This is a genomic window from Terrabacter koreensis (assembly GCF_054783315.1).
Genome location: NZ_BAAGQU010000005.1, coordinates 336,783 through 392,919 on the forward strand (window position 1 = coordinate 336,783; position 56,137 = coordinate 392,919).

Sequence of the window (56,137 nt, forward strand, 5' to 3'; positions counted from 1 at the left end):
TAGAGGTTGGCCACCTCGCCGCCCATGCGCGGGTCGCTCTGCATGAGCGTCGTGATCATCGTGCCGACGATGCCCTGGATGTCCTCGAGAGCCTTGCCGAGCAGCTCGCGCTCGGTGTCGAGCGAGCCGCCGAGGTCCTTGGCGAACTCCTGGATCTGACCGGCGATGTGCTGCAGGGCCTGGCCCTTGTCGCGGACGATCTTGCGGAAGAAGAAGTCGAGGCCCTGGATGGCCGTGGTGCCCTCGTAGAGGGTGTCGATCTTGGCGTCGCGGACGTACTGCTCGATCGGGTAGTCCTGCAGGAAGCCCGAGCCGCCGTAGGTCTGGAGCGACTCGGTGCCGAGCAGCACCCAGGCTCGCTCGGAGCCGAGGCCCTTGACGATCGGCAGCATGAGGTCGCTGATCTTGTTGGCGAGCTCGGCGTCGGAGCCCTTCTCGAGCGGCGCGGCCGGGTTGCCCGCCTGGGCCTGGTTGACGGTGTCCTGCTGGCTCGCGGTGTAGACGACCAGCGCGCGCAGGCCCTCGGCGTACGCCTTCTGCAGCATGAGCGAGCGGCGCACGTCGGGGTGGTGGGTGATGGTGACGCGCGGGGCCGACTTGTCGGTCATCTGCGTGAGGTCGGCGCCCTGGACGCGCTCCTTGGCGTACTCGAGCGCGTTGAGGTAGCCGGTGGAGAGCGTGGCGATCGCCTTGGTGCCCACGAACATCCGCGCGTTCTCGATGACCTTGAACATCTGCGCGATGCCGTCGTGGACGTCGCCGAGGAGGGTGCCGACGGCCGGCTCGTGCTCGCCGAAGGTGACCTCGCACGTCGTGCTGACCTTGAGGCCCATCTTGTGCTCGACGTTGGTGACGTGGGCGCCGTTGCGCTCGCCGAGCTCACCCGTCTCGAGGTCGACGTGGTACTTCGGCACGATGAAGAGGCTGAGGCCCTTGGTGCCGGGACCGGCGCCCTCGGGCCGGGCGAGCACGAAGTGGACGACGTTGTCGACCATGTCGGACTCGGCCGAGGTGATGAAGCGCTTGACGCCGGTGATGTGCCACGTGCCGTCGGGCTGCTGCACGGCCTTGGTGCGGCCGGCGCCGACGTCGGAGCCGGCGTCGGGCTCGGTGAGCACCATCGTGGTGTGCCAGGCCTTGTCGACGACGTGCTTGGCGAGCTTCTTCTGGTCGTCGGTGCCGAGGTGCCACAGCAGGTTGGCGAAGGAGTAGCTCGCCGTGAACATGTGGATGGCCGGGTTGGCGCCGCACACCATCTCGGCGACAGACCAGCGCAGCGAGGCGGGCACGACCATGCCGCCGAGCTCGGCCGGGACGTCGAGGTTGCCCCAGTCGCCGTCGACGTACGCCTTGAACGACCTCTTGAACGAGTCGGGCATCGTCACGGTCTGGGTGGCGGGGTCGTAGACCGGCGGGTTGCGGTCGCTGTCGAGCAGGCTGTCGGCCAGCTCGTTCTCGGCCAGGCGCGAGACCTCACGGAGGATGTCCTTCGCCGCGTCGACGTCGACGTCGGCGTAGATGCCCTGCCCGAGCACGTCCTGACGGTTGAACACCTCGAAGAGGTTGAACTCGAGGTCGCGCACATTGCTCTTGTAGTGGCCCATCGGGACCCTCCACGTTCTGTCGCTCGTCGTGCGTCCGCGTCGGCGGGCGCGCCAAGTTACTGGCCGGTCACTTCCATGATGCTACTGACCGGTAACGAATGGCAAGGGGGTCAGGTCACGGTTGCGCCACGCTCGTCCGGCTGCTCGTCCGGATGCTCGTCCGGCTGGCGCAGCGCCGGGACAGCAGAAGGGCCCGGTCGCCGGACCGGGCCCTTCGCGTTGGAGCAGGCGGCACGAATTGCACGTACGTCTTCCCTCTGGAAGAGGGCTGTTCTGCTACTGAACTACGCCTGCGAGGCGTCGCAACCGTAGCAACAGTCGGGTGCCGTCGTCCAAACGGGCGCGCCCGTCGGCCGCCCGGTCGCAGCCGACTCCCAGCCGGCGTGCAGCGCACCGTCGGCACCGGGCGCCTATCGTCGTGCGTGACCAGACGGCGAGGTGACCTCGGGCGGGCAGGGCGCACCCTGAGCGCCTTCGTCGCCGCCGCCGTGGCCGTCGGGCTGCTGGCCGCAGGCCTCTGGACGCCTGCGGTCGCGGCCCTCGGCGGGCTGACGAATGCCGGCAGCGACGCTTTCCTGGCCCTGCCAAGCACCTTCACGATGGCGCAGCCGGCGCAGGGCTCACACATCCTCGCAGCGGACGGGTCGGTCATCGCGACTCCCCAGGACGAGGACCGCGTCGTCGTGCCCCTCTCCGAGGTGGCGCCCGTCATGCGCACCGCGCAGGTCGCGATCGAGGACAGCCGCTTCTACGACCACGGCGCCATCGACCCACAGGGCCTCGCGCGAGCCGTCCTCGAGGACCTGCGCACCGGACAGGCGTCGGAAGGCGCGTCGACACTGACCCAGCAGTTCGTCAAGCTGTCGCTCCAGGCGCAGGCGCTGCGCGATGGCCAGACCGCGGCGGCGCGCGCGGCCATCGCAAAGACGATCCCTCGCAAGCTCGAAGACCTGCGTTACGCCGTCGCCCTCGAGCGATCGTGGAGCAAGGACGAGATCCTCCAGGGCTACCTCGACCTCGCCTACTACGGCGACGGCGCGTACGGCGTCGAGGCGGCCGCGCGCCACTACTTCGACGTGCACGCGAGCGCGCTGACCCTCACCGAGGCGGCCACCCTGGCCGGACTCGTGCAGAGCCCGAGCACCACCGACCCCGCCCACCACCCACGGGCGGCGCAGGCCCGCCGCAACGTCGTGCTGGCGCGGATGAGGGCGCTCGACGAGCTGACACCGAGGCAGTATGCCGCTGCCGTGGCACGCCCGCTCTCGCGTGACCTCACGACGCGTCGCTGCGCCAGGTCGCACCCGAGCGCAACAGCCTCGGGGTCGCCGCAGCCGCCTTCGTCACCGAGCCCGGCACCGGCGCGGTGCTGGGCCTCGGCCAGGACACGGCATACGGCTCGGGTCCCGGCGCGACGGAGGTGGACTACGCCGTGGACCGACGCTACGGCGGCTCGGGCGGCTTCCAGTTCGGGTCGACGGCCAAGGCCTTCGCGCTCGTCACCGCGATGAAGCAGGGACTCGGCACCCACGCCTCCGTCGACGCGCCGGCGGCCGACAATCACCGCCCGGCGACCTTCAGTGCCAAGCAGTTTCCCCCGCCGTGCGGCGTCGGCGGCACGTGGTCGGTCTACAACGACGAGCCGTGGAAGGGTGGCTCGATGTCGCTGCGGCAGGCGACGGCGCAGTCGACCAACACCGCCTTCGTCGCCCTCGCGAGCCCCATCGGGGTCTGCGCGATCCACTCGACGATGACGGCGTTCGGCATCCACGGCGGCGACGGGCAGCCCCTCGGCACCTACCCGCCGCAGGTGGTGCTCGGCGCGCAGGCAGTGTCGCCGCAGACCATGGCCGAGGCCTACGCAGGGCTCGCCGACCACGGCACCCTGTGCGACGTGCACCCGGTGACGAGCGTCGTCCAGGGCGGGCGCACCCTCTGGGCTCCACCCCCGGACTGTCGGCGGGTGGCCGACCCGCGCGCCGTCGACCAGGCGACGCAGTACCTGGAGTACAACATGACGCACGGGTCGGGCGCCCTCAACCAGCTGCCCGGACGGCCATCCGCCGGCAAGACCGGCACGTCCGACGGCAACGCCCAGTCGTGGTTCGTCGGCTACACCCCCCCAGCTCGCCACCGCGGTGTGGGTGGGCAACCCGGTGAACCCCACCCGGCGCATGTTCGACGTGTCGATGGCGGGGAAGTCGTGCACGTCCATGACCGGCGCCTGCTACGCGGCGCCGATCTGGCGCCGGATCATGGACGGCGTGCTGTCGGGCCAGCCCGTCGAGCCGATGCCCTGAAGGCCTATGAGCCGTCGCGCACCCGTCGGGCGAAAGCCGTTGAGCGCGAACGCAGCTCGTCAATCCGACGCTCCACGAGGGATGTCGGGTCGAGGCCACCCTCCATCGCGTTCGGCAGCCGGCGCACGTGCTGCGAGCAGCTGAAGTCGGCGTGCACGAGCGTCCCGAGGCTGTTGCCCTCGCGCCCGGCCGCACCGGCCCGCTTCGCAACCCACAGCCGCACGTCAGCAGTGGCGAAGACGTCCTCGCACCAGGCGCACATCGCGCTCGCCGTGCGCGTCCGCCCTGACGCGCGCAGCACGAACGCCACGGCGTCGTCGTCGACGGGCACGACGGCATACGCCCTCTGGGGGTTGCTGCGGTCGACCCAGCCCAGGTAGTCGAGCTGCTCCCAGGGGAGCGCGTCGAGATCGTTGGGGACGCTGGCCTGTTTCGCCTCGCGGCGCGAGCAGTTCACGAGGGCAGCGCGAATCTCGTTGTCTGTCAGTGGTTTCACGGTGTTCCTGTCGGTCGGGCAGGACCGGATGGCCCGGTCAGCCGGGGTGGGGGAGGTGGCGCGGGACCGTGACCGCTGAGCAGGCCATGCCGGCCACCCACCTCTCCGCGGGCGCTCCCGCTGACTCCTGACGTCCGACGACGACTCGACCGACGGCTCCGAGGACGGAGCAGCGTCCATGGTGTGCCAGGCCCCCTCCGACCGTCCACTCGTTTTCAGAGGTTTCGTGCGTCGACGCCCCAAAGCCCGGCTTCAGGGTGTTTTGTCTCGGCAACATCTGCCGATATCGAGCCGTGACCTACACGGTTCAACGATCGTCTGCGACCGTCGATGCAGTTCATCGGCCGGGGTCCTCCCCGGCCGGCCCGCCGGTACGCCGAGTCCTGTCCGCCGGCTGGGGCAGCAGCGCATCACACGGACAGGAGCGGGGGACCCACTTTCTGGGCCGGCTAGGACCGGTCCTTGGGGTGAAGCCGCGACACGCGGCCGGGCCACTTCTGCCCGAACCCGACAGCTCACCTCGAAGGCGTGGGAAGGAAGACCGACCATGCCCGCTACGAGTCCTGCACGCCCCGGGCGCCACCGGCGCCCCGCACGTCGACTGCCGCTCCAGTCCCTCGCCATCACCCCGCTCCTCGGCGCCGCCCTCGTCCTCGGGACCGGCGGCGCACCGCCGGCCTCCACGACGGCGCCGCCCGCAGCCGCCCCCGCCCCGAGCGCCAAGGCCGCGACGAACAAGGCGGTCGACGTGGCCACCGCCCCCATCGCGACGGTGCCGCGCCGCCTGCAGGCCCTGCGCATCGCCGCCGCCCAGCGCGGCAAGCCCTACCGCTGGGGCGCAGCGGGGCCGTACGCGTTCGACTGCTCCGGCCTCATCTACTACGTCTACCGGACCAAGCTCCACGTCGCGCTGCCCCGCACCGCGAACGCGCAGCGCCTGAAGACCGTCCGGGTGGCGAAGTCCAACATCCTGGCCGGTGACCTCGTCTTCTTCATGCGCGGCGGACGGGCCTACCACGTCGGCGTCTACGCCGGTAGCGGCAAGGTCTGGCACTCGCCGCGACCGGGCCAGCGCGTGCAGCTCTCGAAGCTCTGGACGTCCGCGTGGGTGGCCGGCCGGGTCCGCTAGCCAGGCCCAGGCCTCCTCGCCGGGGCGCCTCGACCGGTGGCTCGGTCGAGGCGCCGGACGAAGCGGCGTTCGACGCCCGGCAGCGTGTCGTCCGCCGAGAGGTCGTCCGGTCCACCGTCGCGCCGGGCCCGTGCCCGCGCCCAGGTGGTGGCGGCCGTCCGGGACGCCGGCGGGTCAACCCCCCTCACGACCCGCTCGGAGCCACCGGTCGCCACGCCGTCGTCCTCCATGCGGTCACCCTCCCCGGGGCCGACCGTGACGACGAACAGGGCCGCGACGGACGCAAGGACCGGAAGGAAAGGAGCCGCAGGTCAGGTGAGCGGCCTGACCTGCGGCTCCGACGTGGAGTGCCGCCGCCTGCGCCCCCCGAGGTGACGGCATACGGCGGAACGGCAGACGGGCACGCTCACGGGTTACCGGGAGCGCACAGCTTCCCGGCCAGGACCGGTCGGCGTGGTCGCCGACGGTGCGGTGCGGGGCCACGTCCAGGCGTGCCGGACGATGAGGGCGAGGAGGACCAGCTCCAGAGCGATCCCGAGGCCGTAGAAGTACACCCAGGTCTCGCCCAGCCCGTTGAAGGCCGTGACGGGCACGTAGAGCGAGGCCACGGTGAGGTTCGTGATGCGGCTCGCCCGGGCGGGCAGCGTCATCGACAGCACGACCATCAGGATCGGGACGCTCACCAGGGCCAGCGACGTGGTCGAGAAGGTCTGCGACAGCTCGAACTCGAAGACCTTGCCGCCGAGGATGTCTTCGACGACGCCAGGAGTGAAGAAGTTGAGGATGTCCACATAGGCGTACAGGAACATGAAGCTCGTCCACGTTGCGGCGAGCTTGGCTCTCACCGGGATCCGCTGGTCTTCCAGCGTCGCGGTGGTGGGTTGACGTGTTCTCATCGTGGGCTCCGTGGTCGTGGTGGGGATGGGTGGGTCCACGATCGCTGAGTCCGGCGGCGGACACATCGGACCGAAGGCTGTGGCTGGCCGGCCGATGGCACGGTCCTTGTCTCGTTCTTTCGGCCGGTCCGCCGAACCACTCGGATCCCTAGGCTGGAGCCGTGGTCACTGTCCGGCGCCCCATCTGGCACGAGCCGCGGCCTGCTGACGCCCCACCCGTCAGTCGCCTCGATCGGCTGCTGGTGGGTGCGTTCGCGGCCGCAGCCGTGGCCGAGGGCATCGTTCGGCCGGGCCTGGCTTGGCGACCGCTCGTGACGGTGCTCGCCCTGGCGCTGGTGCCTGCCCTGCTCTGGCGGCGGGCGCGCCCCCTGACGGCCGCCGTGGTGGGGTGGGGCGTCGCCGGGCTGTTGTCGGTGCTCCAGCTGGTTGCGCACGCCGGGGACCTCGGCCTCTACTCCATGATGGCGGTCCTGCTCCTGCTCTACTCCCTGGTGCGGTGGGGCTCGGGACGGGAGATGGTCCTGGGAACGGCGTTCGTGGCGGTCGTCGTCGCGTTGGCGATGTACGCCGCCTCCGCAGCCTGGGCGGACGTCTTCGGCGGCAGCGTCCTCCTGCTGTTGTGCGTCGCCCTCGCGGCGGTGTTCCGCTACCGGGCCGACCTCTGGCATCGCCAGCAGCGCGAGATCCGTAATCAGGAGCGGGTGGCACTGGCGCGCGAGCTGCACGACACCGTGGCCCACCACGTCTCGGCCATCGCGGTGCAGGCGCAGGCCGGTGGCGTGGTCGCGAGCTTCCAGCCCGAGAGGGCCGTCGAGGTCCTGGCCGCGATCGAGTCCGAAGCCTCGCGAACCCTGGCCGAGATGAGATCCATGGTGCGGGTGCTACGTGAGGAGGACGACGTCGACTACTCACCGCAGCGGGGGGTCGCGGACCTGACTGCGCTGGCGCGCGCCGACGCGACACCCATCGTCGAGGTCTCGCTGGACGGTCCGTTGACCCCGCTCGCACGACCCGTTGACGCAGCGCTGTACCGCCTCGCGCAGGAGTCGCTCACCAACGCCGTACGGCACGCCAGGGGCGCGACCCGCGTCGGGATCGAGGTACGCCGGGAGGGCGCAGCCATCAGGCTGCGTGTCAGCGACGACGGAGAGACCGGGCCGGGGTCGACCCCGGAGCCCGGGTTCGGCCTGCTGGGCATGGCCGAACGCGCGCAGCTGCTGGGCGGATCGCTCTCAGCGGGGCCCGGTCCCGAGGGTGGCTGGGTGGTCGAGGCCGTACTGCCGGTGAAGGCGCTGGCATGAGCATCCGTGTCGTCGTGGCCGACGACCAGGACCTGGTGCGGACCGGGCTCGTCATGATCCTCGGCGCACAAGCCGATCTCGAGGTGGTGGGGGAGGCAGCAGACGGGCATGCAGCGCTCGACCTGGCGACCCGGCTACGTCCCGACGTCCTGCTCGTCGACATCCGGATGCCCGGACTCGACGGCGTCGAGGTGACGCGGCGCCTCGCCGGTCCTGGCGTGACGGACCCCATCGCGGTCGTCGTGATCACCACCTTCGATCTCGACGAGTACGTCCTCGGAGCCCTGCGCGCCGGCGCTCGCGGCTTCCTGCTCAAGGACGCCGGCCCGGAGCTCCTCGTGCAGGCCATCCACGCGGCGGCCGACGGCCAGGCGCTGATCGCCCCCAACGTCACCCGTCGCCTGCTGGCGACCTTTGCCGAGCAGTCGCCGGTGGTGCCGGTCCAGCCCAGCGACCCGCTCACCGGTCGCGAGGAGGAGGTGCTCGCGCTGGTTGCACGGGGACGGACCAACGCCGAGATCGCCACCGAGCTCTTCGTCGGCCTGAGCACGGTCAAGACGCACGTCGCATCGTTGATGTCCAAGCTCGGTGCCCGCAACCGCGTCGAGATCGCGATGTGGGCTCACGACACCAGGCGCGTGAGAGCCGACTACGGGTCGTGACCCGGGCCGCGCGCGGAAGTCTGGGCGCTGGTCGGGTGTCCGTGGCACTCGACCCCCGAGGCAGTGACCCGACGACGAAGCCGCAGGTCGGGAACCATGTCCTGACCTGCGGCTTTCGTGTGGAGCGAGCGACGGGAATCGAACCCGCGTATCCAGCTTGGGAAGCTGGCGCTCTACCATTGAGCTACGCTCGCACGGGCCGCCGGCTGATGCCCGCAGAGGGCTCGCGAGCGGCACGCGGCGTCAGTGTAGCCGACGCCGTGACAGTGCACCGACCGCGACCCCAGGGGCCACGACCGTCATGGATCTGACCAAGCAGTCCGCCTTCGTCGAGCACGTCCGCGGACGGGGCGGCGCCACGGCCCAGGTGGCCGTGACCCTCGAGCAGTTCTTCGAGGGCAACGACTGCGAGTGGTGCATCGCCCCCAACCGCCCCGAGGACGTGCCGCTCGAGACGGTGCGACGGGTCCTCTTCGACCTGCGCTCGCATCCCGACGTGCACGACGTCCGCGTCGAGCTCGACGTGCTCGAGTTCCAGGACTTCCCGGACGATGAATGGCCTTACGCCAGTGGGGTGGCCGTCATCACGACGCTCCAGCCCGAGGAGGTCGACGCGATGACGATCGACGCCGACACCGAGGCGAGCGGCGGCCCGGCTGCCGGTGCCGACTGGCTCGTCGACGCGCCGACGGTGCCGCAGGGACACCACTACGTCGGGGTGTGGTGGGACTGATGTCCGCGGGTGGCGCGCCCGTCGCGCTGAGCGGTGTCGAGCAGGTCACCGACGCGCTCTGCTACCACGGCGAGGGCCCGGTCTGGTCGCCGTCCTGGGGAGGGTTGCGCTGGGTGGACCTGCTGGCCGGCGACGTCCTCACCCTCCGCGCCGACGGCTCGGTCGAGCGCCTGCACGTCGGCGCGGTGGCAGCGTTCCTGCGCCCCCGTACGCGGGGTGGCTGGGTCGTCGCCACCGAGCGCGGGCTGGCGCTGGCCGGCGAGCCAGACGGCATACCGGAGCCGTGGTTCGACCTCTGGGACGACCCGTCCATCCGGATGAACGAGGGCGGCGTGGACGCCGAGGGCCGACTGTGGGCGGGCACCATGGGCTACGACCGCGTGCCCGGCAGCGCGACCCTCTACCGCGTCGACGCCGACGGGTCCGTGGAGACCGTGGTCCCCGACGCGACGATCTCGAACGGCATCGACCTGTCACCCGACGGCACCCTCGCCTACTACGACGACACCCCGACCGGGCGCACCGACGTCTTCGACGTCGTCGACGGCGAGCTGGTGAACCGCCGGCCCTTCGTCACCCACGACGCCGGCCATCCCGACGGGCTCACCGTCGACAGCGCGGGCAACGTCTGGGTCGCTCTCAACGGCGCGGGGCGCGTGCGTTGCTTCTCGCCGACGGGCGACGTGCTCGCGGAGGTCGCGCTGCCGGTGCGGCTCACGACGGCGTGCACCTTCGGCGGGGACGACCTCCGTGACCTCTACGTCACGACGTCGCGCGAGAACCTCGACGACCCCGAGCCGCAGGCCGGTGCCCTCTTCAGGGTGCGGGTGTCCGTGCCCGGCCAGCCGGTGCGCGCCTTCGCGGGCTGAGTCACACCGCTGCTTCCCGGGGGCGTATGCCGTCCGATCGGGCAGGCAGCTTCAGCCGGCGTGGGTGACGCCCCCGTCGGGGGAGTAGCCGAACATCGAGATCGACCGGCCCGGCCGATGGGGGAGGCCGGCCATGGGCTCGCCCGGCGTCGCACCATCGGGACCGCCGGCCGCGTCGCCGGATCCCACGCCGAGCAGGCTGCGCGTCAGCCGCTGGGAGTCCGACAGCAGCTCGTCGAGGGCCCCGCCGAGGTGGTCGTCGGCGGGTGGCTCGTCGCGCAGCGCCGCGGCGAGCACCGCGCGGCGCACGAGCTCCTTCGCGAACGACGCCGTGGTGCCCTCGGTACGGGCAGCAGCGACCGACATGGCCTCGTCGCCGAAGAGGTGGCCGCCGTAGAGGCGGAGCAGCTCGAGCCGCCCCTCGAGGTCGGGCAGCGGGATCTCCGCCGCGAGGTCGACGCGACCGGGCCGCTGCGACAGCGCGACCTCGAGGTCCTCGACGCGGTTGGTCGTCAGCACGAACGCGACGTCGGCGTCGGCGTCGAGGCCGTCCAGGGCGTCGAGCACCTCGAACAGCAGCGGTGAGGCTCCCATCGAGAAGGAGCGGTCCTCGGCGACGAGGTCGCAGTCCTCGAGGACGACGATCGCCGGCTGGTGCGCCCGGGCGACCTTCGCGGCGTCGTGGACGAAACGCAGCGAGCCGCCGCTCAGCAGGACCGCAGTGGTGCCGGGAGTGGACGAGAGCAGGTGGCGCACGGTGTGCGTCTTGCCGGTGCCGGGCGGTCCGTAGAGCAGGACGCCACGCTTGAGGTGCTGGCCATGGGCGAGGAGCCGCGCGCGCTGCTCGCCCATCCCGATGACGTGGTGCGACACCCGCTCGAGCAGGCCGTCGGGGAGCACGACCGCCCCGGCGTCGACCGACGGGCGCTCCACGAACGTCACCCCGCTGATGCCGGGGCCGTAGGGGTCACTGCCGAACGTGACGACCTGGCCCCGGAGGACGCTCCGCTCGTCCATGAGCTGCTGCACGCGCGCCATGAGCGACTCGGCCAGGTCACGGTCGGTGCACATCACCTCGATGCTGCCCACCTCGCGCCCGAACTGCCGGTTGGCGCCCTGCTGGCGCACGGCGACGGGGGTGCCCTCGAAGCGGAAGAGCCGGATGCCCGAGGTGACCACCTGGCGGCTGTCGTCCTTGCCGGGGCCGGTGGGCATGCGGTCGTAGTCGACCTGGCCGACCGGCAGCCCCGACCCGTGGAGCCCCTGCACCAGGTCGCCCAGCGACATGTGGTGGCGCATGTCGCCGGCGATGCCGACGATCGAGCGGTCGGGGTCGTCGTCGGACACCTCGCCGAGCGCGAGGTCGGCATCGACCATCCGGTGCGGTGGCACGGGCTGCGCGACGACCGCCAGCGCGCGCGGTTCCACCCCGAGGTGGTCGGCGAGCACGTCGACGAGGCGCGGGCCGCCGCCGTCGCCCGGGACCCGCTCGAGCACGGCCCGCACGACGCGGTGGAGGTCGTCGAGCAGCGGGTCGACCGACGACGCGGGGGAGTCGTGCCCTGTTGCCTTCGAGGTGGCGTTCGAGGTGGCGTTCGAGGGGTCCATGACGTGACGATAGGCGGCGCGCGAGGTCCACAGGGCAGGAGTGCGGGAGCGATTCCGGCACCGCGTTATAGCCTCGACCCGTGCTGCTCTCCGACAAGGACATCCGGGCCGAGATCTCCGCCGAGCGGGTCGTGCTCGACCCCTGGGACCCGCAGATGGTCCAGCCCTCCAGCGTCGACGTCCGGCTGGACAAGTTCTTCCGCCTCTTCGACAACCACAAGTACCCCTACATCGACCCGGCGGCCGAGCAGCCCGACCTCACCCGCCTCGTCGAGGTCGGCCCGGACGAGGAGGGCTTCGTCCTGCACCCCGGCGAGTTCGTGCTCGGGTCGACGCTCGAGACGGTCACGCTGCCCGACGACCTCGCGGCCCGCGTCGAGGGCAAGAGCTCGCTGGGCCGGCTCGGTCTGCTCACCCACGCCACAGCCGGCTTCGTCGACCCCGGGTTCAGCGGCCACGTCACCCTCGAGCTGTCCAACGTCGCGACGCTGCCGATCATGCTCTACCCCGGCATGAAGATCGGACAGCTCTGCTTCTTCAGGCTCAGCTCGCCGTCCGAGAACCCCTACGGCTCAGCGACATACGGCTCCCACTACCAGGGCCAGCGCGGCCCGACCGCGAGCCGGTCGTTCAAGAACTTCCACCGCACGCAGGTGTGAGCACCACATCCCGGGCGTCCAGGTCCGCCGGGCCGACGCAGCCGACCGAGCCGACCGAGCCGACCCGTGCCGACTCACGTATGCCGCTCGCGTCCCTCGCGTGGGACGCGCAGCCTGCCCGCGCCGGGGTGGTCGTCCTCGTCATGCACGGGGGCGCGGTCGACGGGTTCGAGGTCAACCACCCCTGGTCGCACAACGTGGCCCGGCTCGTGCCGTTCGCGCGTGCCCTGCGCAGGGTGCCGGGGCCGGTCGCGGTGGCGCGCCTGCGCTTCCGGGTGCGCGGCTGGAACGGTGAGCAGCGCATGCCCGTCGTCGACGCGCGGTGGGCGCTGCGGCAGATCCGCGAGACCTGCCCCGGCCGGCCGATCGCGCTCGTCGGCCACTCGATGGGCGGTCGCGTCGCCATGCACCTCGGCGACGAGGAGGACGTCCGGCTGGTGCTGGCGCTCGCGCCGTGGATCGAGCCCGACGACCCCTGGCCGGGCGTGGGACGACGCACCGTCGTCATCCACGGCGACCGCGACATCGTCTGCGGCCTCAGCCGGTCGCGAGAGCGCATCGAGAAGATGCAGGCGGAGGGTCTCGACGCGACCCTCGTGCGCGTCGCCCGCTCCGACCACGCGATGCTCGTGCGCGCGCCGCTGTGGACCGCGCTCGTCACCGAGACCGTCGCCGCGACCTTCGCGCCGGAGCTGGGTGGCTCGGGCGAGCCTCGGTCGGGCCCGATCGGCGCCGTCGTGGCGCGGGTCGTGCACTCCGGGGGCACCACGATCGACATCTGAGGCGACGCGTCCGATCCCGGTCGGGCGGGCGCTCGCCCCCGCGACGGCAGGCTCAGTCGAACGGCAGCGGCGTCGCGGCGACCCAGTGGTCGACGACGTCGACGGCGGCCGCCACGCTCGGTGCGAGGTCGTGGTCGTCCAGCTCCGCCACGAGGTGCGTGCACCGGGCCACCAGGTCGGCCAGCTCGCCGGAGACGCGTCGACCGCCGAGGTCGAGCGCACGGACAGCCGCGACGAGCTCGAGGGCTATGAGCTGCCGGTAGGCGTCGGCGGCCTCGCCGAGGCGCGCGGTGGACACGGACGCGTGGCTCGCCCCGTCCTCGACGCCGGCGGACACCGAGACCCACTGGATCGAGCGCGCCGCCGATGCGGCCTCGCGGATGAGGGCCATGGCCGAGGCGGCGCCGTACTCGAGGATCAGCAGGCCCGAGGACCCCGCCTTCGGCCCGGCGAGGAAGCGGGGGAGACCGCTCGCGGCGTCGGTGAGCAGGTGCGAGATGCGGGAGGCGATGGTGTGTGCCGAGCCCACGAGGGCGAGCAGGGAGGCGTCGACCGCGAGCGCGAGGTAGGCCTGGTGGAAGCCGCCGTGGTGCGCGACGGTGGGTGGGTCCGACTGCACCACAGCGGGATTCTCGCTGCCGGTGTTGACGAGCGCCTCGACGATCCGGCGCAGGATTCCCATCTGGTCGAGCAGCGGGCCGTGCACCTGCGGGAAGGTGCGCAGCCCGAAGAAGTCCTGGATCTGCGCCGGCTCGACCATGTCGGCCTGCACCAGCCGGGTGACCGTCGCCGCTGCGGTGACGGCGCCCGGGAAGGGCGTGACCTTTTCGACAACCGGCCCGAAGGCCTCGGGGTTGCCGCGCAGCGCGACGAACGACAGGGCGCAGACGGCCATGGCCACCTCGGCGAGGCGGGCCAGCTCGGCGCATCCGTGGGCCGCCTCTGCGAGGGTGAAGGCGCTGCTCGACATGAGGGGGAGCGCGTCGGCGTCGTCGAGCGGCGCAGGGGTGCGGAACGTCCCGTCGCCACAGGGGCGCTCGCCGAGGAGCGTCAGGCCGACCTCGGCGAGCGCGGTGAGGTCGCCGGTGCCGATGGCGCCCCGGCGGTGCACCACCGGAAGCTGCGGGTCGTCGGCCCTCACGGCGTCGACGAGCGCGTGCAGGAGGGCCTCGCTCGCGCCGGACGCCCCCGCGAGGAGCTGGTTGACGCGGATCGCGAGGGCGCTGCGCACCATCGGTGCCGGGAACGGCTCACCCCACCCCGCGCTGTGGCTGCGCAGCAGGGCGTGTCCCGGTCGGGGTGAGGCATTGACCTGGTCGCGGTTGGCGCCGACGCCGGACGTCCTGCCGTAGACGGGCCGCAGCGCGGCGACGATCCGTGCCGTTCGGGCTGCCCGGTCGACACCGGACGCGGCCTCGGCGTCGACGACGAAGGTGGCGCGCCGGCCCAGGGCGTCGATCTCCGCGACCGTCAGCTGCTTTCCCGTCAGGGTGATCGTCATGTGGGGTCCTCGGATCACGGCGTGAGATTCCTCGGGCAACAGGCTGTTGCTCTCACTTCGCAGTGTGCCAGACTGCCACTGTGCAGCAAAGGCTTGCCGCTGGATGAAATGCGGTACGGCTCTCCCCTCGATGGCACGACGAGGTGTCACCCATGGCACGACCAGCACGTTCCACCACCGTCCCGGCCTCTGGCCCGGCCTCGCCCGGCGTCGACCGAGCGGTGTCAGCGCCCGGAGGGGCGGCCACCCGCTCCGTCGAGCGCGCGCTCGGCCTCCTCGCGCACGTCTGCGAGTCCGCCCCCGTCAGCCTCTCGGAGTGCGCGAAGGTCGTCGGACTGTCCCCGACGACGGCCCTGCGCCTCCTGCGCACCCTCGAAGGGCTCGACTTCGTCAGCAGGGACGCGGGTGGCGACTTCCATCCAGGGTCGTTGGCCTTCCGGTTCGGGGCGATCGCGCTCGGGCGCAACCAGATGGTCAAGGCGGCCGAGCCGGCACTCGAGCGGCTCAGCGTCCAGTGCGGGGAGTCGGCGTACCTCGGCATCGCGGGACGATCCGACGAGGCGGTCTACATCGCGATGGCCGAAGGGACCTTCTCGATCCGCCACGCCGGTTGGGTCGGACGCACCGTGCCGGTCGACCGCACGGCCATCGGCGCTGCCCTGCAGGGGCGAACCCCGGAATGCGGGTATGTGGTGGTGCGTTCGAAGGTCGAAGAGGACGTCACGGCCATCGCAGCCCCGATCGCGTGGACGGGCGGCATCGCAGGGGCCCTCAATGTCGTGGGACCCTCGTATCGTCTTGACCAGCAACGAAGCCGTGACGTCGGCGAAGCCGTCGCCGCGGAGGCTCGAACGATCGCGCGAACCCTGTTCCCGACCCATCACACGAATGAGGTGACGAGCCGATGATCCGGTTCGAGTCCGTGACCAAGGAGTTCCCCGACGGCACCGTCGCCGTCGACGCGCTCAGCCTGACGGCGCCGACCGGCAAGATCACGGTGCTCGTCGGCCCGTCCGGCTGTGGCAAGACCACGTCGCTGCGCATGATCAACCGGATGATCGAGCCGACCGGCGGCCGCATCCTCATCGACGACCGCGACACGTCCACGATCGACGCCGCCGAGCTGCGCCGTGGCATCGGCTACGTCATCCAGCACGCGGGGCTCTTCCCGCACCGCACGATCCTCGCCAACATCACCACCGTCCCGCTGCTGCTCGGGTGGGACAAGGCCAAGGCGACGAGCCACGCGCTAGAGCTCATGGACCGCGTCGGGCTGCCGCAGTCCTTCGCCAAGCGGTACCCCTCGCAGCTCTCCGGCGGCCAGCAGCAGCGCGTCGGCGTCGCCCGCGCCCTCGCCGCCGACCCGCCGGTGATGCTGATGGACGAGCCGTTCAGCGCGGTGGACCCGATCGTGCGCGAGCAGCTCCAGGACGAGTTCCTGCGCCTGCAGGAGGAGATCGGCAAGACCATCGTCTTCGTCACCCACGACATCGACGAGGCGATCAAGCTCGGCGACCAGGTGGCGGTCCTCAGGGTCGGGGGCAGGCTCGCCCAGCTCGCCGCCCCCGAGGAGCTGCTGTCACGGCCGGTCGACGACTTCGTGGCCGACTTCGTCGGGCGAGACCGCGGGTACCGCACGCTCGGCTTCCGCACCGCACCGTTCCCCACCAGCTCCGAGCCGACGGTCCGCCTCGGCGCGTCCGCCGCTGACGCGCGGGGGGTGACCGACGACCCGTGGGTCCTCGTGCTCGACGACGACGACCACCCCGTCGGCTGGGTCGAGCGGGAGCGCCTGGACGGGACGGTGACGCGTGATGCCCTCCACCGGGGCGGCACCGTGGCCTCGACCGACGGTCCGCTGCGGCAGGCGCTCGACGCCGCGCTGTCGGCGCCGTCCGGCCGCGGTGTCATCGTGGGGCCCGACGGCGTCTTCGTCGGCACCGTGCGGGCCCGAGACCTCATCGAGCCCATCGAGGCGAGCGCCGCCCGCGAGCGTGCCGCCTCCTCCGCCGACGCCTCCGGCGACGAGGCCGGCGAGGGGGCCGGCGAGGGGATCGTCGTGGCAGAGCCGAAGGCGCTCTGATGGACTGGTTCACCTCGCACCTCGACGACGTGTGGCGGCTCTCCGTCATCCACGCCTACCTGGCGGGTATCCCGCTCCTGCTCGGCCTGGTCGTCGCGCTGCCCCTGGGGTGGCTCGCGCGGCGCTTCTCCTGGGCCTACCCGCCGCTCATCATCGGCACCGGGCTGCTCTACACGCTGCCCTCGCTGGCCGTCTTCATCCTCCTTCCCGGCATCCTGCACACCCAGATCCTCGACCCCGTCAACGTGCTCGTGGCCATGACGGTCTACACCGTGGCCCTGCTCGTGCGCACGGTCGCCGACGGCCTCGGCGCGATCCCGGACGACGTGCGGCTCGCCGCCAACGCCATGGGCTACCGGCCCGTCCGCCGGCTCCTGGGTGTCGAGCTGCCGCTCGCGGTGCCCGTCATCTCGGCGGGCCTGCGCGTCGCGGCGGTCAGCAACGTCAGCATCGTCAGCGTCGCGGCCATCATCGGCGTCGAGCAGCTCGGCTCGCTCTTCACCGACGGCTTCAACCGTGACTTCTTCGCGCCGATCGTCACGGGGATCATCGCCTGTGGCGTCCTGTCGCTGCTCTTCGACGTCGTCATCGTCGTCGTCACCCGGCTGCTGACGCCCTGGACCCGAGCGAGGGCCGCATCGTGATCAACGACATCATCGCCTGGCTCACCGACTCCGCCCACCGCGACGACATCGTCCAGCGGCTCCTCGAGCACCTCCAGTACGTCCTCCTCGCGACCGTCATCGCCGCGGGCGTGGCGATCCCGGCCGGCATGTGGGTCGGCCACACAGGGCGCGGCAAGTTCGCCGTCGTCAACATCTCCGGCTTCGCCCGTGCCATCCCGACGCTCGGCCTGCTGTTCTTCATCGTGCTGTGGCTCGGGCCGAGCCTGTCCGGCGACCTCGCCTTCCTGCTCCCGAGCCTCATCGTGCTCGTCGTGCTCGCGATCCCGCCGATCCTCGCCGGCACCTACGCCGGCATCGACGAGGTCGACCCGGCGGCCCGTGACGCGGCTCGCGGAATGGGAATGCGTGGCTGGCAGGTGCTGTTCAAGGTTGAGGTGCCGTGCGCCCTCCCACTCATCTTCTCGGGTCTGCGCTCGGCGTTGTTGCAGGTCGTGGCCACCGCGACCATCGCTGCGACGGTCGGGCTCGGCGGGCTCGGTCGTTTCCTCATCGATGGTCTGGCGGTCCGCGACTACCCCCAGATGGCCTCTGGCGCCGTCCTCGTCGCCGCCCTGGCCCTCGTCATCGATCTCGTCGCCGCCGTCGTCCAGCGGTTCGCCGTCTCACGCGGTGTCACCGGACGGTTCCGCACCAGACGCGCCCGCGTCGCGGTCGGGTCCACCGCAGAGTCACCGGCCACCGCAGAGTCACCGGCCACCACGACGGTCGGCACGGCCCACTGATCCCCCAGCTCAGCGCCCACAGGAAAGAGAAGAGCATGACGCACACCAAGACGGTTCTCACGGCGGTCTCCGCCCTGGCTCTCGCCGGTCTCGCGGCTTGCGGGTCGAGTAGTGGAGGCGACCCGCTCGCCCAGCCGACCGGCGCGGGGTCCAAGGCCCCCAGCGGCACCATCGTCGTCGGGTCGGCGAACTTCCCCGAGTCCGAGCTGCTCATGGACATCTACGCCGGAGCGCTCAAGGCCAAGGGCGTCACCGTCGACACCAAGCCCAACATCGGCAGCCGTGAGACGTACATCCCGGCTCTCAAGGACGGCTCGATCGACCTCGTCCCCGAGTACACCGGCGTCCTCGACCAGTACTTCAACAAGTCCGCCAAGGCGACCGACTCGCAGGCCGTCTACGACGAGCTCAAGGCGTCCCTTCCGTCCGGGCTCCAGGTGCTCGAGAAGTCGGCGGCCGAGGACAAGGACGCCGTCGTCGTCACCAAGGACACCGCGACGAAGTACAACCTCAAGTCGATCGCCGACCTCGGGCCCGTGGCCAAGGACCTCGTCCTCGGCGGCCCGCCCGAGTGGAAGACCCGCGAGTCCGGCGTGCCCGGGCTGAAGAAGGTGTACGGCCTGAACTTCAAGGAGTTCAAGCCGCTCGATGCGGGTGGCCCGCTCACGGTCCAGGCCCTGAAGAACGGCCAGGTGCAGGCAGCCAACCTCTTCACCACCGACCCGAACGTGCCCGCGAACGGTTTCGTCGTCCTCGAGGACCCCAAGTCGTTCTTCGCGGCGCAGAACGTCGTCCCCCTCATCACGAAGTCGAAGGTCAACGACACCGTCTCGTCGGCGCTGAACGCGGTGTCGGCCAAGCTCGACACCTCGACGCTGGCCGGTCTCGTCAAGCAGGTCGTCATCGACAAGAAGGACGCCGAGGACGTGGCGTCGGAGTTCCTCAAGCAGGCCGGACTGGCCTGACCCCGGGCCCCGCGCCCAGCAGATCGACGGAGCAGCTCGTCCTCACCGGGGGCGAGCTGTTCCTCGACCGCGGGAATGAGGTCACGGCGAGAATGGTTCTCATGTGCGACGGATGAGGATCCGTCCCCGAGAGCAGAGGAGCAGTCCCCTTGGCCAAGCGCACCGACCTTCGCCCCGTCGTCACCCTGCGGTCGACGGCAGGCACGGGCTTCAGCTACGTCACGACGAAGAACCGCCGCACCCAGCCCGACCGGCTCGTGCTGCGCAAGTTCGACCCGGTCGTGCGCGAGCACGTCGACTTCCGCGAGACCCGCTGAGCCCGACGCAGCGCACGCCGACATCCAGAGAGCACCCCGTCACCTCGGTGACGGGGTGCTCTCTCGATGTCGGGTGCCGGCTAGCGCACCAGTGGCCGGCTCTCGCTGGGTGCTGGAGCGTCGGACGACTCGGGGGCAGGCAGTGACCACGTGACGGTGACCGGCTGGGGGGCCAGCGGCGCGAAGGCGGCCACGACGTCGATGGCGTCACGGATGAGCTGGACCAGACGGTCCTCGGGGTCGTCGATGCAGGCGCGGGCGATCCCGTCGACGGCCAGGGCGACGATCTTGGCGGCGTTGGCGGGGCGCACGGCTGCGGCGTTGAACCCGAGGCGGGCCAGGTGGATGCGGGCCCAGCGCTCGGCAGCGGGCGCGGTCGCCAAGGCTGCCCGTGAGGCCTTGGAGAGCTGGCCAGGGGTCCGGCCGTCCTGCTCGGCGAGGACGCCTTCGGCGTTGAGGATCGCGAGCGCCATGACGTTCTGGCGTTCCTCGGCCGCCACCGGGAGTGCCGAGCGGGCGGCGGTGAGCACGAGCGCGGCGGGCACGCGGGGGTCGTCCGGGTTGAGCCCGACGACCTCGGGGATCATCGTCACGAGCCGTTGCCGGTGCGTCTCGTCGAGCATGTCGTTGACGCAGCGGGCGAGGGTCGAGAGCACGGGATGCGTGCACGCGGGGTGGTCGCTCCATCGTTCACCGGCGAGGAACGAGGCCATCTCCATGAAGCAGGCGCCCTTGCGTGGGCTGCGGTGCCGGCCTCGTGACAGCACCGGCACACCGTCTGGGACGAAGGGGGCTCGTCGTGACATCGTCGCTCCTCGGACTTTCCCTCGGGACCCTGCGGTCAGGTCCTTTCATGGTGCGCCTCAAACCCGCGCTTGACCACCCTTTGGTCCTACCCAGCGCTCCACGGTCCGGTCGGGCGTGCTGTGGCTTTCCGCTCGAACCTGTCGGACGGGTCGCCACGCCGTGCACAATCGGCGCATGCCCGTCGACGAGGAGAGCTCCGCGCGACCGGACTCCGAGAGCGCCGGCGTCCGCGCCCACGTTGCCGACTCGTGGCTGCGTTCGGCGGCGGCCGGGGTGCAGGTCGACACCGTGGACGCGCCGATCACGCTGCCGGGCGACGCCCTGCGCGACCACCGTTCCGCGCACCCCCTCGCGAGGGTGTTCCCGCTGCTCGACGACGTGCTCGGCCAGGCGGCCCGGGACTGCGACGCCGTCATGGCAGTCTCGGACGCGGCGGGGCAGCTGCTGTGGGTGTGCGGCACGCCGAGCGTCCTGCGCCGGGCGGAGTCGATCGGCTTCGTCGAGGGCAGCAACTGGGACGAGCGGCTCGCCGGCACCAACGCACCGGGGATGGCGTTGCGCCTCGACAGCTCGGTCAACGTCCTCGGCGCTGAGCACTTCCGTCGTTCGGTGCAGCACTGGAGCTGTGCGGCGACGACGATCCACGACCCCGCCGACCAGAGCATCCTCGGGGTCCTCGACATCACCGGCGGCGACGAGATCGGCGTGCCACAGACCATGGCGATGGTGCGCGCCGCAGCGCGGATGGCCGAGTCCGAGCTCGCGCGCGAGCTCCTCGTTCGCTCGCGCAGTGCGCCCGTTCCCGACGTGGCGGCGGGCGGAGGCCTGACCGTCCTGATGGAGTCGCTCGGCCGCAACGACACGCTGCTCACCGTCGACGACGGGCGCGGCCGTCGCCAGACCGTGCGCCTGAGCCCACGCCACAGCGAGATCCTGCTCCTGCTCGCGTCGGCCCCCCGAGGCCTCTCCGGCGACGAGCTCGCCGTGCTCCTCTACGAGGAGGACAGCAGCGCCTCGACCCTGCGCGTGGAGATGGGCCGGCTGCGCGGACTGCTCGGCGACGACCTGCTCGCGTCGCGGCCCTACCGGCTCGTCGCCGGGCTCGCGGGCGACTGGCTCGCCGTCGAGGCGCACCTCGCGGCCGGCGACGTGGCGAGCGCGATGCGCGCCTACCGGGGACCCCTGCTGCCCCGCTCGGTCGCCCCCGGCGTGGTGCGGCTGCGCGAGAGCATCGAGGGCGACGTGCGCACCGCGATCCTGCGCAGCGGACGGGCGGACCTGATGTCGGCCTGGACCCGCTCCGCGTCGGGGGCCGACGACTACGAGATGTGGCAGGCCCAGGCACAGGTGCTCGGCCCGAGTTCACCGCTGCTGCCACTGGTGCAGAACCAGATCCAGCGCCTCGACCGCGAGCTCGGCAGTCCCTGACCCGACAGCGACTGGCCTCTCGACTCCCGTGGGCGTGCCCCGGGCGTATGCCGCCTCGCCGGCTCTCGGCGACACGTGACGCAACGTGGTTGCAACGTTGCGCTGCCTAACGTCCTGGCAACCCCGTGGGAGGGGACCACCAAGGATGTTGGGAGAACCACCATGACCGTCTACGCACCCCCCGGAGCGCCGGACTCGCTCGTCACCGTGCTCGACCGCTACGGCCACTTCATCGGCGGCAACTGGGTCGACCCGAAGAAGGGCCTCTGGTTCGAGAACACCTCGCCGGTCAACGGCAAGCCGTTCTGCGAGATCGCCCGCGGCACCGAGGAGGACATCGAGGCCGCCCTCGACGCCGCCCACGCCGCCGCTCCCGCTTGGGGCCGCACGAGCCTCGGCGAGCGCTCGCTCATCCTCAACCGGATCGCCGACCGCATCGAGGAGAACCTCGAGGCCCTGGCCGTCGCCGAGACGTGGGAGAACGGCAAGGCCGTTCGCGAGACCCTCGCCGCCGACCTGCCGCTGGCCGTCGACCACTTCCGCTACTTCGCGGGCGTGCTTCGCGGACAGGAGGGTTCGAGCTCGGAGATCGACGAGAACACCGTCGCCTACCACTTCCACGAGCCGCTGGGCGTCGTCGGCCAGATCATTCCGTGGAACTTCCCGATCCTCATGGCCGTGTGGAAGCTCGCCCCCGCCCTCGCCGCGGGCAACTGTGTCGTGCTCAAGCCGGCAGAGCAGACGCCGTGGTCGATCCTCAAGGTCGTCGAGCTCATCGGTGACCTGCTGCCGCCGGGTGTCGTGAACGTCGTCAACGGTTTCGGCGTCGAGGCCGGCAAGCCGCTCGCGAGCAGCCCGCGCATCGCGAAGATCGCCTTCACCGGCGAGACGACGACGGGCCGGCTCATCATGCAGTACGCGAGCCAGAACATCATCCCGGTCACGCTCGAGCTCGGCGGCAAGAGCCCGAACGTCTTCTTCGAGGACGTCGCGCAGGAGCGGGATGCCTTCTACGACAAGGCTCTCGAGGGTTTCACGATGTTCGCGCTCAACCAGGGTGAGGTCTGCACCTGCCCGTCACGCGCACTCGTGCAGAGCTCCATCTACTCCGACTTCGTGCCCGACGCCGTGGCCCGTGTCGAGAAGATCAAGCAGGGCAACCCGCTCGACACCGAGACGACGATGGGGGCCCAGGCGAGCAACGACCAGCTCGAGAAGATCCTCTCCTACCTCGACATCGGCCGTCAGGAAGGTGCGAAGGTGCTCACCGGCGGTGAGCGCAACGTGCTGGACGGCGACCTCGCCGAGGGCTACTACGTGGCCCCGACCGTCTTCGAGGGCAACAACTCGATGCGCATCTTCCAGGAGGAGATCTTCGGTCCGGTCGTGTCGCTCACGAGCTTCGAGGACGAGGTCGACGCGCTCGCCATCAGCAACGACACCCTGTACGGCCTGGGAGCCGGCGTGTGGACGCGGGACGGCGCACGTGCGTACCGGATGGGCCGCGGCATCAAGGCCGGGCGGGTGTGGACGAACTGCTACCACCAGTACCCGGCGCACGCCGCCTTCGGTGGCTACAAGCAGTCGGGCATCGGACGGGAGAACCACAAGATGATGCTCGACCACTACCAGCAGACGAAGAACCTCCTCGTCTCCTACTCGCCCGACGCGCTCGGCTTCTTCTGACCGGGACGTGCCCGTGTCGCAGGAGCCCGCACAGGCGGTCGCACCCGGAGAGCCCATGGCTTCCCCCAGCCGGGTCGACCTCACCGGTGAGGCGGCGGACCTGCTCCGCCGCCTCACCGGGATCCACGGTGAGCTGATGTTCCACCAGTCGGGTGGCTGCTGCGACGGCAGCTCGCCCATGTGTTTTCCGGCCGGCGACTTCCTGACGAGCGAGGTGGACGTCCATCTCGGCGACCTCGTCGTGGACGGGCTCGCCGAGCCGGTCGCCTTCTGGATGTCGGCGTCGCAGTACGAGTACTGGAAGCACACACACCTGACCGTCGACGTCGTCAAGGGTCGCGGCAGCGGTTTCTCGGTAGAGGCGCCGGAGGGAGTGCGGTTCCTCATCCGCTCGCGCCTGTTCACCGACGCCGAGAGCGCGCAGCTCAGCCTGCTCCCGCCGAGGGTCGGACGGCCACCGACGGGCTGACGAGGCGTCGGGCCGGCTTCCCTGCCGAAGCCGGCCCGACGCGTACTCGGTGAGAGCGCTCAGGTGGTGCGCTCGGCCGTCACGTCGTCACGGGACGAAGGCGCTGACCCGTGTCGACCAGTTGGCGAGCGCCGTCCGAACGCCCGGGCCGTGGCTCGCCCCGGCGCAGGTGCCGAGCAGGTTGTCGCCCGTGCCGCCCGCGAAGAACGGGCCACCCCACGCGGTGTAGTCACAGGCGCTCGCGACGTACTCGCTCGCGACCCACACGGTGCCGCCGTCGACCGCGGCGGCGCCGTAGTCACCCCACCTGGTGCGGGGCGGGTTGCCGACCTGGGCCTTGTAGCTGGTGAAGCCGTCCGCCGTGGCCTTTCCCTGTCCGTTGGGAACCACGTTCCACGGGCCGAGCCCGGTGAGGGCGTCGATCGGTGCGTACGCGGCGCTGGGGAAGAGTGAGTCACCGGTCGCGGTGAAGGCCATGACGCCTCGACCGCTCGACGTGACGCCGATGGCGGGGTACGTGAAGTCCGTGCCGGCCTCGGTGAGGTAGCCGGAGAGCCCGATCTTGGGTGCCAGCGTCGCACCACCGGGCTTGACGACGTACCACGCGATACCCGCCCGGTTCGTGGTGGTGTCCTGCGGCGTTACCGCAGTGTCGAGTGCACCCCAGAGCTTGCCGTTCGCGTACGTCACCTGCTGCATGCGGGTGTCGTTCGAGTCGGGCGTGGAGACGACCTCGCTGGACGGAGCGCCGACGAGGAGCCGGTAGCAACCGAACTGGCCGTTGAACAGCTGCGTCGTCGTGTCACCGAGGCAGTGTCCCTGGGGCGTGGTGATCCCGGGAGGGGTCCCTGACCCGGGCTGGTGCTGCTTCGGCGGCAGCGCATATCTCCCGACGTCCACCAGCCGGTTGGCCAGGTGGAGGTTGGGGCTGCTCGTGTTGAGCGAGCCGGTGTTCGTCAGGGACCAGACGACGATCTGCTGCGACACGTAGTCGCCGCCGGTGCCGGCCTTCGGGTGGGTCGCCTCGTCCGCGGCGTTCGAGCTGAGGAAGTACTCGGTGCCGTTGTTGCTGAGGTTGAACGACGAGGCGCCCGGTGACTGGGCCGGCCAGACCGTGAAGCCGGGCTGGGTGGGTCCGGCGTCGCTCGGAGCGGCCACCAGGCCGGACGTGTCGATGTGCTGCGTGGCGACGTTCGCTGCACCCGCGGCCAGCTGCGCCTTGGACAGGGCGTAGATCTGGGCGCCGGCGAAGCCGTTCGCGGTCCAGGGATACGCGTTCGTCGTGAGGTAGACGCCGTTGGCGTCCGCGCCGATGTGCGGGTAGTCGCCGAGGTACGGGCCGGGGTTGACTCCGCCGGTGTTCGTGCCGTCGTTCGTCACGTCGAGCTTGTAGATGTTCCACGAGCCCACCGGGTTCGACGTCTGCGACACCGCGAGGTCGAGGTGGTTGACGAAGTTCAACGAGCCGTCGGCGGCACGGTCGAGCGTGAGCACGACGAGGAAGAACCGCTGGGTCGCGGCGTCGAAGATGCACGTCGGGTCGGTGAGCTCCGGCCCGAGCGCGCCGGTGGCGCGGTTGACGGCGGGCGCGTACCCGTAGAAGGAGTTGAGGTCGACGGCATGGTGGACGTCGCGCGGGAATCCGGCCACGATGTTCGTCGCCGTGTTGTCGGGCAGCTGTGACACCCCGGCAGGGTCGTAGACGTTGAAGACGTCGTTGACCGCTTCGACGACGTGCCCGGCACCGACGCAGAGCGCCTGGTCGGGCGGCTCGATGCTGAACTGGTTGCCGCCGCGCGAGTAGCGCTGCTGGTAGTGGTTGAGGCCCTCGAAACCCGTCGTGAAGGTCGGGTTCGACTTGGCGCGAGTCGCATTCGCGACGGTGACACCGTGCCCCGCGGCGTGGCCCTGCGAGAGGGTCCTGTTCGCGATGGTGCCGGTGAAGGCGTCGGGCGAGGCTTCGTCCTCCGGGGTCGCGAACTCCGGGACCGTGCCGCCGTCGCTCGGGACGAAGGAGCCGGTGACGGGGCTCGAGGTGCCGCTGAGGGCGATGGATGGGGACGAGGCGTTCGCCTGGGTGGTCGGCAGCAGCAGTGCTGCGACGACCAGAGCGGGTGTCGCGAGGACACCGGTGCGGATCAGAGAAACGCGGCGCAAGGCCATGGAGCATTCCCTTTCGAGGTGGGCCAGGCCGGGGCACGCCGCGTTGTGGTCGGCGGTCTCGGTCTGGCGTGCCAGACCGGAGGTGGGGCCGACCGACCTTGAGCTATCGGCGTTCGCCTGAGAGCCGGGTCGTCCTCAGTCGCCACTGTCCCACCGCCAGGGCGTCCCGAGAACCCCTACCGCGCAGATTGAGTATGCCGTCCGGCTCAGGCCGGCGGCGCCGCCGCCTCGCGTCGCTGTCCTGCACGCTCGAGCGCGTCGGCGACGAAGCCACTCGCCTTGAGCTCCTCGACGAGGTCGCGGAGGAAGGCGACGGACTCGGCCGACCGCGTACGCGTGGTTCCGACGGCCTGCCGGATCTGCATGAACGCACCGTCGACGACGCGGAAGCCCGCGTGTTCGTCGGCGAACGTGGTGACGGCCTCGCGGATGCCGGCGCCCGCTTCGAGCGGATGGGCGAGGAGGGAGCCGACGCCCTCGTCGTTGCGCACGAGGGTCGCGCGCTGCAGCGTCCTCGTGAGGTGCAGGTCGTAGGCGGAGCCGGCCTTGACCGCGACCCGGATGCCCTCGGCGTCGACGTCGGCAACGGTCCGCAACGGTGAGTCCGAGGGCACGACGTAGGCGCCCTCGATGATGACGTAGGGCTCGGTGAAGGCGACCTCCGCCTCACGCACGGGGTCGATCGCGAGGAAGCAGATGTCGGCGGCGCCGCTCGCCATCGCCTCGAACGACTTGCGGGCACCGTCGAAGGTGACGAGCTCGACCGGGACGGCGAGGCGTTCGCCGACGACGTGGGCGATGTCGACCGTCACGCCGCGCGGCTCGTCGAGCGTGCCCTGGGCGAGCACCGCGTTGCCGAGGTTGATCGAGGCCCGGAGCGTCCCCGTCGGGGCGAGGTCGCGGGCGATGGTCGTCAGGTCGGCGCGCATCGGCTCATGGTAGGACGGTGGCGCGAGACCGGGCATCGTATGCCGCCGGGCCGCCCACCCGGCCCGGCGGCATACGACCGCCGGGCCGAGAAGCGTTGCCGTCAGGGGTAGTCGACGACGGTGACCGGCACGTCTGCGTTGGCGACCGTGGAGGGCCCGCCGACGCCGTTGACGACGTTGCGGATGCCGCCCTTGCCGTTGGACGGGTCGAGGAAGATCGTCAGCAGGTTGTGCAGGCGCACCCCGGGCGTGACCGGCACCTCGAACGCGTTGGCGGCGAAGATGTCGACCCCTTGGTTGAAGAAGCTGTAGGACCCCATGCCGGTGCCCTTGAAGCTCTTCACGCCGGAACCGACGACCAGGGCCGGGTATCCCTCGTGTCCCGGCGCCGACATCCATGCGGCCTGGCTCGGCGGGTCGTAGGGCAGCTCGTTCTGGAAGAACGTGACCGACCCGTGCTCACCGTTCCAGATGACCTCGGTCTTCTGGTAGTGCTCGACGAAAAGGCCTGTGGCAGTGACGTGGTCACCGTTCACGATGAGACCGGTGTCGGCGGTGTTGCTCGTCCACCCGACCCCGTTGCCGTGGTCGGCGCGCCAGGCCCAGATGTCGTCGAGGACGACGTGGTCGCTGTTGACCTCGAGGCTCACCGTGGCCTTGCCGACGTAGGGCCCGCCGATGCGGAAGAAGACGTCCTGCAGCGCAGTCGGGTCGGCGGCGCTGCTCCATCCGGCGCGGCTCGGGCCCCGTCCGTTCGCGGCCCGCTGGGTGCCCACCCGGAGCAGGACGGGTGAGTTCACCGGGCCGGCGTCGAAGGTGAGTCCGGCGATGTCGACACCGGGCACGTCGGCGACGCTCATGGCGGCCTGTCCGGTGGTCGGCGTGAGGCTCGCGAGGCCGAGGCCGAGCACCACGGTGCCGGCCCGCTTGACGCGCAGGGTCTCGTCGAGGTGGTAGACGCCCGGCGTGAGCAGCAGGTTGCGACCTCGCGCGAGCTCGCGGTTGATCGCCTGCGCCGAGTCGGACGGGCGGGCGACGTAGAAGTCGGCGAGGCTGATCGAGCGTCCGGGCGTCGAGCCACCGGCCCACGAGACGCCGCTCGTGTCGGTGGCGGCGGCAGGCACGAAGACGCGGTAGGCGCCCGCTCGGTCGACGTAGAGGTAGGGCTTCTCGCGACTCACCGACGTCTTCGGGACGGTCGTGTACGGACCGCAGCCGTTCGCGGCAGGGAAGCACTCGCCCGGCGCGCCCTCGACACCCGAGAAGACCTGGTTCCAGACGCCGTTGGTCCAGCTGCCGACGCTGCTGTTGCGCGTGAAGAACTGCTGCTGCGAGCCGTTGATGACTGGGCCGTCGAACGTGGAGTCAGCGATGAACCCGCCGCTGGCGAAGGACGGCCCGGTGCAGTAGTCCATGAGCGTCGTCTGGCCCTTGACGTGCACGCGGCGCAGCGGGGCGGCCTGCGAGACGGCCCAGAACTGTCCTGAGTAGCAGGCGAAGTCGGGGGTGGTCACGTTGATCGTCAGGTTCGACATCGAGCGCCAGAAGTTGTTGAGCGCGATGCAGCCGCCTGCGGAGCACTGGTTGCGCACGTAGACCGAGCCGTTGATGACGACGTCACCGGGGTTCTGGCCCAGCCCGGCGACCTCCGTGTAGTAGCCGACCTGGAAGTTGAGCGGCTCGGTCGCGGAGCCGTACGTGCCCGGCTTGAAGAGGATCGCGTGCCGCTGGGGTCCCATCTCGTTGGAGACCTGGGTGGCCGAGATGGCGTCCACCTTCGCCTTGATCTCGGCGGTCGACATGGACGGGTCGAGCACGAGGGTGCCGGAGCCGAGGTCCGGCGCCGTGACTGCCGCGGGGACCGCGCCGGCCACGGCGGCGGCAGAGGGCGCGGAGCTCGCCGAGGTCACGGCACTCGGCGGCGGGGCAGCGGCCTCGGCGCCGGCGACGGCAAGGGTCGGCACGGCCGCAGTGGCGACAGCCAGGGCCGTGAGGGCCAGCCGGTGGAGGGCGGTCGCGGGCCGCCGGCGTCGATCTCGTCGATGAGTCATGGGCACACGATTCACTGTCGCGGAGGGTTGGGCAAGAGTTTGTGAGAGCGTTCTCACGGTGTGGCACAGGTTCGTCGACCCAGACCCTCCGCAACCCGCCAGGCGGCCTCTCGGAGTCCTACGCTGGCGCGAGGAGACGTTCAGGAGGAAGGCCGCCGATGATCACACGTCGAACAGCAGTGGGGCTCAGCGTCGTCGCAGCAGCGCTCGCGGGCCTGTCGGTGCCGGCCGAGGTGGCCCAGGGCGCACCGTCGCCCTTCGACCACAGGGCCGGCGCAACCGTGTTCCTGCCGAACCCGGTCCAGGACCTCGGGATCGAGACGCTCACCGACCAGAAGGACGCCGACTACGCCGCGCTCGCACCGGCGTACCACCGGGTGACGCTCACCGACCTCGACGGGTCGGGCACGCTCACCGGCGCCTACGCCCGGGTCAAGAGCTCGACCGGCAAGGCCGCCGTCAGCGTCGGCGGAGCGTTCCCCGCCTACCACCGCGACGCCGACCAGTTCGAGCAGGTCATGGGCTACCACTGGGTGACCACCGCCCAGGCCTACCTGCAGCACCTCGGTTTCGGCTCGACGCTGCGGCCGGTCAACCAGCGCCAGATCGAGGTGCGCATCGACCAGTTCGGCGGCGACAACTCGTTCTTCCGTGAGGACAAGGCCAACATCACCCTGGGCAAGGGTGGGGTGGACGATGCCGAGGACGCAGAGGTCGTCGTCCACGAGTACGGCCACTCGGTGCAGGACGGCCAGGTGCCCGGCTTCGGCACCAACCTCGAGTCCGGCGCGATCGGCGAGGCGTTCGGCGACTATCTCGCCGTCGTCGTCACGAGCTGGGCCGCGGGCAAGCCGACGAAGACGCCCGAGGCGTGCGTCGCCGACTGGGACTCCGTCTCCTACACGAGCACGGCGCCGCACTGCCTGCGTCGCCTCGACGAGTCGAAGCACTACCCCGAGGACGTGCGCGGCGAGGTCCACGCCGACGGCGAGATCTGGTCCCGCGCCCTGTGGGACATCCGCACCGCGCTCGGCGACACCCGGGCCACGACTCTCATCGTCGAGGCGCAGTTCGACTTCGCGCCCGACACGTCGTTCCGCGACGCCGCGGCCGCGACCGTGGCTGCCGCGCAGCGCCTCTACGGCAACGGAGCCGCCACCGCGGTCACTCGCGCCTTCCAGGCGCGCGGCATCCTCTGACACCACCCGCCACCCACGCGAAGAGGCCCCTCCCGGCTCGGGAGGGGCCTCTTCGTCGTCCTTCGCGTATGCCGTCCGGTCGGGTCAGGCGGTCGGGTCAGGCGGTCGGCGCGGGCTCCGGGTCGGGCTGGGGCTCGGGCTCGGTGGCCTCGACGGGCTCGCCGCCCTCGTTGCCACGGCGCACCGCGGCGAGCAGCATCTGCGCGACGTCGACGACCTCGACCTCGCCCTCGGCCTTCTTGCCGTCCTGGACGGCGGCGTTGAGCCCGTCGGTGAGCATGACCTTGCAGAAGGGGCAGCCGACGGCGATGCGGTCAGCGCCGGTGGCGAGGGCCTCCTCGGTGCGGTTCGTGTTGATCCGGGTGCCGAGCTTCTCCTCCATCCACATGCGGGCACCGCCTGCGCCGCAGCAGAAGGACTTCTCCTTCGAGCGCTCCATCTCGGCGTACTCGACTCCGGGCAGGATCTGCAGCAGCTCGCGCGGCGGCGCGTACACCTGGTTGTGGCGGCCGAGGTAGCACGGGTCGTGGTAGGTGACCTTCGCCCCGGTGGAGGCGGCGCCGGTGAGGGTGCCGGCCGAGGCGGCCTCACCCGGGCGCGCGACCGGCGTCAGGCGCTTCTCGCGGACGAGCCGGTTGAGCAGCTGCGTGTGGTGCAGCACCTCGTACTGGCCACCGAGCTGGGGGTACTCGTTCTTGATGGTGTTGAAGCAGTGCGCACACGTGACGACGATCTTCGTCGCGCCGACCTCGTTGAGGGTCTCGACGTTCTGCTGGGCGAGCATCTGGAAGAGGAACTCGTTGCCGGCGCGGCGGGCCGAGTCGCCGGTGCAGGCCTCGCCGTCACCGAGCACCGCGAAGCTGACGCCGGCGGTGTCGAGCAGCTCGGCGACCGCGCGGGTCGTCTTCTTGGCACGGTCCTCGTAGGCGCCGGCGCAGCCGACCCAGAAGAGGTAGTCGACCTCGTCGAGGCTCTCGACGTCCTGGCCGACCTGCTTGACCTCGAACGGGAGGTCCTTGGCCCAGTCCATCCGCAGCCGCGGGGCGAGGCCCCACGGGTTGCTGTTCTTCTCGAGATTCTTGAACAGGCCGTTGAGCTCGGCCGGGAACGCCGACTCGATGAGGTTCTTGTAGCGGCGCATGTCGACGATGGCGTCGACGTGCTCGATGTCGACGGGGCACTGCTCGACGCAGGCACCGCAGGTGGTGCACGACCAGAGCACGTCCTCGTCGATGACGGCGTCGGGCCCGTGCGGGTTGTACGCCGTGAGCGGGTGGCGGATGTCGTAGCCGGTCTCGCCGACGAGCTGCTCGGTGGCGACGGCGCCCTTGGTCGCCGCGGAGAAGTCACCGTCAGCCGCCTCGATACCGGCTGCGCGCACCTCCTCGGAGGCGAGCAGCCACGGCGCCTTGGCGTGTGCGTGGTCGCGCAGCGTCATGACGAGCAGCTTCGGGCTGAGCGGCTTGTCGGTGTTCCACGCCGGGCACTGGCTCTGGCAGCGGCCGCACTCGGTGCAGGTGGTGAAGTCGAGCAGGCCCTTCCAGGTGAAGTCCTCGACCTTGCCGACGCCGAGCGCGGCGTCCTCGTCGAGGTCCTCGACCTGCTCGAAGTCGAGCACCTCGCCCTTGATGCGGATGGGCTGCAGCTCGCCGAGGCTGGTGCGCCCGTCGGCGTGGCGCTTGAAGAAGATGTTGAAGAAGGCGAGGAAGCGGTGCCAGGCGACACCCATCGTCGGCTGCAGGGCGATGGTGATCATCCAGGCGAAGCTGATGAGGATCTTGATCGCGGCGATGACGACGATGAGGTTCTCGATGGCGCCGACCGACAGGCCGGTGAAGAAGTTGCCGATCCAGCCGGTGAGCGGGAAGTGCAGGGCGGTGTCCATGCCCGTGCCGGTCTTGCGGGCGAGGGTCCACTCGAGGGCGCGGAGCAGCCCGATGCAGAGGGTGACGCCGAGGATCGTCAGCTCGACGTAGTAGGCCTGCCACCAGGTGGAGCCGAAGAAGCGGCTTCGACGGCCGTCCTCGCCGGCGGCCGAGCGCGGGTGGTTCTTCTGCCGGATCACCATGAGCAGCACGATGCTGATGAAGCCGGCGAAGGCGAAGAAGTCGGTGACCCACTCGTACAGGAAGAAGTGGCCGATCACCGGAAGCACGAACTCGGGCTGGAAGAGCTGGCCGAACGCGTTGAGCAGGGTGAAGAAGAGGACGCCGAAGCTCACCATCGTGAACCAGTGCGCGATGGCGACGACCGGCAGCCGTGACATGCGGGTGTGTCCGAGGAACTCGCGCAGCAGCGTGCGGGTGCGTGCCCCCTTGTCGTCGCCACGGTCCTCGGGCTGACCGAGCCTGAACGTCGCGAGGAAGCGGTTCACCGTCTTCACCAGCAGGGCCACGGCGACGGCGGTCACCCCGAGGCAGACGACGGCGGCGACGATCTGGAGGGCATTCATGGCGGCGAGTCTACTGACGAGTTAGCAAGCGCTTAGTGAATGTGACGCCCGTCGCGCCGTGACGCTCGTCCCGTCCGAGAGGGCGCCCGCGGCATACGGCGGCGGGGTGCGGATCCGCCCGGATCATGGTCGTCCCCTTGGCAATCGATAACCGTGTGTTGGAATATGCATAACGAGGACTCGGTTGTCGCTGGCAACCGGGCCGAACGAGTGTCCGCCCCATCCAGCCACACCCAGCCGAAAGGGCCCCGCAATGCCGATCTACGACGACGTCACCAAGCTCATCGGGAACACGCCGCTCGTGCGCCTCAACAAGGTCACCGACGGAGCCGAGGCGACGGTCGCCGCGAAGCTGGAGTTCTACAACCCGGCCAACTCGGTCAAGGACCGCATCGGCGTCTCCATCGTCGACGCGGCCGAGGCCAGCGGCCAGCTGAAGCCCGGCGGCACCATCGTCGAGGCCACCTCCGGCAACACCGGCATCGCGCTGGCCATGGTCGGCGCGGCACGCGGCTACAAGGTCGTGCTGACGATGCCCGAGTCGATGAGCAAGGAGCGTCGCGCGCTGCTGCGCGCCTTCGGCGCCGAGCTCGTCCTCACCGACCCGGCCACCGGCATGAAGGGCGCCGTCGCCAAGGCCGACGAGATCGCAGCCGAGCGCGGTGGGGTGCTCGCCCGCCAGTTCGCCAACGAGGCCAACCCCGAGATCCACCGCAAGACCACGGCCGAGGAGATCTGGAAGGACACCGACGGCGAGGTCGACATCGTCGTCGCCGGCATCGGCACGGGCGGCACCATCACCGGCGTCGGCCAGGTGCTCAAGTCGCGCAAGCCCGACGTGAAGATCATCGCCGTCGAGCCCGAGGAGTCCGCCATCCTCAACGGCGGGCAGCCCGGACCGCACAAGATCCAGGGCATCGGCGCCAACTTCGTCCCCGAGATCCTCGACACCTCGATCTACGACGAGGTCATCGACGTCAACGCCGACACCGCCGTGAAGTGGGCGCGCCGCGCGGCCACCGAGGAGGGCCTGCTCGTCGGCATCAGCTCGGGCGCCGCCATCGCCGCGGCCGTCCAGGTCGCCCAGCGTCCCGAGAACAAGGGCAAGACGATCGTCGTCATCATCCCGTCGTTCGGTGAGCGCTACCTGTCCACCGTCCTCTTCGAGGGCCTCGTCGACTGACGCAGGTCCGCACCACGCATCACCCGCAGCGCCACCAAGGAGACGTGCATGAGCACTGCACCCCAGATCGACCGCAAGCCCAGGCCGGCCGAGCCGCCCCTGACGCTCGTGCGTGGTGAGGGTGGCGCCCGCGTCCCTGCCGTCGCGCCGGCGGCGTCCGTCGCGCCCGCGGCCGAGCAGCCGACGTATGCCGGCCCGCTCGGTCTCGTGCGCAAGCTCGCCGACCGCTTCGTCGAGGACGTCGACGGAGCGATCGCCCGCGACCCCGCCGCCAACTCGCGGCTCGAGGTGGTTCTGACCTCGCCCGGGCTGCACGCGATCTGGGCGCACCGGGGCATCCACGAGCTGTGGAAGCGGCCCGGCGGTCGGCTCCCGGCTCGAGTGCTCGCGACGTTCGCGCGCTCGGTGACCGGCGTCGAGATCCACCCCGCGGCTCGCCTCGGCCGCCGCTTCTTCATCGACCACGGCATGGGCGTCGTCATCGGCGAGACCGCCGAGGTGGGCGACGACGTCATGCTCTACCACGGCGTCACGCTGGGCGGCCGATCCATGGAGCACGTCAAGCGTCACCCGACGGTGGGCAACCGCGTGACCATCGGCGCCGGGGCCCGCGTGCTCGGCCCGGTGCTCGTCGGCGACGACGCCCAGATCGGCGCCAACTCGGTCGTGGTCAAGGACGTGCCCAACGGGGCGGTGGCGACCGGTGTGCCGGCGGTGCTGCGCTTCCCGAAGCGCGACGCCGCCAACCAGTGGCTCGACCCGGCGATGTACATCTGAGCGCAGCTCGCACGCGAGCCCCTGAGGCCTCTCCCGGAAGAGGGCCCCGACCGCGACCCGGTCCGGGCCCTCTTTGCGTTCGCCGTCGTGCGGAATCGACCGCCGCCGCGGGGTACGTGTGGTTCGTCGACCGGAGGCGGGAGAGCAGTGAACGAGCAGCGAGGTGTCATCGCAGGGCGATACCGCCTGCTCGACCTCATCGGGTCCGGCGGCATGGGCTACGTGTGGCTGGCTTGGGACGAGCGGCTGAGCCGTGCTGTGGCGATCAAACAACTGCGCTCGCTCGTGGACCTGTCCGAGGTCGACACCCAGGTGGCTCACGCACGCGCCATGAGGGAGGCGCGAATCACCGCTCGGCTGCACCACACCAACGCAGTGCCCGTCTTCGACGTCGTGGACCACGAGGGTGCCCCTTGCCTCGTGATGCAGTACCTCCCGTCGCGCAGCCTCCACGAGGTCCTCGCGGCCGACGGCACGCTCCCCGTCGGCCAGGTTGCCGCGATCGGCGCGGGCGTCGCAGCAGCACTGGTCGCGGCGCACGAGGCCGGCATCGTCCACCGCGACGTCAAGCCCGGGAACATCCTCCTGGCCAATGACGGCACTCCTCTCCTCACGGACTTCGGCATCTCGAGGGCGGACGGCGACGCGACGCTCACGTCGACCGGGATGCTGGCCGGCACCCCCGCTTATCTGGCACCGGAGGTGGCCCGCGGCGGTCCGTCGACTCCGGCATCGGACGTCTTCTCGCTGGGCTCGACCTTGTATGCCGCGGTCGAAGGGACGCCGCCGTTCGGCGCAGGCGAGAACCCCATAGCGCTGCTGCACCGCGTCGCCTCGCAGTCGATCACCCCCCCGCGTCGGGCGGGGAGCCTCTCCCGGGTGCTCGTGTGGATGCTGGCGAGTGCGCCGGCGGATCGCCCGACGATGGAGCAGGCGTCGAAGGCGCTCGAGGCCGTCGCCGCGGGCGCCGGCGACACGCTGCCTCTCGAAGTGGTCCGACCGGACACCGAGCCGGAACTGCCCGTCGCCGGGAAGCCGGCGGCCGACGAGGCGGGGGGTGGCCACACCGTCGAGCTCCCCTCCGAGCCTGTGCTCGGTGGCAGGGCGCTACCCGAGCCCGAGCCTCGTCCGGAGCCGGGACCCGGTTCTGAGCCTCGCCTGACGCCGCGGTCGGAGTCGAGACCAGGTGCGACGGCGGCCGCTGCTGCTTTGTCCGGGGAGTACCCGGCGGCATCGGCTCCGGAGCCGGTTGCCCGAGGCGCCTCACCGTCGGTGGCTGCGGACACGTCACACTCGAAGGCGCCGGTCCGCCATGCATCGACGCGCCGGCGCGGAGCTGGTGTGCTGCTGGCCGCGGCAGCAGTGCTTGTCCTCGGCCTCGTCGTGGTGTTCCTCGTGAACAGGCCCGGCGACGCCCCGACGGTCCTGTCGCCCAGCGCCTCCGAAACGGCGGGAGCCGTGTCCGAGTCCCGGGCGGCAACGAGTGCGCCCACGAGCTCGTCGACGCGGCTGGGCTCGACTCCTCCCCCGGGGACCGGAGCGGCGCCACCCGTCGGGAGCCGCACCACCACGCCCCCGCCTCGCCCCTCGTCGACCGCCCCGTCGGGTCCCACGCCGACCTCTGAGAGGCCGCCGTCGAGCGGAACTCCGAGTGGTGCCGAACTTGCTGGCGCGGTCCGCGACTACTACTCCCGGCTCCCGGAAGGCACCGATGCAGGCTGGGCGCAGCTGACTCCGCGCTACCGGACGACGACAGCCACGAGCCGCCGGACCTACGAGAGGTTCTGGAGTGCCATTGCGACCGTGCAGGCCAGCGACGTCACGGGGTCCCCACCCGGATCAGTGGTCGCAACCCTGCGATACGTCTACAAGGACGGCCGCACCTACGTGGAGCGCACCGCCTTCTCGCTGGTACGTCAGAGCGGACAGCTCAAGATCGACCGGTCCACAGTGCTGAGCAGCAGGCAGCTGTGATGCGGTGCTGCGCTTCCCGAAGCGCGACGCCGCCAACCAGTGGCTCGTCCCGGCGATGTACATCTGAGTCGATTCGGACGCGTGCGGGCGGCGCGGCTAGACTTCCGCGGACACTGGAGGGCTCGCATAGTGGCCTAGTGCGGCGGTCTTGAAAACCGCTATGGGTTCATAGCCCATCGTGGGTTCGAATCCCACGCCCTCCGCCATCGGGTCGGCTGCCGGCCAGCGCGACCCGCGCCACCAGGGCAGTGGCCAGGGCGGCCGCGGCAGCGAGGACGACGAGGTCGGCGCCGGGTCGGGACGGCCCTGCCGCGCTGCGACGCACGTCCATGACCATCAGGGCCGGGCCGACCAGGGCGGCCGGTAGCGCAACCCACCGCGGCCGCCGGGCCACGTGGCCGACGAGTCCGAGGGCCGGTCCCGTGACGAGCGCGGCCACGCACCAGAAGCGGGTGGCGTTCCAGTCCACGCCGGACGTGACTCCGACGGCTGACTTGGCGACGTAGTAGGAGACCACGGCCACGAGCAGCCCTGCCGACGCCGCCAGTACTGCCGGGACGAAACGGGTGGCGACCCAGCCGAGAGCCATCCCGAGCAGGCCCCACGCCCACGCCGCTCCGAGCCATCCGCTGACGTAGCGGAGCCACACCACGCCCGGGTCGGGACGCAGCGAGAGCGGGCCGTAGCCGGACGCGAGCGCGCCGAGGACGACCGACCCGGCCCCCAGCGCGACGGCGGCGACCAGCGACCCGACGGCGGTCCTCCGGGTCACGGGTAGGTCGCCCAGTACACCTTGCACAGCGCGCCGATCTGGATGGACTCCGAGATGTGCGCGTCGGCGTAGTCGAACTGCCACGCGTACACCTTCTTGCTGCTCGTCATGACTGCGGTGGCCGAGTGGTAGTAGCTGGTGTTGTAGTACTTCGACCAGCAGTGCTTCTGGCCGTTCTCGTCGTAGGAGCCGTAGGTCCACACGCCGCCGCCGACGTCCTGACGGCCCGACGACGCGGCCGGCGCGTCGGACGCCGACACGGACGCCGCCTGGTCGGACGACGGGGCGAGCTCGACCCAGCCCCCGACGGTGCGTCCCTCGGCGTCGACGACGGTGCCGGACCGCGTCGGCTGGGCGGTGGTGGTGGGCCTGCCCGCTGGTCCGCCGGCACTGGCTGCGGCCGGCTGTGAGGTCGCGGCGAGCAGGATGCCGGCGGTGAGGCCGAGCACGGTGCCGAGTCGAGCGCGCATGGTGGGTCCCCTGTCTCTCGTGGCCGGCACCAGCGCCGACCGAAGCCCGGGCCGGACCGGCCCGGTGTGCTGATCCAACCGTCCGGGTCGGGGGCGCGCCACCGGAAACGGGTGGCCGCCGTTCCGACGCCGGACATGAAAAAAGGCCTCCGGGAGCCGGAGACCTTTTGTTCTCGGGTGCTCGAGCCGGCCGGGCCGGTTGCGAGCGGTGCACGCGCTGTCAGAGCAGTCCGAGGCGCTCCTCGAACGTCGTGCTGGAGTTGTACTGACCGACCGGGATCCCTGTGGGCGGACGGTTCATGGCCGCGAAGAACGACACGATGTACGACATCTCTGTATTCAGTTTCCTTGGATGGCAAAGCCCCCGTCCGACGCGTCGTCGGGGGCTCGGTGGTCGACCGTCATTGCGGGACGATCAGGACCGACAGACCATCCGCGGCCCGACCGGGAGCATGGCCGGGCCGTGGATGACGTCTGCCTGCCAATCATAACAGTTGCGCAACCATGCCCCTGACCACCGTTGACCTTTGAAGGACCGCGTGAGATACGACAGTGTGACGAGACATCCCGACCCGGATCACGGGCCCACCACCGCCGAGATCCTCGACAGCCTGCGGCCCTTGCGCCTGCCGTCGGCACGCCCTCTCGTCCTGCGCGGCAAGCGTTTCGACGCCTCCTCGCCGGCCGTCATGGCCATCGTCAACCGCACCCGCGACTCCTTCTTCAGCGGCAACAGGCACGCCGACCTCGAGTCCGCGAAGGAGGCCCTCGGGCGCGCCGCCGAGCTCGGCGCCGACCTCGTCGACGTCGGTGGCGTGCGAGCCGGCCAGGAGGGCGAGGTCGTCGATGCCGACGAGGAGACGCGTCGGGTCGTGCCGTTCCTCCAGTGGGCGCGCGACGCCTATCCCGACGTCATCCTCAGCCTCGACACCTGGCGCTCGGAGGTGGCGCGCGAGGCCGAAGGGGCGGTCGACCTCGTCAACGACACCTGGGCCGGCCACGACCGCGACCTCGTGCACGTCGCATCGGCCATCGGCGCCGGCTACGTCATCTCACATACCGGCGGGCTTCCCCCGCGCACCGACCCCGTCGACGTCACGTACGGCGACGACCCGCTCGACGTCGTGCGGGACGTCGTGCGCACCCTCGCCGCAGGTGCCCACGAGGCCGAGCGTGCCGGCATACCCAGGGAGCGCATCCTCGTCGACCCGACCCTCGACTTCGGCAAGACGACAGCGCACTCCCTCGAGGTCCTGCGACACACCGCCGACGTCGTCGCGCTGAACTACCCTGTGCTGCAGGCGATGTCGCGCAAGGACTTCGTCGGTGAGGCCCTCGACCTGCCGGCCGAGGAGCGGCTCGAGGGCTCGCTCGCGGCCACGGCCGTCGCGGCCTGGCTCGGCGCCACCGTGTTCCGCGCGCACGACGTGCGGGCCACGCGACGGGTGGTCGACATGGTCGCCACGATCCGTGGTGACCGGCCCCAGCGGGTGGCCCTGCGAGGCATCCGTCAGGTCGCCGTGGACGGGCCGGACACGGGTGGTCCGTCGAACGGGCAGTGAACTGACAAAAAGCATTCGGTCGGGCAGGCCGACCGGCCGGTATTCTGCTAGGTTCGTCGCGGTTGCAGTTGCAGTTCCTCGTAGTCGAGCAGGTGCCCGTCATCCGCAACGGTGACGGGATTTCTTTGTCGGCATCGGTGGGTTCGCCCGTCGAGTGGAGTCAAAGCGGCAGCTTGGGATGCGCGAGGTGCGTCGTCCCATACGCTAAAGAAGGAAGAGTTACCGGTATGGCACAGGGAACCGTCAAGTGGTTCAACGCTGAGAAGGGCTTTGGTTTCATCGCCCAGGACGGCGGCGGCCCCGACGTTTTCGTCCACTACTCGGCCATCCAGTCGAACGGCTACCGTTCGCTGGACGAGGCACAGCGAGTCGAGTTCGAGGTCACGCAGGGTCCGAAGGGCCCGCAGGCCGACGCAGTTCGCCCGCTCTGATCACACGAGATCAACAGCAACGAGCGACACCCAACCTCAGTCGTTTGTGACAAAGCCCCCGGCCATCGGCCGGGGGCTTTGTTGTGTCCCGACGTGCACCCCTCTCACCATCGAGAAAGCGATCCGTCCCGACGGACGAATCGCTCTCTCGATGGGTGGGCCGGGGCCGAGGCTTCTCAGTTCCGGCGGGTGAAGGGGCTCAGTCGCACTCGTCGTACGACGCCGTGGTGGGCGAGGACGGCTTGGTCTTGGTCGGCTTGGGGGTGGCAGTCGAGGACGTGGTCGGCTTCGGGGTGGCCACCGGCGGCGCGATGCCCTTCTGGATGAAGGCGTGGATGGCGTCGTAGTCGGGCCTGACCGAGTTGAACCCGGGCACCTGCGTCAGGGCGAGACTGTTGATCTTGCCGCTCTTCTGGACGCGCTCGATGAGGTCGACGAAGGCAGGCAGGTTCTGGGCCGGGATGTCGGTGTAGATGTTGTCGCGGGCGATCCTCGCGATCTCGGGATACTTCGAGACCATCGAGGCGGGGTCGACCTGCTTGACGACGGCCTGCACGACGCAACGCTGGCGGGCCTGGCGGTAGCTGTCGCTGTCGGCGGCGCGGGTGCGGGCGTACCAGAGGGCGAGGTTGCCCGTCAGGTGCTGGCGGCCCGGCTCGAAGTAGCCGGACTCGCCGATGACGCCGCCGTTGCCGTCGCTGTGACCACCGATGGGGAGCTTGGTGCCGAAGCCGCTCAGCTTGACGTTGATGGTGACGCCCCCCATGGCGTCGATGAGCTGCGAGAAGCCCTTGAGGTCGACGACCACCGTGTGGTCGATCTTGAGCCCCAGCACCTCGGCGATGACGTTGCGGGTCTCGTCACGGCCGGGCGCCGCCCCGCTGTAGGAGCCGGGGTGGTTCTCGCGGTACTGGTCGACCTCGGTCCACACGGCGTTGAGCATGCACTGGTCGTTGGGGTCCTTCTGCTCGCGGAAGCAGACGGGTCGGCCGTAGAAGCCGCTCGGGTAGAGGCCGCGCAGCGGGCTCGTCTTCGGCAGCGGCACGCGCTGGAGGTTGCGAGGCAGCGAGATGAGAGCGGTGCGTCCGCTCTTGGTGTCGATGCTCGCGACGATCATCGAGTCGGTGCGTGTGCCCGTGCGGCCGACGCCGGCGTCCGAACCGAGGAGCAGGACGTTGACGCGAGCCTGGTCGGCCCACGGGTCGTCACCCTCTGCGACCTGCGCGCCGACGCCGGGCTTGACGGGTGTGCTGCCGAAGACCTGGGCGACGGTGGTCTGGGTGATGCTGGCGTACTCGGCGAACTTGAACGAGGACGCGGCCACGAGGAAGACCATGAGGGTCGTGAACGCCGCGAGCGTGCGGGTGCGGGCGCGGTCGAGGCGGGTCGGCCGCGACTGCACGGCGGTCAGGATGATCGACCCGCACCAGAGGATGCCGCCGACGACGAAGGCGATCGCGAGGGCCTGCAGGACGTTGGGGCGTGCGACGATCGACAATGCGGCGTTGGTGGCGCCCGTGCGCAGCACGTAGTAGCCGCCCACGCCGAGGCTGACGAGGGCGAGGAGCAGGATCAGCCAGCCGGCGCGGCGGCTGCGGGTCTGGGTGAGGCCGGCACCCGGGACGACGGTGCCGAGAGCGGTGAGGCCGAGGGCGCGGCGGAAGCCCGACGACAGCTCACGTCGGATGGCCTCTCGGCTCGCGGGCGCAACGGGACCTCGCGCGTTCGGGTAGGTCATGGAGTCCTCTCTCAATCGGCTCGCGCGCACGAGCCGACAGCACATTGTGCCCTGCAAACCTGATAGATGCCGCATCGGATCGTGTGTCGCGGGTCAACGTGAGTCACCCCGGTTTGGGTCGTGCGCTCCGGTGCCGGTAGCCTGTGCTCGCCCGTGCATCCGACGCCGCTCTGGTGGACCCGGTCACAGGCACGGAGGCGTCGCATAGTGGCCTAGTGCGCCCGCCTGCTAAGCGGGTTGAGGATAAAACCTCTCGCGGGTTCAAATCCCGCCGCCTCCGCTCCAGAACGACTGAAGGACCCCGACACGCTTTTCCGTCGGGGTCCTTCAGTCGTTCTGGAACTGAACACGAGGGATTTGGGAGGAGCTGGGGAGTCCCCGAGGAACGAGGGAACTCCCCAGCGACGGCTCCCGCCGCCGACCGCAACGCGACGGCTCCCGCCGCCTCCGACGTTCCCGCCCGGGGCGGCTTACCGCGTCGCTCAGTCCTCCTCGACCGACTTCTCGCGTCGGCGGCGGCGGCGCTGCGTGACGGGCAGCGCGACCCAGAGGCCCGCGGCGAGCACGGCGATGGCACCGCCGATCCAGAGCGCGGTGGTGTGCGAGAGCAGCACGTCGAGCACGAGCACGACGCCTCCGACGATGCCGAGGCCGAGGAAGCACAGCCCGGTGCCGATGAGGGTGTCGGTGTGGCGCACGACGAAGTCCTTGAGCCCCTCGCGGAAGAGCATCCGGTGCATCGCGACCGGGGTCATGAACACGAGGGTGCTGACGGCGACGGCGAGCAGCGTGACGACGTAGATCGTGCGCTGGATCTCAGTGAGGGTGGTGAAGCGCTGCTGGAACGGGATGGTGAGCAGGAAGGCGAAGAGGATCTGGACGCCGGCCTGGGCGATGCGCAGCTCCTGCAGCTGCTCGTTGAAGTTGCGGTCGAGGCGTTCGGCTTCGCTCTCGTCGCGGGTGTAGGGCTGTGAGTCGCTCATGGCCAAGACGTACCCGAGGGCGGCCCTGAAGGGAATGCCGGAAGGCGGCAGGTCCCGGTGCATGACGGAGGGCCCGGCACCTGTCGGTGCCGGGCCCTGCATCACGTCGTCCGCCGTCCGCCGGCAAGCGGGCGGTGGACCGTTGTCTCAGGCTCCGCCGACGCGGGCCTTGAGGTTGTCGAGCTCGGTCCACAGCTCGGTGGGCAGCTGGTCGCCGAACGTGGCGAACCACTCCTCGATGAGGGGCAGCTCCTTCTCCCAGTCGGACGGGTTGACCGCGATCGCCTTGGCGACCTGCTCGGGCGTCAGGTCGAGGCCGTCGACGTCGAGGGCGCCCTCGGTCGGCACGAAGCCGATCGGGGTCTCGACGGCGTCGGCGTCCCCGTCGAGGCGCTCGATGACCCACTTGAGCACGCGGCTGTTCTCGCCGAAGCCGGGCCAGAGGAATGAGCCGTCCTCCTCGTCGCGACGGAACCAGTTGACGCCGAAGATGCGGGGGAGCTTGGAGGCGTCCGCGCTCTTGCCGATCTCGAGCCAGTGGTTCATGTAGTCGCCGGCGTGGTAGCCGATGAACGGCAGCATCGCCATCGGGTCGCGGCGCACGACGCCGACGGCGCCGGTGGCGGCGGCGGTCGTCTCCGAGGAGAGCGTCGCGCCGATGAAGGTGCCGTGGGTCCAGTCGCGCGACTCGTAGACGAGCGGCACGGTCGTCTTGCGGCGGCCGCCGAAGAGGATCGCGTCGATCGGCACGCCGTCGGGGTTGTCGTACTCGGGGGCGAGCATCGGGCACTGCGACGCGGGCGTGCAGAAGCGGCTGTTCGGGTGGCTCGAGAGCGTGCCGTTCTTGCCGTCCTCGGGCGTCCAGTCGTTGCCGTGCCAGTCGGTGAGGTGGGCCGGCGGCTCGTCGGTCATGCCCTCCCACCACACGTCGCCGTCGTCGGTGAGGGCGACGTTGGTGAAGACCGAGTTGCCCTTCTCGATGGTGGCCATCGCGTTGGGGTTGGTCGAGGCGCCGGTGCCGGGGGCGACGCCGAACAGCCCGAACTCCGGGTTGACGGCATACAGGCGCCCGTCCTCGCCGAAGCGCATCCAGGCGATGTCGTCGCCGACCATCTCGGCCTTCCAGCCGGGGATGGTGGGCGTGATCATGGCGAGGTTGGTCTTGCCGCAGGCCGACGGGAACGCGGCGGCGACGTAGTGGACCGACCCCTTGGGCGACGTGAGCTTGAGGATGAGCATGTGCTCGGCCATCCAGCCCTCGTCGTGGGCGATCGCGGACGCGATGCGCAGCGAGTAGCACTTCTTGCCGAGGAGGGCGTTGCCGCCGTAGCCGGAGCCGTAGCTCCAGATGGTGCGCTCCTCGGGGAAGTGGACGATGTACTTGGTGTCGGAGCACGGCCACTTCACGTCGGCCTGGCCCTCGGAGAGGGGGGCGCCGACCGAGTGCAGAGCGGGCACGTATGCCGCGTCGGTCTCCTCGATCTTGCGCAGCACCTTGTCGCCGCAGCGGGCCATGACGAGCATGGAGACGACGACGTACGCGGAGTCGGTGATCTCGACGCCGAACATCGGGACCTTGGCGTCGAGGTGGCCCATGACGAACGGGATGACGTACATGGTGCGGCCCTGCATCGACCCGCGGTAGAGCTCGGTCATCCGAGCCTTCATCTCGTCGGGCGCCATCCAGTTGTTGGTGGGCCCTGCGTCCTTCTCGTCGACCGAGCAGATGTAGGTCCGGTCCTCGACGCGGGCGACGTCGGTGGGGTCGCTGGCGCAGTAGAAGGAGTTCGGCTTCTTCTCCTCGTTGAGGCGCACGAACGTGCCCGCCTCGACGAGCTGGTCGGTCAGCTCGGTCCACTCCTCGGGGGAGCCGGTGATCCAGCGGATGTCGCGCGGCTGGGTCAGCTCGGCGACCTGCTCGACCCACGCGGCCAGGCCCGCGTGCGTCGTGTGTGTCTGTTTCTCGTGGGTCGTGGTCAACTCGGGGCCCATCCCTTCGCGCGCGGTGCCGCCCGGCACCACGTCGTGCCGGTGTGAAGCTGCTCCCCACGTGGATCCTGGGCGAGCCCGGATCGGGCTGCAGGTGTCCACATGCTGAACAGATGACGTGATGACTTCAAGGTACGCGTCGGGGGCAGCCCCTTTGACCGCAAGCGGTGACGCGAGCGGTGAGACGCCTCACAACCCTTGCGTCGCGCAAGAATTACGACGCATCACTGTCGGTTTCTTGCAGGAATTTCAAGAGTCGACGGAAGTCGGGTGTCCGGTCGGGACGACACGAGCCGAGGGCGTACGCGTGGGGTCGCCTCACCGGGATCTCGACCGTCGTCCGGGGGCGGGTGGGGGCCGATTTCGTGGAAGCGGACCGCAGGCGCTAAGGTAACTTCTCGTTCGCCCGACAGGGCGGATGACGCACCCGTAGCTCAACGGATAGAGCATCTGACTACGGATCAGAAGGTTAGGGGTTCGAATCCCTTCGGGTGCACTCTGTGTTGAGACAGAAGCAGGAGGCCCCGGCCCGCGGAGACGCGGCCGGGGCCTCTTCTGTCGTGCGCCGTCAGCAGACGGTGAGCTCGGCCGAGACGTAGCGCCCGCCGCCGTCGCGCACCGCGGTGAACGGGATGGTCGAGTCCCACTTGGGCATCCTCAGCTCGCCCGTCGTGGCGCTCGTCCACCGGATGTGCGGCAGGTCGGTGACGACGCCACCGCCCCTCGCGTCACAGCCCCAGTTGGCCTTGTGCACCAGGTCGATGAGGAGCAGCCGCTCGCCGGCGGCGCGTGACGACGCGGACGGTCGCGCGAAAGCGTGGGTCGAGCGGGCGACGGCCTCGAGGTGGGCGAGGTCGGCGTCGAACCGGCGTGCGGCGGCGGCACCGTTGCCGAGCTCCGCGAGCAGCTGCTCGGGTCCGGTGTGGCCGTAGGACGGGTCGTACTCGGCCTCCGTTCGCACGTAGGTGAAGCTCTCCATGGCGGCCCGCCTCGAGGACAGGTCGCTGTGGACGATCAAGGTCGCGAGGCGCAGCTCGTCCGGCAGGCCGGCGGGGAGCGCCCGGTCGATCTCCTCGATGTCTGCGGCGTTGACGGTTCGGGCGAGGGCGGGGCTGACCGCCTTCCAGGGAGGGCCGGCCGCGTTGATGGCTCTCGCCGCTGCGTGCAGCCGGTCATCCATCCGTGCCGCCGCGGCGATGAAGGCTCGCAGCTGCGGCAGCGCCGTCGCGCTGGGTGTCGTGGTCGCGGTGGGCCTCGCCGTGCTCGTCGCCGTGCTCGTCGCCGTGCTCGTCGCCGTGCCGGTGGGCGTGGGGCTCGGGGAGGTCGTGACGGTCGCGGACGTCGTCGGCGTCACGATGGTCGCCGGCGTCGTCGGCGGTGAGCCACCGGTCGGGGGAGTCGGACTCGTCCGCCCCATCAGGGCCACGGCGACGGCGACGGCCGTCAGCAGGGTCACGGCGACGAGGACGAGCGGGCGAAGCCTCATGGTCGAACCTGGGTCGGGCGCTCTGCTGCTCACGCTTCGAGCGTGCTCCGGCCGGGGTGGACGGCCCAGTGTCGGAGGTCCCGAAGGGGGTGTGACCTTCGTCAAGCGGCACGGGTCAGGTGCTCAGGGCTCGTCGCGGTAGGGGTCGGTGATCTCGCGCAGCAGGGTGAGCGCCTCACGCAGCTGGCGCATGCGCCGGGCCCCGAGGTGGGCCTCCCACTCGGTCTCGATGCGCTGCTCCTCGTCGCGGGCAACGGGCATGAGCGCCCCGGCCTTGTCGGTGAGGCGGACGAGGCGGGCCCGGCCGTCGCGGGGGTCGGGCACGCGTTCGACGTAGCCGGCGGCCTCGAGGCGGTCGACCAGGGCCGTGGCCGTCTGCTTCGTCACCTGGGCCTGTTCGGCGAGGTCGGTCAGTCGGGTGCCGTGCTCTCCGATGCGGGCGGCGACCCTCGCCTGGGCGAGCGTGATGTCGTCGATGCCCGCGCGCCGCATCGCCGCCACCACCCGGTTCTCGACGTCGCGCGCGGCGATGAACATGAGCAGGCCGACGAAGGGCTCGGTGGGGTTCGAGCGTCCGGATGTCATCGCACCTCTTGTAAGTAGTCAGACTGTCGAACTATATTGGTCAGTCTATCGAACTAGATGATAGCGAGGAGTGAGGGCGATGAGCAGCAGGCCGGCCGTGGTGGACTTCTGGTTCGACCCCGTGTGCCCGTACTCCTGGACGGCGTCACGCTGGCTCCACGAGGTCGAGAGGCGGATCTCCCTCGACCTGCGCTTCCACGTGATGAGCCTGTACCTGCTGAACGAGCACCGGACCGACGTCGCACCCGGCTACCGTGCGAACATCGAGGCCACGAGGGGCCCGTCGCGCGTCATGGCCGCGGTCGGCGCACGCTGCGGCGACGAGGTGCTTCCCGCGTTCTATGCCGCCTTCGGTGCGGAGCTGTTCGACCGCTGGCGCTACCACACGCCGATGGAGCTGCGTCACGCGATCGAGATCGCCCTCCTGCTCACGGAGCTGCCCCCGGACCTGGCCCTGGCCTTCGACGACCCGGAGGCTGACGTGGAGCTTCGGCGCAGCCACGACGCCGGGGTGGCCCCCGTCGGCGGAGATGCAGGGACGCCGACCACGCACATCGACGGGGTCGCCTTCTTCGGGCCGGTCCTCAACTCCATCCCACGCGGCGAGGATGCGGTGCGCGTCTTCGAGGGGGCACGGCTCCTCGCGGGCTACCCCGAGTTCTTCGAGCTGAAGCGGACGCGGCAGCGGCCGCCCGTCTTCACCTGAGCGATCCGTTCCGCGAATGGGCGCGGAGCGAGAGAATCTGTGGCAGAAGGGGATTGCAATGGCAAGCACAGCCGTGAAACCGGACCTGGACCTCATCTGGTCGGAGGTCGACGACCAGCGCCGCCGCACGGTGGCGATGCTCGAGGCGCTCACCGACGACCAGTGGGACCACCCCTCGCTCTGCGAGGGCTGGACGGTGCGCCACGTGGCGGCGCACCTCACGGGGCAGCGGATGCACCTGGCCGACGTCGTGCGCTTCGTGGCCGCCCACCCGAGCCTGCTCAGGGCGGGCAGCCTCAACCGGATGATCGACCGCTCGGCGCGGCTGCAGGCGGCCCTGCCCACCGGCGAGATCATCGACTTGATCCGGGCCGGCATCGGGTCGCGGCGGCACAACTCGTTCATCGCTCCGGCCGGAAGCCTGTCGGACACCCTGGTGCACGCCCAGGACATCGCGATCCCACTCGGACTCGACCTCGAGATGCGTGCGACGGCGGCCGGGATCGCGGTCGACCACATCTGGGCCACGCGCCACGGGTGGACCGGCTCGGTCTTCAGGCAGCTGCCGCTCGACGGCTACCGCCTCGTCGCGACGGACGTGGACTGGGCTGCAGGCAGCGGCCCCCGGATCACAGGGCCCGCGTCCGCGCTCCTCCTGCTCGTCACCGGTCGCCGGATCGCGCTCGAGCGGCTCGGGGGGGACGGGGCCGCCCAGCTGAAGATGCAGACGCAGCCCGCCTGACCGCATAGGTGGTCGGGGTGTGGCGACCGCAACGGCGCACATCCCTTGCGCGCAGGGGGACGCCGGGGTTGGGTGTGGGTGAACCGTCCACGGCCGCACGGAGGCACCCGATGACCGACGTTCTCGACACCCTCGACGCCACGCTGTCGCACACCCGGGGCGAGACCGACCCGCCGCTCATCGAGCAGACGATCGGCGACAACTTCGATGCGACCGTGGCGCGCTTCGGCGACCGGGAGGCGCTCGTCGACGTCACGCAGGGAAAGCGTTGGACGTATGCCGCGTTGCAGACCGACGTCGACCGGCTGGCTCGCGCGCTGCTGGCCGTCGGTGTCGCGACCGGCGACCGGGTCGGCATCTGGGCGCCGAACTGCTCGGAGTGGACGCTGGTGCAGTACGCGACGGCGAAGATCGGCGCGATCCTCGTCAACATCAACCCCGCCTACCGGGCGCACGAGCTGCAGTACGTCCTGGGTCAGGCGGGCATCTCCACCCTCGTCGCCGCGGAGTCGTTCAAGTCCAGCAACTACCGGCAGATGGTCGACGAGGTGCGCGAGGAGGTCCCCGCCCTTGGCCGCGTCGTCTACATCGGCACCAGCGACTGGGACGAGCTGCTCGCGCGGGCCGACGAGGTCTCCGCCGACGAGCTGGCGCGGGTCCAGGCCGGCCTGAAGAACACCGACCCCATCAACATCCAGTACACCTCTGGCACAACGGGATTCCCGAAGGGCGCGACGCTCAGCCACCGCAACATCCTCAACAACGGCTTCTTCGTCGGCGAGCTGTGCGACTACACCGAGGCCGACCGGGTGTGCATCCCGGTGCCCTTCTACCACTGCTTCGGCATGGTCATGGGCAACCTCGCGTGCACGACCCACGGCGCCTGCATGGTCATCCCAGCACCCGGCTTCGACCCGGCCGCGACGCTGCGGGCGACGCAAGACGAGAAGGTCACCTCGCTCTACGGGGTGCCGACGATGTTCATCGCCGAGTGGAACCTGCCCGACTTCGACTCCTACGACCTGTCGAGCGTGCGCACCGGCATCATGGCCGGATCCCCTTGTCCCGCAGAGCTGATGAAGAAGCTCATCGCCGCCGGCATCGAGGAGATGACGATCTGCTACGGCATGACGGAGACCTCGCCGGTGTCGACGCAGAACCGCACCGACGACACGTTCGAGCAGAAGGTCGGCACCGTCGGGCGCGTGGGGCCGCACCTCGAGATCAAGATCGCCGACCCCGTCACGGGGGAGACATTGCCGCGCGGCCAGGCCGGCGAGTTCATGACCAAGGGCTACTCCGTGATGCTCGGCTACTGGGAGCAGCCCGACAAGACGGCGGAGGCCATCGAGGACGGCTGGATGCACACCGGCGACATCGGCGTCATGCACGACGACGGCTACGTCGAGATCACCGGTCGCATCAAGGACATGGTGATCCGGGGCGGTGAGAACGTCTATCCCCGTGAGATCGAGGAGTTCCTCTACACCCACCCCGACATCCTCGACGCGCAGGTCATCGGGGTCCCCGACGAGAAATACGGCGAGGAGCTGTGCGCGTGGATCCGCATGAAGGACGGCGCGACCCCGCTGACGGCCGAGTCGCTCCGCGAGTTCTGCACGGGTCAGCTCGCGCACTACAAGATCCCGCGCTACGTGGAGATCGTCGACGAGTTCCCGATGACGGTCACCGGCAAGATCCGCAAGGTCGAGATGCGCGAGACCACGGCGAAGAAGCTCGGGCTCGGCTGACCTCACACCCTCGCCGGACGAGGGCACGGCGCAAGGCGATTCGTCTGCGCGTCGACAGACACGTCGGGGCCGACGGCGCGCTACCCGCCGCTCGGGCGTGCTCTCGCAGTAGGTTTCCGAGGGGACCGGTCGAGAAGGTCCGCAAACCGTGAGGGGATTGACATGTCCGACACCGTCAAGCTGGTGCTCTGGATCGCGGTGGCGGTCGTCGTCATCGGCATCATCGTCTGGCTCTTCGTCAACGCCGGGCGGCGCAGGGAGGTCGAGGCCCGGCGCTTCGAGGCCGGCGAGCTACGCGCCCGCGTGGAGGAGCGACTGCCGGAGGTGCAGGGACGCCAGGACCGCGCATCGGTGACGGCTGCCATGGCGCAGGACGCCCGGGCCGAGGCCGAGCGCACGGCCGCAGAGGCGAAGCGGCGCGCCGACGAGGCGCGACGCCTCGAGCAGCAGGCCGCCCAGCACGCCGCCACCGCCGAGTCGGCCCGCGCCGAGCACGCGGACCTCGAGCGCCAGGCCGACCGGGTCGACCCGGACGTGCGCACCGACGACGAGGGCTACCGGATCGACGAGGACGGCAACCGTCTTCCGGGTCAGGAGGACTCGTCCCGACAGCGGTCCAGCGGAGCGGCTGGTGCTGCGGGTGGGCTCGCCGCAGGTGCCGGCGGGGCGACCTTCGCAGCCGCCCACGACGATGACGACGAGGACGACCTCGCCGACGCCGAGAACCCGTTCGCCCCCTCGTCCGCTTCGGCCCCCGAGCCGATGCAGCAAGCGGCTGCAACCGACGCCACCGCGCACACGACCTCAGAAGCCGTCGAGGACACGTCCGAGGTGTCGGACGAGTCGGCGGACGAGTCGGCGGACGAGTCGGCGGACGCTGCTGGCACGAGCCGCCACCAGGAGCCGGCCTGGGAACCGTCCGACCCGGGAGCCGGACACAGCCACCCGGCCACTCGCGACGAGAGCAGTGGCGAGGAGGCCGTTGCTGACGGGGCAGTCGGCGACGAGGCCGGTGCAGACGAGGCCAGTCGCGACGAGGTCACCGAGAAGGACGGTGGCGGGGCCGGAGGTGGAACCGCGATGGCGGGTGCCGGTGCTGGGTATGCGGAGGGGGAGCCCGGCGACGCCGGAGCCGACTCCGACGACACCGTGGATGGTGACCCCGTGGACGAGCAGACGAACGACGAGGCGACGGCCCAACGCACCACCGGCGAGGACGAGGTGTCCGCGACGGAGACCCGCGAGGCCGCGGACGACACGCTTCCGGCGGGCACCGACGAAGGTGACGTCGACGACGGCGTCGCGTCGGAGTCGGCATCGACGTCAGAGTCCGAGTCAGAGGTCGAGCCGAAGTCGGAACCGAAGGGTGCCGACGACGAGGACCACGTCGACGTGCCGGCCCTCGACGACCGCGACGAGCTGATCGCCGACGGCGGCACCCCCGCCGAGGACCCGGGCGACCATCGTGGCCAGCCGTGGGCCACGACGCCCGGGCAGCGCGGCCCGGAGGAGAGCGACGAGCCCTCGGACGAGGGGCAGGACGTCGACATGGCTCCGCACTCGCACGAGAGCGACGAGGTGTCCGACGTCGACGAGCCGGTGGGGTCGACCTCCGAGGAGCCGCGTCGGCAGGACGCGGAGCCCGCGTCCGACGTCGCCGAGGCGGCCTACCCGGACGAGGAAGGCCACGCAGACAGGACCACCGACTCGACCACCGACGCGACCACCGACGCGACCACCGACGCGACCACCGACTCACCCGGCGACTCACCCGGCGCCTCGGCCACCGACTCGGCAGGCACGCAGACGCAGACCGGCGACACGGCATACGCAGGCGGGGCGGCGGACGAGGACGCGGGCCCCGCGCAGGCGACCGCGGCCTCGAGCGGCCGGCGCGTCTCGGAGTTCGACGAGGTCGTCGACGGCGGCTTCGGTCTCGGCTCCGCGGCCCCGATCGGCGACGGCGCGCAGCCGCTCGGCCATGCGATCAAGGGGACCCGTGAGGGCACGACCTTCGTCGGGCCCGACGACGAGGGCTACGACGACGCCGAGCCCGACGTCTGGTTCTACAACGAAGAGGCGGCCCGGCGGGCCGGCTTCACCAAGCGCGGCGAGTGAGTGAGCTGCCCGCGCCCCGCTGAAACGGTGGCGCGGGCACTCCACGCGCGCTCATAGACTGGCCCGCATGGTTTCACCCCTCGTCGCGCTCACGCCCAAGGTCCAGTCCGCGATCGCCGCCGCCCTCGGCGACGACTTCCGCGAGGCCGACCCGGTGCTGCGTCCGTCGCAGTTCGCCGACGTGCAGGTCAACGCCGCGCTCGCCCTCGCCAAGAAGGTCGGTATGCCGCCGCGTGACGTCGCGTCGAAGATCGTCGACGCGCTCGACCTCGCCGGTGTGTGCGACAAGGTCGAGGTGAGTGGGCCGGGCTTCATCAACCTCACCTTCACCGACACCTGGCTCGCGAGCCTGCTGCAGGACGTCGAGGCCGACGAGCGCACCGGCGTCCCGCTCGAGACGGCGCAGAACATCCCGATCGACTACTCGGCGCCCAACGTCGCCAAGGAGATGCACGTCGGCCATCTGCGCACCACGGTCGTCGGCGACTCGATCGCCCGCACCCTCGAGCACCTCGGCCACAACGTCATCCGGCAGAACCACATCGGTGACTGGGGCACGCCCTTCGGCATGCTCATCGAGCACCTGCTCGAGGTCGGCGAGGGCTCTGAGGAGGCAGGTCTGCTCGTCACCGACCCCAACGCGTTCTACCAGTCGGCTCGCGTCAAGTTCGACGCCGCCGAGAAGGCCGAGCCCGCCGGCAGTGCCGGTGACTTCAACGTGCGCGCCCGCTCGCGGGTCGTGCTGCTCCAGGCCGGCGACCCCGAGACCCTCCGGCTCTGGAACGAGCTCGTCGACCTCTCCAAGGTCTACTTCAACAAGCTCTACTCGACGCTCGGCGTGACGCTGACCGACCTGCACCTCGCAGGCGAGTCGATGTACAACGACGCGCTGCCCGGCATCTGCGAGGAGCTCGAGTCGCGGGGCATCGCGGAGGTGTCCGACGGCGCCCTGTGCGTCTTCCTCGACGGCTACACCGGCCGCGAGGGCAAGCCCGTGCCGCTCATCATCCGCAAGTCGGACGGTGGATACGGCTATGCCACAACGGATCTGGCGACCATCAAGTACCGCGTCCACGACCTCGACGCGCACCGGGTGCTCTACGTCATCGGCGCCCCGCAGGCGCTGCACCTCAACATGGTGTGGGACACCGCGCGCAAGGCCGGGTGGCTGCCCGACGACGTCACGCCCATCCACGTCCAGATCGGCAACGTGCTGGGCGACGACCGCAAGATCCTCAAGACCCGCTCGGGCAAGCCCCTGCGGCTCATGGCGCTGCTCGACGAGGCCGTCGACAAGGCCCGGTCGGTGATCGACGAGGCCCGGCCCGAGCTCGACGACGCGACGCGCGCGACCATCGCGCGCCAGATCGGCATCGGTGCCGTGAAGTACGCCGACCTGTCCGTCGCGCACGACAGCGAGTACGTCTTCGACCTCGACCGCATGCTCGCACTGACCGGCAACACGGGCCCGTACCTGCAGTACGTCGTCGCCCGCATCCGGTCGATCTTCCGCCAGGTGGGCCACGACCCGGCCGCCCAGCAGGCGACGCTGATCCTCGGCGAGCCCCACGAGCGGGCGCTGGCGATGCACCTGCTCGGTTTCGGTGACGTCGTCGCCGAGGTCGGCGCGACCTACGAGCCGCACCGGCTCGCGAGCTACCTCTTCGAGCTGGCCCAGGCGTTCTCCGCGTTCTACGAGAACTGCCCGGTGCTCAAGGCCGAGCTCGACGAGGTCAGGGAGTCGCGGCTGACCCTGTGCGCCCTCGTCCTCAGGGTCATGACGACCGGCCTCGACCTGCTCGGCCTGGAGTCACCCGACCAGATGTAGGACGGCCGTGTGGCGATTTTCCACCCGGCCCGTTCCGCCGGGAGGAGAGTCGTCCCATGACCGACTGGGACTTCACGGGCCTCAAGGCCACGTACGTCAACTGCACCCTCAAGAAGAGCCCCGAGCTGAGCCACACCCAGGGCCTCGTCGACGCCAGCACGGCGATCATGCGCGAGCACGGCGTCGCCGTCGACGAGATCCGTCTCGTCGACCACGACGTCGCGACGGGCGTCTACCCCGACATGCGCGAGCACGGCTGGAAGACTGACGCCTGGCCCGACCTCTACCCGGGGATCCTCGAGAGCCAGATCCTCGTCGTCGCCGGCCCGATCTGGCTGGGCGACAACTCCAGCGTCACCAAGAGGTTCATCGAGCGGATCTACTCGCTGAGCGGGCAGCTCAACGACAAGGGCCAGTACCTCTTCTACGGCCGGGTCGCAGGGTGCCTCATCACCGGCAACGAGGACGGCATCAAGCACTGCGCGCAGAACGTCCTCTACAGCCTCCAGCACGTCGGCTACACCATCCCGCCCAACGCCGACGCCGGCTGGATCGGTGAGGCCGGGCCCGGACCGAGCTACCTCGACCCCGGCAGCGGCGGCCCCGAGAACGACTTCACCAACCGCAACACGACCTTCATGACGTGGAACCTCATGCACCTCGCCCGCATGCTGCACGACGCCGGCGGCGTGCCGGCCTACGGCAACCAGCGGTCGGCGTGGAACGAGGGCGAGCACTTCGGCTGGCACAACCCCGAGTACCGCTGAGGAGTGCGGCGCCGCCCCGTGACGTCGCTGTCGCCGCCGTCAGCGGCCGTGCGTGCGCGCGAGGAGGTCCTGGTAGCGGGCCACGACGGCGGCATGGGCCTCCTCGTCACCCGGGCCGACGGCATACGCCGAGTCGACCTCGAGCGCCCAGGTCGGCGGGTCCGCCTCGCCCGAGAGCGCCCAGGCGGCCTGCCGGGCTGCCCCGACCCCGACGTACTCGGCGGGGGCCGGCACGACGACGGGTGCGCGGAAGAGCCCTGGCGCGATCTCGCGGACGGCCCGCGACGCGGCGGCGCCACCGATGAGCAGGATGCGCTCGACGCCGACGCCGTGTGCGCGGAGGGCGTCGACGCCGGCGACGAGGTTGCACAGCATGCCCTCGACCGCAGCCCGGGCGAGGTTCTCGGGGGTCGAGTTGGAACGGGTGAGCCCGCTGAGCGTGCCCGTCGCGTCGGGCAGGTCGGGCGTCCTCTCGCCGTCGAGATACGGCAGCAGGCTCAGCCCGCCGGCACCCGGAGAAGCCTGCAGGGCAAGGTGATCGAGCTCGGTGAGGTCGACGCCGAGCATCGACGCCGCGGCCGTCAGCACGCGTGCGGCGTTGAGGGTGCACATGAGCGGGAGGTGGTGACCGGTTGCGTCGGCGAACCCCGCGATGGCGCCGGTCTCGTCGCGGATCGCGGAGCGGTGCGGCGTGAAGACCGTGCCGCTGGTGCCGAGGGACACCACGACGTCGCCGGGGTGCAGCGTCAGGCCGAGGGCGGCGCCCATGTTGTCGCCGGTGCCTGCCGCCACGAGCCTGCCGTCGGAGGTGCGCCCGGCCGCCTCGGCGGGCGCGAGCACGTGCGGCACCTCGAGGTCCCGGCCGAAGGCCCGTTTCAGCAGGTCGGGCCGGTACTCGCCCGTGGCGGCCGACCAGTAGCCCGTGCCCGAGGCGTCGCCGCGGTCGGTGGTCCACTGTTCGAAACCGTTGCCCTGCTGCAGGATCCGTCCGGTCAGCCAGTCGTGCGGCAGCACCACTCGGGCGACGCGGGTGGCGTTCTCCGGCTCGTGCTCGGCGAGCCATCGCAGCTTGGTCACGGTGAAGCTCGGCACGAGCACGAGGCCCACCGCGTCGACCCACGCCGAGCGCCCGCCGAGCTCGTCGGTCAGGTCGCCGGCCGCCCGGGCGCTGCGGGTGTCGTTCCACAGGAGCGCGTCTCGCACCACGGCGCCGGACTCGTCGAGCGCGACCATGCCGTGCTGCTGGCCGCCCACGGCCAGGGCGGCCACCCCGTCGAGGATGCCGCCGCCGCCGGCCTGCTCGAACGCCTCCCACCACCGGTCGGGATGCACCTCCGTCCCGTCGGGGTGGGGTGCCCGGGCGGTGCGCACCACCGCGCCGGTGTCGGCGTCGCACACGACGATCTTCGTCGACTGCGTCGAGCTGTCGACCCCGGCGACGAGGGTCCGGCCGTGGGTCACGTGCTCACCCGACTGCTCCATGACTGCAGAGTCTCCCGAGCGCCCTTCTCGTGCAAGGCCGAGAGTGCCTCGGTGAAGACCTCGGCGAACCGGGCGTCGTCCGCGAGCCCCCCGAAGAGGTCCCTGTCGCGCAGGAACGCCAGCGGGTCGTCGGCCTGCCGGGCGGCCGCCGCCATGACGCGGTCCCTGATGCGGTCGACGACCTCGATCGGCTCGCCCTGCTCGTCGACGCCCTCGGCATAGCGTGCCCACGAGGCGACGACGAGGGCCGAGCGCGCGATCTCACCGCCCGTCTCGAGGTTCCTGTTGATGACGGG

Annotated in this window: 48 protein-coding genes, 5 tRNA genes, 1 pseudogene and 1 riboswitch (2 of these 55 only partly in view); of the genes and pseudogenes, 33 read left to right on the top strand and 21 right to left on the bottom strand. The window is 70.6% G+C overall.

Annotation, left to right across the window (positions count from 1 at the left end):
• Both ACYVNR_RS13845 and ACYVNR_RS13850 read right to left on the bottom strand, forming a co-directional pair.
• Positions 1-1,604: the 5' portion of an acyl-CoA dehydrogenase gene (locus ACYVNR_RS13845; RefSeq protein ID WP_461048669.1), read on the bottom strand. The gene continues 259 nt to the left of window position 1, outside the view; only the first 1,604 of its 1,863 coding nucleotides appear in the window; the start codon lies at positions 1,602-1,604; its stop codon lies off the left edge, out of view.
• Positions 1,605-1,824: 220 nt separating this feature from the next.
• Positions 1,825-1,898, bottom strand: a tRNA-Gly gene (locus ACYVNR_RS13850).
• 305 nt (positions 1,899-2,203) lie between these two features.
• On the opposite strand from ACYVNR_RS13850, the gene ACYVNR_RS13855 reads away from it, so the two are divergent.
• Both ACYVNR_RS13855 and ACYVNR_RS13860 read left to right on the top strand, forming a co-directional pair.
• Positions 2,204-3,115 carry a transglycosylase domain-containing protein gene (locus tag ACYVNR_RS13855; protein ID WP_461049385.1) on the top strand — a complete coding sequence of 304 codons (912 nt, stop codon included), beginning with the start codon at positions 2,204-2,206 and terminating at the stop codon, positions 3,113-3,115.
• A pseudogene (locus ACYVNR_RS13860) lies at positions 2,998-3,669 on the top strand (penicillin-binding transpeptidase domain-containing protein); the annotation flags it as partial. The gene ACYVNR_RS13855 and the pseudogene ACYVNR_RS13860, both read left to right, overlap by 118 nt.
• A gap of 239 nt (positions 3,670-3,908) precedes the next feature.
• Here the strand turns inward: ACYVNR_RS13860 and ACYVNR_RS13865 are convergent.
• Positions 3,909-4,580: an FBP domain-containing protein gene (locus tag ACYVNR_RS13865; protein ID WP_461049387.1), complete on the bottom strand. Its 672-nt coding sequence runs from the start codon at positions 4,578-4,580 to the stop codon at positions 3,909-3,911.
• Positions 4,581-4,796: 216 nt separating this feature from the next.
• A riboswitch (cyclic di-AMP (ydaO/yuaA leader) is annotated at positions 4,797-4,944 on the top strand.
• Positions 4,945-4,947: 3 nt separating this feature from the next.
• Here ACYVNR_RS13865 and ACYVNR_RS13870 point away from each other — a divergent pair.
• Entirely contained in the window at positions 4,948-5,529 is a 582-nt protein-coding gene (locus tag ACYVNR_RS13870; protein ID WP_461048671.1) for a C40 family peptidase, read from the top strand.
• 413 nt (positions 5,530-5,942) lie between these two features.
• Here the strand turns inward: ACYVNR_RS13870 and ACYVNR_RS13875 are convergent, their stop codons facing one another.
• The gene (locus ACYVNR_RS13875; RefSeq protein ID WP_461048673.1) at positions 5,943-6,374 is read right to left on the bottom strand and encodes a DUF6326 family protein; all 432 of its coding nucleotides are present in this window, start codon (positions 6,372-6,374) and stop codon (positions 5,943-5,945) included.
• 212 nt (positions 6,375-6,586) lie between these two features.
• On the opposite strand from ACYVNR_RS13875, the gene ACYVNR_RS13880 reads away from it, so the two are divergent.
• Positions 6,587-7,726 (top strand): sensor histidine kinase, encoded by a 1,140-nt coding sequence (locus ACYVNR_RS13880; RefSeq protein WP_461048675.1) that lies wholly within the window; start codon positions 6,587-6,589, stop codon positions 7,724-7,726.
• Complete coding sequence (locus tag ACYVNR_RS13885) at positions 7,723-8,388, top strand: response regulator (RefSeq protein WP_461048677.1); 666 nt, start codon at positions 7,723-7,725, stop codon at positions 8,386-8,388. Before ACYVNR_RS13880 ends, ACYVNR_RS13885 begins: the two co-directional genes overlap by 4 nt.
• A gap of 120 nt (positions 8,389-8,508) precedes the next feature.
• On the opposite strand, the gene ACYVNR_RS13890 is transcribed toward ACYVNR_RS13885, so the two are convergent.
• Positions 8,509-8,582 (bottom strand) — tRNA-Gly (locus ACYVNR_RS13890).
• A gap of 107 nt (positions 8,583-8,689) precedes the next feature.
• On the opposite strand from ACYVNR_RS13890, the gene ACYVNR_RS13895 reads away from it, so the two are divergent.
• On the top strand, positions 8,690-9,121 hold the full coding sequence (locus ACYVNR_RS13895; protein WP_045189514.1) for a hypothetical protein: 432 nt from the start codon (positions 8,690-8,692) through the stop codon (positions 9,119-9,121).
• Positions 9,121-9,990, top strand: coding sequence for an SMP-30/gluconolactonase/LRE family protein (locus tag ACYVNR_RS13900; RefSeq protein ID WP_461048680.1), 870 nt, complete (start codon positions 9,121-9,123; stop codon positions 9,988-9,990). Before ACYVNR_RS13895 ends, ACYVNR_RS13900 begins: the two co-directional genes overlap by 1 nt.
• 51 nt (positions 9,991-10,041) lie before the next feature.
• Here the strand turns inward: ACYVNR_RS13900 and ACYVNR_RS13905 are convergent, their stop codons facing one another.
• The gene (locus ACYVNR_RS13905; RefSeq protein ID WP_461048682.1) at positions 10,042-11,598 is read right to left on the bottom strand and encodes an AAA family ATPase; all 1,557 of its coding nucleotides are present in this window, start codon (positions 11,596-11,598) and stop codon (positions 10,042-10,044) included.
• A gap of 80 nt (positions 11,599-11,678) precedes the next feature.
• Between ACYVNR_RS13905 and dcd the strand changes: the two genes are divergently transcribed.
• Positions 11,679-12,257: a dCTP deaminase gene (dcd, locus tag ACYVNR_RS13910; protein ID WP_458799375.1), complete on the top strand. Its 579-nt coding sequence runs from the start codon at positions 11,679-11,681 to the stop codon at positions 12,255-12,257.
• Positions 12,254-13,039 carry an alpha/beta hydrolase gene (locus ACYVNR_RS13915; RefSeq protein WP_461048684.1) on the top strand — a complete coding sequence of 262 codons (786 nt, stop codon included), beginning with the start codon at positions 12,254-12,256 and terminating at the stop codon, positions 13,037-13,039. Before dcd ends, ACYVNR_RS13915 begins: the two co-directional genes overlap by 4 nt.
• A gap of 52 nt (positions 13,040-13,091) precedes the next feature.
• On the opposite strand, the gene ACYVNR_RS13920 is transcribed toward ACYVNR_RS13915, so the two are convergent.
• The gene (locus ACYVNR_RS13920; RefSeq protein WP_461048686.1) at positions 13,092-14,540 is read right to left on the bottom strand and encodes an aromatic amino acid ammonia-lyase; all 1,449 of its coding nucleotides are present in this window, start codon (positions 14,538-14,540) and stop codon (positions 13,092-13,094) included.
• A gap of 152 nt (positions 14,541-14,692) precedes the next feature.
• On the opposite strand from ACYVNR_RS13920, the gene ACYVNR_RS13925 reads away from it, so the two are divergent.
• From ACYVNR_RS13925 to rpmG, 6 genes are all read left to right on the top strand, one after another.
• Positions 14,693-15,448 (top strand): IclR family transcriptional regulator, encoded by a 756-nt coding sequence (locus ACYVNR_RS13925; RefSeq protein ID WP_461048688.1) that lies wholly within the window; start codon positions 14,693-14,695, stop codon positions 15,446-15,448.
• Entirely contained in the window at positions 15,445-16,623 is a 1,179-nt protein-coding gene (locus tag ACYVNR_RS13930) for an ABC transporter ATP-binding protein (RefSeq protein WP_461048690.1), read from the top strand. Before ACYVNR_RS13925 ends, ACYVNR_RS13930 begins: the two co-directional genes overlap by 4 nt.
• Positions 16,623-17,267 (top strand): ABC transporter permease, encoded by a 645-nt coding sequence (locus tag ACYVNR_RS13935; RefSeq protein ID WP_045189503.1) that lies wholly within the window; start codon positions 16,623-16,625, stop codon positions 17,265-17,267. The genes ACYVNR_RS13930 and ACYVNR_RS13935 overlap by 1 nt, the downstream gene beginning before the upstream one ends.
• Entirely contained in the window at positions 17,264-18,031 is a 768-nt protein-coding gene (locus ACYVNR_RS13940; protein ID WP_045189501.1) for an ABC transporter permease, read from the top strand. The genes ACYVNR_RS13935 and ACYVNR_RS13940 overlap by 4 nt, the downstream gene beginning before the upstream one ends.
• A gap of 35 nt (positions 18,032-18,066) precedes the next feature.
• Entirely contained in the window at positions 18,067-18,996 is a 930-nt protein-coding gene (locus ACYVNR_RS13945) for an ABC transporter substrate-binding protein (protein WP_045189500.1), read from the top strand.
• Between the two features lie 149 nt (positions 18,997-19,145).
• A complete protein-coding gene (gene rpmG, locus ACYVNR_RS13950; protein ID WP_045189498.1) occupies positions 19,146-19,313 on the top strand; it encodes a 50S ribosomal protein L33 in 168 nt (55 codons plus the stop codon).
• Positions 19,314-19,393: 80 nt separating this feature from the next.
• On the opposite strand, the gene ACYVNR_RS13955 is transcribed toward rpmG, so the two are convergent.
• Positions 19,394-20,119, bottom strand: coding sequence for a hypothetical protein (locus ACYVNR_RS13955; protein ID WP_045189496.1), 726 nt, complete (start codon positions 20,117-20,119; stop codon positions 19,394-19,396).
• 175 nt (positions 20,120-20,294) lie between these two features.
• Between ACYVNR_RS13955 and ACYVNR_RS13960 the strand changes: the two genes are divergently transcribed.
• From ACYVNR_RS13960 to ACYVNR_RS13970, 3 genes are all read left to right on the top strand, one after another.
• Positions 20,295-21,548 carry a transcriptional regulator gene (locus ACYVNR_RS13960; protein ID WP_461048694.1) on the top strand — a complete coding sequence of 418 codons (1,254 nt, stop codon included), beginning with the start codon at positions 20,295-20,297 and terminating at the stop codon, positions 21,546-21,548.
• A gap of 162 nt (positions 21,549-21,710) precedes the next feature.
• Positions 21,711-23,234: an acetaldehyde dehydrogenase ExaC gene (gene exaC, locus ACYVNR_RS13965; RefSeq protein WP_461048696.1), complete on the top strand. Its 1,524-nt coding sequence runs from the start codon at positions 21,711-21,713 to the stop codon at positions 23,232-23,234.
• Positions 23,235-23,289: 55 nt separating this feature from the next.
• Positions 23,290-23,703 carry a DUF779 domain-containing protein gene (locus ACYVNR_RS13970; protein ID WP_461048698.1) on the top strand — a complete coding sequence of 138 codons (414 nt, stop codon included), beginning with the start codon at positions 23,290-23,292 and terminating at the stop codon, positions 23,701-23,703.
• A gap of 87 nt (positions 23,704-23,790) precedes the next feature.
• Here ACYVNR_RS13970 and ACYVNR_RS13975 read toward each other — a convergent pair whose 3' ends face one another.
• The 3 genes from ACYVNR_RS13975 to ACYVNR_RS13985 form a co-directional block, all read right to left on the bottom strand.
• The gene (locus ACYVNR_RS13975; RefSeq protein WP_461048700.1) at positions 23,791-25,866 is read right to left on the bottom strand and encodes a hypothetical protein; all 2,076 of its coding nucleotides are present in this window, start codon (positions 25,864-25,866) and stop codon (positions 23,791-23,793) included.
• Positions 25,867-26,072: 206 nt separating this feature from the next.
• Positions 26,073-26,795 (bottom strand): transporter substrate-binding domain-containing protein, encoded by a 723-nt coding sequence (locus tag ACYVNR_RS13980; protein WP_458799386.1) that lies wholly within the window; start codon positions 26,793-26,795, stop codon positions 26,073-26,075.
• Between the two features lie 101 nt (positions 26,796-26,896).
• A complete protein-coding gene (locus ACYVNR_RS13985; RefSeq protein ID WP_461048702.1) occupies positions 26,897-28,846 on the bottom strand; it encodes a glycosyl hydrolase family 28-related protein in 1,950 nt (649 codons plus the stop codon).
• A gap of 158 nt (positions 28,847-29,004) precedes the next feature.
• Between ACYVNR_RS13985 and ACYVNR_RS13990 the strand changes: the two genes are divergently transcribed.
• On the top strand, positions 29,005-30,045 hold the full coding sequence (locus tag ACYVNR_RS13990) for a M4 family metallopeptidase (RefSeq protein ID WP_458799388.1): 1,041 nt from the start codon (positions 29,005-29,007) through the stop codon (positions 30,043-30,045).
• A gap of 97 nt (positions 30,046-30,142) precedes the next feature.
• On the opposite strand, the gene ACYVNR_RS13995 is transcribed toward ACYVNR_RS13990, so the two are convergent.
• Positions 30,143-32,497 (bottom strand): (Fe-S)-binding protein, encoded by a 2,355-nt coding sequence (locus tag ACYVNR_RS13995; RefSeq protein ID WP_461048705.1) that lies wholly within the window; start codon positions 32,495-32,497, stop codon positions 30,143-30,145.
• A gap of 253 nt (positions 32,498-32,750) precedes the next feature.
• Between ACYVNR_RS13995 and cysK the strand changes: the two genes are divergently transcribed.
• The 4 genes from cysK to ACYVNR_RS14015 all read left to right on the top strand — a co-directional run bounded on the left by cysK (position 32,751) and on the right by ACYVNR_RS14015 (position 36,637).
• On the top strand, positions 32,751-33,680 hold the full coding sequence (gene cysK / locus ACYVNR_RS14000) for a cysteine synthase A (protein WP_045189484.1): 930 nt from the start codon (positions 32,751-32,753) through the stop codon (positions 33,678-33,680).
• A gap of 48 nt (positions 33,681-33,728) precedes the next feature.
• Entirely contained in the window at positions 33,729-34,457 is a 729-nt protein-coding gene (gene cysE, locus ACYVNR_RS14005; protein WP_461048707.1) for a serine O-acetyltransferase, read from the top strand.
• 147 nt (positions 34,458-34,604) lie between these two features.
• A complete protein-coding gene (locus ACYVNR_RS14010) occupies positions 34,605-36,431 on the top strand; it encodes a serine/threonine-protein kinase (RefSeq protein ID WP_461048709.1) in 1,827 nt (608 codons plus the stop codon).
• Positions 36,432-36,546: 115 nt separating this feature from the next.
• Positions 36,547-36,637 (top strand) — tRNA-Ser (locus ACYVNR_RS14015).
• Here ACYVNR_RS14015 and ACYVNR_RS14020 read toward each other — a convergent pair.
• Positions 36,598-37,203: a hypothetical protein gene (locus ACYVNR_RS14020; protein ID WP_461048711.1), complete on the bottom strand. Its 606-nt coding sequence runs from the start codon at positions 37,201-37,203 to the stop codon at positions 36,598-36,600. The two genes, ACYVNR_RS14015 and ACYVNR_RS14020, sit on opposite strands and share 40 nt — an antisense overlap.
• Positions 37,200-37,673, bottom strand: a complete 474-nt coding sequence (locus ACYVNR_RS14025; protein ID WP_461048713.1) for a lactococcin 972 family bacteriocin — start codon at positions 37,671-37,673, stop codon at positions 37,200-37,202. The genes ACYVNR_RS14020 and ACYVNR_RS14025 overlap by 4 nt, the downstream gene beginning before the upstream one ends.
• A 599-nt stretch (positions 37,674-38,272) precedes the next feature.
• Here ACYVNR_RS14025 and folP point away from each other — a divergent pair.
• On the top strand, positions 38,273-39,235 hold the full coding sequence (folP, locus tag ACYVNR_RS14030) for a dihydropteroate synthase (protein WP_045189693.1): 963 nt from the start codon (positions 38,273-38,275) through the stop codon (positions 39,233-39,235).
• A 227-nt stretch (positions 39,236-39,462) separates the two neighbouring features.
• The gene (locus ACYVNR_RS14035) at positions 39,463-39,666 is read left to right on the top strand and encodes a cold-shock protein (protein WP_013491183.1); all 204 of its coding nucleotides are present in this window, start codon (positions 39,463-39,465) and stop codon (positions 39,664-39,666) included.
• 199 nt (positions 39,667-39,865) lie between these two features.
• Here ACYVNR_RS14035 and ACYVNR_RS14040 read toward each other — a convergent pair whose 3' ends face one another.
• The gene (locus ACYVNR_RS14040) at positions 39,866-41,404 is read right to left on the bottom strand and encodes an LCP family protein (RefSeq protein WP_461048715.1); all 1,539 of its coding nucleotides are present in this window, start codon (positions 41,402-41,404) and stop codon (positions 39,866-39,868) included.
• Between the two features lie 193 nt (positions 41,405-41,597).
• Between ACYVNR_RS14040 and ACYVNR_RS14045 the strand changes: the two genes are divergently transcribed.
• Positions 41,598-41,684 (top strand) — tRNA-Ser (locus tag ACYVNR_RS14045).
• A 202-nt stretch (positions 41,685-41,886) separates the two neighbouring features.
• Here ACYVNR_RS14045 and ACYVNR_RS14050 read toward each other — a convergent pair.
• The gene (locus ACYVNR_RS14050; protein ID WP_052677269.1) at positions 41,887-42,387 is read right to left on the bottom strand and encodes a DUF6328 family protein; all 501 of its coding nucleotides are present in this window, start codon (positions 42,385-42,387) and stop codon (positions 41,887-41,889) included.
• Positions 42,388-42,534: 147 nt separating this feature from the next.
• A complete protein-coding gene (locus tag ACYVNR_RS14055; RefSeq protein ID WP_045190766.1) occupies positions 42,535-44,379 on the bottom strand; it encodes a phosphoenolpyruvate carboxykinase (GTP) in 1,845 nt (614 codons plus the stop codon).
• A gap of 420 nt (positions 44,380-44,799) precedes the next feature.
• Here ACYVNR_RS14055 and ACYVNR_RS14060 point away from each other — a divergent pair.
• A tRNA-Arg gene (locus tag ACYVNR_RS14060) sits at positions 44,800-44,872 on the top strand.
• Positions 44,873-44,944: 72 nt separating this feature from the next.
• Here ACYVNR_RS14060 and ACYVNR_RS14065 read toward each other — a convergent pair.
• Positions 44,945-45,862, bottom strand: coding sequence for a hypothetical protein (locus ACYVNR_RS14065; protein ID WP_461048718.1), 918 nt, complete (start codon positions 45,860-45,862; stop codon positions 44,945-44,947).
• Positions 45,863-45,985: 123 nt separating this feature from the next.
• Positions 45,986-46,447, bottom strand: a complete 462-nt coding sequence (locus tag ACYVNR_RS14070) for a MarR family winged helix-turn-helix transcriptional regulator (protein ID WP_045190763.1) — start codon at positions 46,445-46,447, stop codon at positions 45,986-45,988.
• 79 nt (positions 46,448-46,526) lie between these two features.
• Between ACYVNR_RS14070 and ACYVNR_RS14075 the strand changes: the two genes are divergently transcribed.
• The 6 genes from ACYVNR_RS14075 (at position 46,527) to ACYVNR_RS14100 (ending at position 54,359) form a co-directional block, all read left to right on the top strand.
• On the top strand, positions 46,527-47,153 hold the full coding sequence (locus tag ACYVNR_RS14075) for a mycothiol-dependent nitroreductase Rv2466c family protein (RefSeq protein ID WP_045190762.1): 627 nt from the start codon (positions 46,527-46,529) through the stop codon (positions 47,151-47,153).
• Positions 47,154-47,211: 58 nt separating this feature from the next.
• Positions 47,212-47,895 carry a maleylpyruvate isomerase family mycothiol-dependent enzyme gene (locus tag ACYVNR_RS14080; protein WP_045190761.1) on the top strand — a complete coding sequence of 228 codons (684 nt, stop codon included), beginning with the start codon at positions 47,212-47,214 and terminating at the stop codon, positions 47,893-47,895.
• A gap of 110 nt (positions 47,896-48,005) precedes the next feature.
• Positions 48,006-49,646: an AMP-binding protein gene (locus ACYVNR_RS14085; RefSeq protein ID WP_045190760.1), complete on the top strand. Its 1,641-nt coding sequence runs from the start codon at positions 48,006-48,008 to the stop codon at positions 49,644-49,646.
• 162 nt (positions 49,647-49,808) lie between these two features.
• The gene (locus tag ACYVNR_RS14090; protein ID WP_045190759.1) at positions 49,809-51,764 is read left to right on the top strand and encodes a sunset domain-containing protein; all 1,956 of its coding nucleotides are present in this window, start codon (positions 49,809-49,811) and stop codon (positions 51,762-51,764) included.
• Between the two features lie 67 nt (positions 51,765-51,831).
• A complete protein-coding gene (argS, locus tag ACYVNR_RS14095) occupies positions 51,832-53,592 on the top strand; it encodes an arginine--tRNA ligase (RefSeq protein WP_045190758.1) in 1,761 nt (586 codons plus the stop codon).
• Between the two features lie 56 nt (positions 53,593-53,648).
• Positions 53,649-54,359: a flavodoxin family protein gene (locus tag ACYVNR_RS14100; protein WP_045190757.1), complete on the top strand. Its 711-nt coding sequence runs from the start codon at positions 53,649-53,651 to the stop codon at positions 54,357-54,359.
• 39 nt (positions 54,360-54,398) lie between these two features.
• On the opposite strand, the gene xylB is transcribed toward ACYVNR_RS14100, so the two are convergent.
• Together xylB and ACYVNR_RS14110 are read right to left on the bottom strand one after the other, a co-directional pair.
• The gene (xylB, locus tag ACYVNR_RS14105; protein WP_461048722.1) at positions 54,399-55,841 is read right to left on the bottom strand and encodes a xylulokinase; all 1,443 of its coding nucleotides are present in this window, start codon (positions 55,839-55,841) and stop codon (positions 54,399-54,401) included.
• A protein-coding gene (locus ACYVNR_RS14110; protein WP_461048724.1) for a mannitol dehydrogenase family protein crosses the window boundary here: on the bottom strand, positions 55,817-56,137 show its 3' end. The gene runs 1,197 nt beyond the window's last position; only the last 321 of its 1,518 coding nucleotides appear in the window; the start codon falls outside the window, past its right edge — the gene reads right to left on this strand; its stop codon occupies positions 55,817-55,819. The genes xylB and ACYVNR_RS14110 overlap by 25 nt, the downstream gene beginning before the upstream one ends.

Excerpts from the sequence above, each read along its gene's own strand:
- ACYVNR_RS13945 (WP_045189500.1), top strand. The coding sequence starts at position 18,067 with ATGACGCACACCAAGACGGTTCTCACGGCGGTCTCCGCCCTGGCTCTC.
- ACYVNR_RS14050 (WP_052677269.1), bottom strand. The coding sequence starts at position 42,387 with ATGAGCGACTCACAGCCCTACACCCGCGACGAGAGCGAAGCCGAACGC.
- ACYVNR_RS14100 (WP_045190757.1), top strand. The coding sequence starts at position 53,649 with ATGACCGACTGGGACTTCACGGGCCTCAAGGCCACGTACGTCAACTGC.
- ACYVNR_RS13900 (WP_461048680.1), top strand. The coding sequence starts at position 9,121 with ATGTCCGCGGGTGGCGCGCCCGTCGCGCTGAGCGGTGTCGAGCAGGTC.
- ACYVNR_RS13895 (WP_045189514.1), top strand. The coding sequence starts at position 8,690 with ATGGATCTGACCAAGCAGTCCGCCTTCGTCGAGCACGTCCGCGGACGG.
- ACYVNR_RS14085 (WP_045190760.1), top strand. The coding sequence starts at position 48,006 with ATGACCGACGTTCTCGACACCCTCGACGCCACGCTGTCGCACACCCGG.
- ACYVNR_RS13985 (WP_461048702.1), bottom strand. The coding sequence starts at position 28,846 with ATGACTCATCGACGAGATCGACGCCGGCGGCCCGCGACCGCCCTCCAC.
- ACYVNR_RS14070 (WP_045190763.1), bottom strand. The coding sequence starts at position 46,447 with ATGACATCCGGACGCTCGAACCCCACCGAGCCCTTCGTCGGCCTGCTC.
- xylB (WP_461048722.1), bottom strand. The coding sequence starts at position 55,841 with ATGGAGCAGTCGGGTGAGCACGTGACCCACGGCCGGACCCTCGTCGCC.
- exaC (WP_461048696.1), top strand. The coding sequence starts at position 21,711 with ATGACCGTCTACGCACCCCCCGGAGCGCCGGACTCGCTCGTCACCGTG.
- ACYVNR_RS13930 (WP_461048690.1), top strand. The coding sequence starts at position 15,445 with ATGATCCGGTTCGAGTCCGTGACCAAGGAGTTCCCCGACGGCACCGTC.
- ACYVNR_RS14075 (WP_045190762.1), top strand. The coding sequence starts at position 46,527 with ATGAGCAGCAGGCCGGCCGTGGTGGACTTCTGGTTCGACCCCGTGTGC.
- ACYVNR_RS13980 (WP_458799386.1), bottom strand. The coding sequence starts at position 26,795 with ATGCGCGCCGACCTGACGACCATCGCCCGCGACCTCGCCCCGACGGGG.
- ACYVNR_RS14040 (WP_461048715.1), bottom strand. The coding sequence starts at position 41,404 with ATGACCTACCCGAACGCGCGAGGTCCCGTTGCGCCCGCGAGCCGAGAG.
- ACYVNR_RS14065 (WP_461048718.1), bottom strand. The coding sequence starts at position 45,862 with ATGAGGCTTCGCCCGCTCGTCCTCGTCGCCGTGACCCTGCTGACGGCC.
- ACYVNR_RS13990 (WP_458799388.1), top strand. The coding sequence starts at position 29,005 with ATGATCACACGTCGAACAGCAGTGGGGCTCAGCGTCGTCGCAGCAGCG.
- ACYVNR_RS13925 (WP_461048688.1), top strand. The coding sequence starts at position 14,693 with ATGGCACGACCAGCACGTTCCACCACCGTCCCGGCCTCTGGCCCGGCC.
- ACYVNR_RS14055 (WP_045190766.1), bottom strand. The coding sequence starts at position 44,379 with ATGGGCCCCGAGTTGACCACGACCCACGAGAAACAGACACACACGACG.
- argS (WP_045190758.1), top strand. The coding sequence starts at position 51,832 with ATGGTTTCACCCCTCGTCGCGCTCACGCCCAAGGTCCAGTCCGCGATC.
- ACYVNR_RS13855 (WP_461049385.1), top strand. The coding sequence starts at position 2,204 with ATGGCGCAGCCGGCGCAGGGCTCACACATCCTCGCAGCGGACGGGTCG.
- ACYVNR_RS13935 (WP_045189503.1), top strand. The coding sequence starts at position 16,623 with ATGGACTGGTTCACCTCGCACCTCGACGACGTGTGGCGGCTCTCCGTC.
- ACYVNR_RS13920 (WP_461048686.1), bottom strand. The coding sequence starts at position 14,540 with ATGACGATCACCCTGACGGGAAAGCAGCTGACGGTCGCGGAGATCGAC.
- ACYVNR_RS14090 (WP_045190759.1), top strand. The coding sequence starts at position 49,809 with ATGTCCGACACCGTCAAGCTGGTGCTCTGGATCGCGGTGGCGGTCGTC.
- ACYVNR_RS13905 (WP_461048682.1), bottom strand. The coding sequence starts at position 11,598 with ATGGACCCCTCGAACGCCACCTCGAACGCCACCTCGAAGGCAACAGGG.
- ACYVNR_RS14025 (WP_461048713.1), bottom strand. The coding sequence starts at position 37,673 with ATGCGCGCTCGACTCGGCACCGTGCTCGGCCTCACCGCCGGCATCCTG.
- cysK (WP_045189484.1), top strand. The coding sequence starts at position 32,751 with ATGCCGATCTACGACGACGTCACCAAGCTCATCGGGAACACGCCGCTC.
- ACYVNR_RS13995 (WP_461048705.1), bottom strand. The coding sequence starts at position 32,497 with ATGAATGCCCTCCAGATCGTCGCCGCCGTCGTCTGCCTCGGGGTGACC.
- ACYVNR_RS14080 (WP_045190761.1), top strand. The coding sequence starts at position 47,212 with ATGGCAAGCACAGCCGTGAAACCGGACCTGGACCTCATCTGGTCGGAG.
- ACYVNR_RS13865 (WP_461049387.1), bottom strand. The coding sequence starts at position 4,580 with ATGGACGCTGCTCCGTCCTCGGAGCCGTCGGTCGAGTCGTCGTCGGAC.
- ACYVNR_RS13955 (WP_045189496.1), bottom strand. The coding sequence starts at position 20,119 with ATGTCACGACGAGCCCCCTTCGTCCCAGACGGTGTGCCGGTGCTGTCA.
- ACYVNR_RS14035 (WP_013491183.1), top strand. The coding sequence starts at position 39,463 with ATGGCACAGGGAACCGTCAAGTGGTTCAACGCTGAGAAGGGCTTTGGT.
- cysE (WP_461048707.1), top strand. The coding sequence starts at position 33,729 with ATGAGCACTGCACCCCAGATCGACCGCAAGCCCAGGCCGGCCGAGCCG.
- ACYVNR_RS13870 (WP_461048671.1), top strand. The coding sequence starts at position 4,948 with ATGCCCGCTACGAGTCCTGCACGCCCCGGGCGCCACCGGCGCCCCGCA.
- ACYVNR_RS13975 (WP_461048700.1), bottom strand. The coding sequence starts at position 25,866 with ATGGCCTTGCGCCGCGTTTCTCTGATCCGCACCGGTGTCCTCGCGACA.
- ACYVNR_RS13885 (WP_461048677.1), top strand. The coding sequence starts at position 7,723 with ATGAGCATCCGTGTCGTCGTGGCCGACGACCAGGACCTGGTGCGGACC.
- ACYVNR_RS13960 (WP_461048694.1), top strand. The coding sequence starts at position 20,295 with ATGCCCGTCGACGAGGAGAGCTCCGCGCGACCGGACTCCGAGAGCGCC.
- ACYVNR_RS13970 (WP_461048698.1), top strand. The coding sequence starts at position 23,290 with ATGGCTTCCCCCAGCCGGGTCGACCTCACCGGTGAGGCGGCGGACCTG.